Below are 49,387 nucleotides of genomic sequence, written 5' to 3' on the forward strand. Positions count from 1 at the left end.
CGTCGGCAGCTAATTTTGTTTATAAGACACTGTTAGGGGGGGGGGGGTCTGCCCCGCCCGCCGTACCCCGCCGTACTCCCTCCGCCCCCACACCACCCTCGTCGGAATCCAGCGTTCTGAACCTCCGCACCCGCACCCCCAGTTCCCCCGCGCGCGGTCCCCCGCCGCGTGGCGGTCCCCCCTACCCGAAAATCGGAGCCCCCTATGCCGCTCACCGCCGCCCCAGCTCCCGAGGCCCCACCCCACACCGGTGGTCTCCTCATGATCATCGATGGCACCGCCGGTCTGCTGACCGTCGCCGCCCTGGGCATCGCCCTGCTGCTCTTCCTGATCATCAAGGCCCGGCTGCAGCCCTTCGTGGCGCTGCTGGGCGTGTCCATCGCGGTGGGCCTGGCCGCCGGTCTGTCGGTCACCGAACTCTTCGGCACGGTCCAGAAGTCCGACGCCGTCTCGCTCATCGAGTCCGGTATGGGCGGCATCCTCGGCCACATAGCGATCATCATCGGCCTGGGCACCATGCTCGGCGCGATCCTCGAAGTCTCCGGCGGGGCCGAGGCGTTGAGCGCCCGGCTGCTCGGCCTGTTCGGCGAGAAGCGCGCGCCGCTCGCGATGGGCCTGACCGGCCTGATCTTCGGCATACCCGTCTTCTTCGACGTCGGCATCTTCGTCCTCGCGCCGATCGTCTACGCGGCAGCCAAGCGCAGCGGCAAGTCGATCGTGCTGTACGCGATGCCGATGCTGGCCGGCCTGTCCATGACCCACGCCTTTCTGCCCCCGCACCCCGGCCCGGTGGCCGCTGCCGGGCTGCTCCACGTCGACCTGGGCTGGGTCATCCTGATGGGCATCCTCGTCGGAGTCCCGTCCGTGCTCGCCGCCTGGGCGTACGCCGCGTGGATCGGCAACCGCCTGTTCGTCCCCGTACCGCAGGACATGCTGGAGGCGGCCGAGGAGTCCAAGGAGGCCGTCGCCGCCGAGCAGCGCGCCGCGGGGGCCACGCCCGCGGAGCGGCCGGTGCCGGTCTCCACCGTCCTCGCGATCATCGGCACCCCGCTGGTCCTCATCCTCTGCGCGACCTTCTCCTCCATCGCGCTGGACCCCAGCACCGGACGCTCGGTGATCGAGTTCTTCGGGCACCCCTTCGTGGCGCTGACCATCGCCCTGCTGCTGGCCTACTACCTGCTGGGCATCCGGCGCGGCTGGTCCCGTAAGTCCCTGGAGACCGTCTCCACCGCCTCCCTCAAGCCGATCGGCAACATCCTGCTGGTCGTGGGCGCGGGCGGGGTCTTCGGCGCTGTGCTCAAGGGCAGCGGCGTGGCCCAGGCGCTGGCCGACGCCTTCGACAGCGCGGGGCTGCCGGTCATCCTGCTGGCCTGGCTGATCTCGGTGGTGCTGCGCGTCGCGCAGGGCTCGGCGACGGTCGCGATCGTCACCACGGCGGGGATCGTCTCCCCGATGCTGACCGAGGGCGACTACTCGCAGGCTCATCTGGCGCTGGTCATCATGGCCATCTCGGCGGGCTCGATCTTCGCCTCGCACGTCAACGACGGCGGGTTCTGGATGGTCGCGAAGTACTTCGGCATCTCCGAGCGGGACACGCTCAAGTCGTGGACCGTGCTGGAGTCGGTGCTGTCGGTGGCGGGGTTCGTGGTCGCGGGGCTGCTGAGCCTCGTCATCTGAGGCAACGCCAATTTTTTGGGGCGTGGACTCCGCTCCCTTGCCTCAGCGCCCCTCTCTGCCACAGCCGAGAGGGGTGCTCCAGGGCCGGGAAATCAGCTGCCTATGGTGCGGCGGCAGTCCAGCTCTGATCGTCGCTTTCATCGCATGCGCTCGTCTGCAGTTGATAGCCGTTCTCCAAAGGGGAGTTGGCATCTTTGAGGCAGAGACGAGTCTTCATGTTGTGCAGAGTGGAATTTTCGCCGGAGATATCCCACCGCTGATAATCCCCTTCATTGCATGAATACGTGTACACCTCGCCGGATTCGTTGCTGTCCAAGCAGAGATCAGTCGCCACGTCACGCAGTTCGAACTCTTCCCCGGAGATCTTCCACTTCCCCTCCTCGCTCCCGTTGTCGGAGCAGTCGCTCAAGTGCGGGCCACCGGAGCCGCTGCCGCTCAGGCAGCGATCAGTCGCCACATTGCGCAGCACGGAACTGTCGCCGGCGATGGTCCACTTCTGGCGATCACTGCTGTCGCATTCGATCGTGCGCAACGTGCCGTCGTCGTCGCCGTCCAGGCAGCGGCCGGTCGCCGCATTGCGCAGTACAGACTTGTTGGATATGTTCCACTTCTGCTGATCGGTGCGATCGCATGTGGACATACTCAGCTCACCGGCATCGTCACTGCCCAAGCACATATCGCCTGCCGCATCACGCAGACTGAACGCCTTCCCGGACGCAGTCCATTTCTGGTAACCGCCACCATTGCAATCGAATGCGTAAGCTTCTTCGTCGCCGTTACTGTCCAGGCAGCGTCCGGTCGCCGCATTGGTGAATGTTTTTACGGTCGAGTCTAACGCTTTTGGGGGTGATGCGGCCTTCGCTGGCGGGTTCGCGGGGGAGGTCTTTTCCTGTGAGGACTCTTCCGACGGGGTTTTCTGCGGTGTGCTGTTCCGTGAGTCGTGCGGAGGGGAGGCGCCGTCGTTCTTGTCGTCGCCTCGGTTCGGGAGCCAGATGAGGGCGGCGGCGACCGCGATCGCGACGACGGCGAGCGCCGCAAGCCCTGTTATCAGTCGGCGCCTCCTGGGATTCCCCGGCCGCCCCCCGGATTGCGGGTCGTACACGGTTCTCGGGGGTATGGACGGCGAGGCGGGCGTCGCGGAAGGCGCCGAGGAAGGCGTCTGGGCCGACTGGGTCGGCGGCTGAGGTGGCATGGGCAATGTGGGGGGCGGCGCGGGCGCGGGAAGGAAGGCCGGCGGCAGCCACCCGGCGGTCGGAAGCACCTCGGCGAGGCCGAGCTTGGCTCCGGCCTGCCGGCAGAGGGCCACCACCTCGGCGGGCGTGGGCCGAGCAGCGGGGTCCTTCGCCAGGCAGCGGCTGATGACGGGCCGTATCTCCGCCGGGCAGGCGGTGAGATCGGGCACCTCGCGATCGATGCGGTACAGCACGGCCGGGCCCGGCCCGTCCCCGAAGGGGTGGACGCCGGTCGCGGCGACGTACCCGGTCAGGCCGAGCGCGAAGACATCGATGGCCGGGGTCACCGCGGTACCCCTGAGCTGTTCCGGAGCCATGTACAGGGGGGTGCCGATGCGCATGTCGGTGCCGGTCAGCGGAGTGGCCTCGGCGGCCCGCGCGATCCCGAAGTCGATGACGGCGGGGCCGTCCGGCGCCAGGATGACATTCCCCGGCTTGAGATCCCGGTGGGTGACCTGCACCGCGTGGATGGCCTCCAGCGCGTGGGCCACGCCCGCGATCAGCCGCAGGGCGGCGTCCGGCGGCAGCGGTCCGTGCGTGGCCACCGCCGCCGCGAGCGACAGGCCCGGGGCGTACTCGGTGGCCAGCCAGGGCATGGACCCTTGGGTGTTGCTGTCGACGACCGGCAGGATGTAGCGCCCCCGCACCTGCCGACTGGCGCGCACCTCCTGCTCGAACCGCTGCCGGAACTTCGGGTCCTCGGCGAACTCGTCGTGCACCACCTTCAGCGCGATCGGCTGCCCGCCCCGTGTGGCGGAGAGGTACACCGTCCCCATACCGCCCGCCCCCAGCCGCCCTTGGAGCGCGTAACCCGCAATGTCACGCGGATCTCCCGGTTTCAGCGGCCGAATTCCCGCCACGCGATCCCTCCCTCTCCACACCTCTGGCATACGCGTGACGACGCACGACCAGTCAACTACCGTAGACCCGCGCAAAAATACCCCGGTGATCCGGTCGTGGGCACAGCAGCAGGTCGCTGTGGGTGCGGAAGCCGATGGCGGCCTTGATCCGGTTCTTGCCGCCGGGATGTGACAGGTGGTCAGCAGCGGCAGTCGCAGCCGGGACGGCAGGCACAGGTGTCCGGCTCGGGGTCGGCGTCCTGCTCGGCGCCGGCGTCCTGGTCGGCGGCCGGGACCGCCGCGGTGGCCGGGGCCGCGCAGCAGCCCTTGCCTCGCCAGGCGTCGCGGCCTTCCTTGGCGGCGACGGCGGCGATGACGAGGGCGGCGATCGGGTCGGCCCAGGACCAGCCGAGGGTGGCGTTGAGCACCAGGCCGACCAGGAGCGCGGCGGACAGGTACGTGCACAGAAGCGTCTGCTTGGAGTCGGCGACCGCCGATGCGGACCCGAGTTCGCGGCCGGCGCGGCGCTGGGCGGCGGACAGAAACGGCATGACGGCGAGGGAGAGCGCGGCGAGCGCGATGCCGGGGATGGAGCGTTCGGCCTCACTGGTGCCGCTCAGGGCTCGTGCGGCGTCGACGGTGACGTATGCGGCGAGCGCGAAGAACGAGACGGCGATGATCCGCAGGGTGGTCTTCTCGCGGGTCTCCCGTACGTGGTGCTCGGAGGCGGAGAACTGCCAGGCGACCGCGGCGGCGGAGGAGACTTCGATGATCGAGTCCAGACCGAAGCCGATCAGCGCGGTGGAGGAGGCGAGGGTGCCGGCGGTGAGGGCGGCGACCGCCTCGATGACGTTGTAGGTGATGGTCGCGGCCACGAGCAGCCGTATCCGGCGGGTGAGCGCGTCGCGGCGGGCGGGGGACGGGCCGAAGGATATCGCGGTCATCAGCAGCACCCTTTGGTCTCGCCGTCGACGCATGTGCGGTCGGTGGCGACGGCCACCACAGCGGTGCGCAGGTCGTCCAGTGCGTGGCCGAGGCGTTCGTCGGCGAGCTCGTAGCGGGTGCGGCGGCCGTCCGGCACGGTGACGACCAGGCCGCAGTCGCGCAGGCACGCCAGGTGGTTCGACAGCCTGGTGCGCGAGATGCCGAGGGCGTCGGCGAGATCGGCGGGGTAGGCGGGGGCGTCGCGCAGGGCGAGCAGGACGCGGCAGCGGATCGGGTCGGCGAGCGCGCGGCCGAACCGCGCCAGCACCTCGATGTCGGAGGCAACAGTCAGCACGCCCATGAGAGTACACGTGATCCTGAATTCAGGAAATCATGGACCGTCTCGGCGGGGTTCGCGGGAGCGGGCCTGGTGGAGCCGTACCTTGGTGCGGTTCCCGCAGCGGGTCATCGAGCACCAGCGGCGGTTGTGCGCGGGCGAGCGGTCCACGAAGCGCAGGGCGCAGCGCTCGGAGCCGCAGATGCGGACGCGTCGTATCTCCGGGGAGAGCAGCAGCTCGATCGCGTCCTGGGCCACGAGGCCGAGCGCACCGGCCGCGTCCTTCGCGGCATGCGGCGCGCTGCCCGACTCCAACTGGCCGTCCTTGACGGTCAGTTGGACTACCGGGCGGGGTGCCGCAGCCGACGCCTCGTTGATCGCGGCGATGTCGGCCGAGGCCGGCAGGCCACCGCCGGCCGCGCACAGCACCGCGCGGTCGATCGCCTCACGCAGCGCCACCGCGGAGCGCAGCGCGGACCCGGATGCCCCGTGGGCCCTGACGGTGAGCAGGTCGACGCCCCGCAGCCAGCGCACCAGGTCGTCCGGCTCGCGAAGTGTCTCCCGGGGCGACGTCTTCCACCGGTCGCGGAGGGTGTTGACGAAGTCCAGGCACATGCGCCCGCCGTACCAGAGCCATTCGTCGTCCATCGCCATGGCTCCATTGTCCACTGCCCGTCGCGGTACTAACCTCCTATGAGGGTTAGTAAGCGAGAGGTGGGAGGTACGGCCATGAGCGCAGAGACGGTGGAGACGGTGACCACAGGAGTCGCCCAGGTCAACGGGATCCGGCTGCACTACACGCGCGCGGGCTCGGGCCCGTTGCTCGTACTGCTCCACGGGTGGCCGCAGACCGGGCTGTGCTGGCGACCGGTGCTCGGCGAACTCGCCGTCGGCCACACAGTCGTAGCCCCCGACCTGCGCGGATACGGCCTCAGCGACAAGCCCACCACCGGCTACGACAAGCGGCAGATGGCCTCGGACATCGCCGAACTCGTCCGGCAGCTCGGGTTCGAACGGGCCGCGGTCGTCGGTCACGACCGCGGCGCCCGGGTCGCGCACCGCTGGGCCCTGGACCACCCCGACCAGGTCGAACGGCTCGCCGTGCTCGACGTGATCCCCACCCGGGAGATGCTCCGCCGAATGGACGCCTCAGTAGCCGCGGGCTACTGGCACTGGCTGTTCCACCTCCAGCCCGATCTGCCCGAGCTGCTGGTCGGGAACAACGTCCGCGCCTACCTGGAGTACTTCTTCGAGCGCTGGACCTACAACCGCCACGGACTGGACCCCGACGCCGTCGATGCCTACGTCCGCGCGTTCTCCCGCCCCGGCGCGCTCCGCGCCGGTTTCGACGACTACCGCGCCCAGGAACGCGACCTCGCCCTCGACGACGAGGACGCCACCGCGGGCCGCCGCCTGACCATGCCCGTCCTGGCCCTGTGGGGTTCGGCCGGGCTACCCGCCCGGCTGCCCACCCTGGACATCTGGCGCCAGTACGCCGACGACGTCACCGGCGCCCAGATCCCCGACTGCGGCCACTTCATCCCCGAGGAGCGTCCCGACGCCCTCTTGGCCCACCTGCGGACGTTCCTCGGCTGACGTTCATCCAACAGGGCCTAGTAAGGCACCGTGTCGCACCAGGTCTCCGCCCAGGCGGAGGCGCCGTGTGTGTTGGCCGCGCGGACGGTGACGCAGATCTCGTCACCGGAGAACGGGCCCTTGATCGTGTAGCTGGTGCCCCCGGTGGAGTAGACCGTGTTGACGTTCTTCTCCGTGTAGTTGCTGCCCTTGTTGGTGTAGTGGATGTCGTACCTGGTCGCCCGGGAGATCGCCGACCAGCTCACCTTGAGTGGCATGTCGCATGCGCCGACACAGGAGTTGGTGTAAGCAAGCCGGTAGCTCTTCATAGCGGGCGGTGGCGAGCCGGAGGACGTACCGCTGGAGCCGGATGAACCTCCGCCGCCCGCCGATGATTTTCCGCCGTCCGAGCCCGGAGAAGAGCCGGACCCCCCGTTGTCGGAACCACTGTCGCCATTGGATGAACTGCTGCCGCCGTCACCATCCGACGACCCGGAGCTACGCCTGCTCTTCTGGGCGTTCGGCTTGTCCGTCTCCTCCCCCGTCTTGCCGTCGTCCCCGCTCTTCTTCTTTTCTCCCTTGGAAGGCGAACTGTTGGGCGCGCTCGGCGAGGTGCTGCCACCAGCAGCGGCGCTCGCGCCACTGCTTGGTGACTGGGCATGCGTTCCGCCCCCGCCGCCACCCCCAAAGGGCTGAAGCAGGGCGACCGTGCCGCCGCCGACGGTGATGACGAGGACGACCGGCAGCGCGATGAGCGTGCGGCGCCGACGAGCCTCCCGCTTCGCGGCTCCGGCGGCCGGGTCGGTCGGGTCGGCTTTGGGAGGCCCGTCCTTCGGCCGCAGCCCGACGGTCGCCAGGTCCGTTGACTCCTCCCGCAGTGGCGCCGCCTCGGCGTCGAGCAGCCGTGCGGACTGCCGCGCGAGGTGCGCGACGACACCGGCGGGAAGCCAGTCGCCGCGCGTGGCGTGAGGACGCACCCGCTCGGGGTCGTCCAACAGCTGGTCCACGTCCGGCCGTTGAGCGACGTCCTTCACCAGACAACGGGCGATGAGCGCTCGCAGCGAGGCGTCCTCGACACCCGTCAGATCGGGCTCGCCCTCCACGATCTCGAACATCACCGCGTGCTGATTAGCCGCCCTCTTCCCGAACGGCAGTTGCCCGGTCGCGGCATACGTCAGCACGCACCCGAGGGTGAACACATCGCTCTTGACCCCCGCGCGCTGCCCGCGCACCTGCTCAGGCGACATGAACCCAGGAGACCCGACGACCATCCCCGTACTGGTCAACAAGGAATCAACGGACGTCTCCAGAGCCCGCGCGATCCCGAAGTCGATGACCTTCGTGCCGTCCATGGTGAGCATCACGTTGGACGGCTTCAGATCGCGGTGCACGATCCCGGCACCGTGAATGTCCTTGAGCGCCTTCAGTAGCCCATCGGCGAGGGCATGCACGGACGCGGTCGGCAACGGGCCGTGCCGTCGTACGACTTGCTCAAGCGAGAGCCCGGGAACGTACCCCGTGGCGACCCACGGCGGTTCGTCGTCCGGACCCGCGTCGAGCACCGGCGCCGTGTACCGCTTCCCGACCCTCCGCGCCGCCTCGATCTCCCGCCGGAACCGCGCCCTGAACTGCTCGTCGGAGACGTGCTCTTCGTGCACCACCTTCACGGCCACGGTCCGACCGCTGTCCGACCGCGCGAGGAACACCCGCCCCATGCCACCGGCCCCAAGCCGACCGAGCAACAGATACGGGCCGATGCGCGCCGGGTCGCTCACCGCGAGCGGCTTGACAGCCGCATCGACATCGTCGTCCCGCTCGTCGGGCCCGTCCCCGTTGGTACCGCTCATGATGGTTTGGCTCCCCCCGCCATCTTCGCCTGGTCAACGGCGCAACCCGGATGAGGATAGACGGTGTGGGGGCGGGTCAGGTGGTCGGGAAGTCCCCGCGCTTGATGGCGGAGACGAACGCGGACCAGGCGGGCGGCTCGAACACGAGGGCCGGGCCGTGGGGGTCCTTGCTGTCGCGGACGGGTATGTCGGCGTGGCCTCGGGCTATTTCGAGGCAGTCGCCGTTGCTGGGCCCGCTGTAGCTGGACTTGAACCAGCCAGTGAGGGTGGAGGCGTTGGTGAGGGTGCGATCAGTGCTGGCCATTTTCGTGTTCCTCCGCTATAGCCCTGATCAGGGCCAGGGATTCCTGATGCGACACCGCATCGCCCATGGCGAGATCGTAGGCCGACTGGCAGGAGCTCACCAGGGTCGGATCGTCCATCAAGTTGCCCGTACGGAGACCTTCGACGTATGCGACGGGTGCGGCATCGGTGAAGCGCATGAGGGTGACCATGCTCTCGATGAGAGCGTGCGCCCCGATACCGAACGGCAGCACGTGCAGCCGCAATCGTCCATCCTCGGCCATGTCCGAGATCCTGCGCAGTTGTTCTGCCATGACCTGTGGTCCACCGACCCGGCGCCGGAGCACCGCCTCATCCAACAGGGTCCACACGGTGGGGTTCAACGGATTATCGAGGATCCGGGCACGCTCTATGCGGTTGACGACGCGCCGGTCAAGATCCTCGGTGCGGTAGTTGGGGCTTGCCGTGCGCACCGCACGTGCGTAGGCGTCGGTCTGGAGCAGCCCAGGAACGAGAGAGAGCCCGTACAGCCGAAGCTCTGACGCCTGCCGCTCCAATTCCGCCGCGACCGCGAAGTGGTCGGCGAACTTCGACTCCAGATCCTCCAGCCACCGCGCGAAGAACCCATCCGTCCCCAGCGCCTGATCGATCCGCACCGCGTCGTCCGGCCTCGGCAACCGCGCCCCGCCTCCCAGTGGCTGATCAGCGTGGGGGAGCACACCACGATCTCGCTCAGCGCCTCCTGTGTCATACCGGCCGCGATGCGGCGGAGCCTCAGCTCCTCCCCGTACTTCTCCCTGGGTGTGCGTGGCCTTCGATCCATCTGCGCCTGCTGCCGTGGTCGGACCCCGACGGCAAGCCGTGTTACCTGGCGTCGGACGACGGGGACAGCCCGCTGAGCCGACGCGCGGATGCGATCGAGGCCGTGCAGGTGTCGATGGGTGCGAATCTCCTCCATCACGCCTGGGCGCTGCTGGACGCTCCCAAGGCAGACGCGCGAGAACTCCGCTTCCTCGCGGAACGGCTGTGTGAGGCGCTGCGCGACGTGCTGCGGGTCGCCGAGAGCAGGGGCGCCCGCCTGCCCTCGTACGACGAAGGTGACGGCCCGACACCTGCCGGGGGTGGCTGTGGCTGACTGGCAGATCGGTCCCGTTCCGGGACGGGGCTCGCGTCGGGCGGCCGATGGGGAACTCGCGTTGCCACTCCATATCAGCCAAGGCGGGCAGCATCGCGCCATCGCCGACCTGGAGCTGACCCCCGCTGAGGCGGAGCAGCTGCACGCGGCCCTGTGTTACGCGCTCGGTGAGCAGCCACCTCCGCCCGATGCGCCCGAGTGCCGTCAACCCGCCCACTACTCGGGCGGCCGACAGCGGTACTGAAGTCGGCCGCTTGAGCGCTCCGCGTTGGGTACGCAGTGGTTCCGCTCCGCTGCGCTGCGCGAACGGCTGCGCTGCGCTTCGCCTGTGCCTATACGCCGTCTCGCGGCATTCGGTTCGGGCGGGTGCGGGTTTCGTCTCGGACCCTCCGGGTCCAAAGCGCCGGCGAGAAGGGGGAAGGGGGGCGGCAGGCCTGTTGTTCCGGTTCCTCGGCTCGGTGGGCGGCTGAGCTTAAGGCTGGCTCCGCTGCGCTCCGCCGCAGCTGCTGCCGCGCGGTGGCCGACCGGTCAGTCCAGCGGAGCGCTCGATCGGGGCCCGGGAGCGCGACGGACAGGCGAGCACCGGCGGACAGGACCACCCCTCCGACCCACCCCCTCTTAAATTATCGCTTGATGCAGTACTTGATATAAAGCAAGCACTTTTTTAAGAGGGGGGGTGGGGAAGGCCCGAACCGGACCGGCGCACACCGCTCCAGACGACCATCCACCGCCCCCGACCATCCGCCGCACGCCAGCCGGTGTCCCTTGAGCTGGACGGCGACGATGCCCCGCGCCCCCCTTTCCCGCTGCTGGCCGCTCTGCGCCGAAGGCGCGAGACGATACCCGCACCCGGCGACCGGGCCGTACCGCCCAATGGCGCCGACCCGCTCGTAGTGCTCCCACGCCCCGGCCCTGTCGCAGGTCTTATTTGCGGTGAGTATGAGACAGCGACACGCCGAAGCGACGGCGTGTCGCTGTCTCATACTCGCCACTGCCCGGCACGGTCTCCTTCATGTCGGCCCGTACGCACGCTGCGACGGCGTTCGGCAACCCCGCCCACTGGGCCGCGGGCCTGCCTGAGAAGGCCCGCACCACCCGGCACGGCCCCGAGCGGATCACCGCCGCCACCGAGGAAGCGTTCCATCTGCGGTTCCTCGCCCAAAGCAGCGTGCCCGGGGCACAGATGACGACTGTGGGCGAGGTGGTGCACCTCGTCGATGTCGTCACCGGCTCCGCTGCCGTCCTCACCCCCGATGACAGCGGATGGCGCGTGCGCGAGGGCGGCCCGGTGGCGCTCTGGGGACGCATCGAGCGCGTCCTGGACGCCTACGACACGGCTGACCGGCCGGGGCCGGAGACGTTCACGCTGCACGTGTCCGACGGCGGGCAGCGCCTGCGGCACCCGCAGATGCCCGGCCTGCTGCTGCCCCGGCCCTGACCACGACCGCCCTCGGGGCCCTCGTGTGGCGCCGTCCCGGCGGGTCTCCCCGCCGGGACGGCGCCCGCGGCGTGCCGTACGGCCTGGGCTCAGGAGCAGTACTGCGCTTCCTTGCCGATGGACCGGTACATACAGTCCGCGTTCTCCAGGAGCTGGAGCACCGCGTCGCGGTTACGGGAGGTCTCCCGCTCGATCACCTCGTCGGGCGGGTAGAAGCCGCCCGCGCCGCTGGAGCTCGGGTACATCTCGAAGGTGTAGGCGAAGACCTTCTGGGCGCCCCACAGATAGTCGTCGATCGCCCCGTCGGTGATGTACAGCTCGCTCGACTGCTCGGGGGTGTAGCCGTTGCTCGCGGCCATCTTCTTGCCGACCGCGGCGAAGGCGTCGTAGTCGTCCCGCGTCATGCCGGTGGTGGTTTCGTCGTACGTCCAGCCGAACGGCCACAGCACCAGCTCGCTGTAGGTGTGGAAGTCGATGGCGGCCTTGATCTGCTGCTTGCCGCCGACGACGCGGCTGCGCGCGAAGTCCGCGACGACCTTCACCTCGGGGGCCGACTCGGCCTTGGGGCCGCGGTAGGTCTCGGAGCCGGTGGAGCCGGAGGAGCCGCCGCAGCAGCCCCATTTGAAGTCCCAGTTGCGGTTGAGGTCGGTGCCGACGTTGGAGGAGCCGGAGTTGGGCTGGCGGTTCTTGCGCCAGCTGCGGTAGGAGCCGGTGGCGATGTCGTACTCGCCGCCGTCCGGGTTGACGTCCGGGACGATCCAGATCTCGCGGCTGTTGACCAGGCCGGTGACCCGGGAGTCGGTGCCGTAGCCCTGGGTGAACTCGCGCACCAGGTAGAGGGCCATCTCGACGGTGAGGTGCTCGCGGGCGTGCTGGTGGGCGGTGAACAGCACCTCGGGTTCGGACTCGTCCGTGGCCACGTTGTCGCTGATCTTCAGCGCGATGATGTCGCGGCCCTCGTACGACTTGCCGATGACCCGCTTGCTCAGGATGTTCGGGTACTTGGTGACCGCCGCGTTGATCTCGGTGTTGGCCTCGGCGTAGTTGTGGTACTTCGCGTCCGCGGAGGGGAAGTCGAAGGGCTTGGCGGCCCGGCCCTCGGTGCGGGCCTGCGGGGCGGCCAGGGGGGTGAGGTCGTAGCCGCGCGAGCGCAGCTCGCGGGCCTGGGCCGCGTCGGCGGTGACCACGACGGAGCGGGCGTCCACCTCGTCGATGGAGACGCCGGTGGCCGCGATGGAGGAGCGCTCGGCCGCGGTGGCGGGGCCCGCGATCTCGTACTGCCGCACGCTCTCGTCGGCCGAGGTGTCGGCTGAGGCGTCGGCCGCAGCGGCGGCTGCCCTGGGCGCGGAGCCCGAGCCGTCGGCCTGGGCCGCGACGGGCGCCGCGAGGGCGAGGGTCAGCAAGGCGGTGAGGGCGGTGGCCCTTCTGCCGCGAATGCGAAGTCGCATGAATTCTCCTGGGGGGTGGTCTGAGGCGAGCGACTGCTGCGCCAGTGTTCGGCCATGCGCATGACATGGTCAAGGGCGGGAAATGGTCGAAGCCGAGGGAACATTCGTGCGGCTCCGGATCGAGCCGCCGCGACGTGACCGGTCGCGGCGCGGTCCGAAGCCTCGTCATGGGAGGGGAACCACATGCGTAGACCTCTGATCGGCGCGCTGTCCGCGCTGCTGCTCGGCGGCGCGGGCCTCGCGACCGCGGGCGTCACCCCGGCCGCGGCCGCCCCGGACACGGCCAAGGCCAAGGTCAAGGCGGTCGACTTCGCCGGGACCGTGGCGCTGAGCAACTGCTCGGGCTCGGTGGTACGGATGCCGAACTCGGCCGACAGCGACCCCGCGTTCGTGATGTCGAACGGCCACTGCCTGGAGTCCGGTATGCCGGCCGCCGGACAGGTGATCGTCGACAAGGCGTCCACCCGGAGCTTCACCCTGCTCAACAGCTCCGGCAGCGGCGTCGCCACGCTCCGCGCCACCAAGATCGCGTACGCGACGATGACCGACACCGATGTGTCGCTGTACCAACTGAGCTCGACGTACGCCCAGATCCAGCAGTCGTACGGCATCAAGGCGCTGCAGCTGTCGGGCAGCCACCCGGTCCAGGGCACTGGCATCAATGTGGTCTCCGGCTACTGGAAGAAGATCTACTCCTGCAATATCGACGGGTTTGTCTACCGTCTTAAAGAGGATGAATGGACCTGGAAGGATTCGGTCCGCTACACCTCCGCCTGTAACACGATCGGGGGAACCTCGGGCTCGCCGGTTGTCGACTCCGCTTCCGGCAAGGTCGTCGCCATCAACAACACGGGCAACGAGGACGGCGGACGGTGCACCCTCAACAACCCGTGCGAGGTCGACGCCAACGGGACCGTGACGGTGCGAAAGGGCATCAACTACGCCCAGGAGACGTACGGCATCACCAAGTGCGTCGCCGCGGGCAACAAGATCAATCTGAGCCTGGCGGGGTGTGAGCTGCCCAAGCCCTAGCTCGTACAGCCGTAGGCGCCCTGTGCGCCTGGACCTCCGGTCCACCGGGATTTCCCCCGGCCGGACCGGGGGCCGGGCGCAGCATGAACCCGGGGGATGGCACCAGTGCGGCCCGGGAGCGCCCCGCGGGACGCTGAGGTCTCCGTCGTTGATCACGAGGAAGAGATGGGGACCTCATGCGCAACTCGCCACGCCGTATCCGGTCGAGCCACACCAGGGCCGCGGCCCTGTGCGCCGCGCTGCTGCTGGCCGGATCCGCAGCCCCGGCCGTGGCCGCCGCCCCAGGCGGCACGACGGCCACAGGGGCGTCGGCTGACGCGGCGTCGCGGTCCGGCCGGGGCACCCTGGTGTCCTTCGACCTTCTCTACTCGCTGGAGGAGCCCGAGGACGTCACCACCTGGCTGACCGACGCCGAGTTCGACACCGGCACCGTCCGGTACGGCGTCGACGCGTACCAACTGGTGTACCGCACGGTCGACCCGTACGGCCGGCCCACCACCGCCAGCGGGCTGCTGGTCCTGCCGCGCGGGGGCGAGGGCCGGCTGCGCCCGGTGTCCTTCACACATGGCACCGGCGTCCACAAGGACGACTCGCCGTCGAAGCAGACCGGCGGCTTCCTGCCCGCGCCGCCGGTCACCTACGCCTCCGCCGGGTACGCGGGTATCGCCCCCGACTACCTCGGCATGGGCGTCGGCCCCGGACCGCACCCCTGGATGGACGTCCCCTCCGAGACCACCGCGTCCCTGGACATGCTGCGCGCCGCCCGCGCCTTCATGCCCCGTACCGGCCGCACCCTGGACCGGGAGGTGGCGGTCACCGGCTTCTCCCAGGGCGCCTCGGCGGCGATGGGACTTGCCAGGGCCCTGCGGTCCGGCGAGGACCGCTGGTTCCGGCTGGGCGCGCTGGCCCCGGTCAGCGGGGCGTACGACTTCGGCGGCGCTGAGCTGCCCGCGCTGCTCGCGGGCGAGCTCGAGCCGAAGTCGAGCGTGCTGTACGCGGCCTACACCCTGGTCGCCTTCAACCGGCTGCACCATCTGTACGACAGCCCGGCCGAGGTGTTCCAGGCGCCGTACGCCGACACCGTCGAGGCGCTGTTCGACGGCGCGCACACGGGACCGCAGCTCATGGAGGGCACTCCGGACACCCTCGACAAGCTGCTCACCGCCCACGGCCGCGACCTTCTCGCCCACCCGACCGGCCCCATGGCCGACGCCCTGCGCACCACCGACGACGTCTGCGACTGGGCCCCCCGCGTGCCGACGCGCCTCTACATGGCGAGCGGCGACGAGCAGGCGACCGTCGCCAACACCGCGCACTGCCGCACCGCGCTCGCCCGCCATGGCGTGGCCGCGCCGGTCGTCGACCTGGGAGCCGTCGACTACAACGGCTCCCGTCACCTGGGGTCCAACGTCCGGGCCACCGCGGCCATCGTGCGCTGGCTCGACGAACTGCGGTAGCCGGGGTAGCCGACACCGGTCAGGCGGGCGTCACCAGTGGGCCTGGTAGTGGCCTGTGGCGGCGCGCCACAGCGCGGAGAACGCGGCTTTCGACCGGTGGTTGAAATCATGAGCCGGAAGGTCGCCGAGCAGGTCCAGTACGGCGCTGAGGTGCCCACAGTCCGCGGCCTGCTCGATGAGCTCCACAGTCGGCATCTGGCGTTTGGCGCGCGGCGTTCCGAGCAGCTTGGCGTGCGCTTCGGCGAGGGCCGCGATGTCCTCCTCGGTCGGCGTCGGCGGCAGGGACCGCCGCGGGGCGCCGTCGGCGATCGCCTGGGCACGCTCGTAGGCATCGTCCGGTATGTACCAAGAGTCGGAGAGCCATGAGCGGAGCAGATCGGGTCGGCCGAGCTCGACCAGTGCCTTGATCATGCTCGACGGCCGGTCCCCGGGCGGGACGCACGCTTCCAGGAACTCTTCCGCGATGTCGAGCCGGTCGGTGCTCAGCAGACAGAGCAGCCACGGCTCGGAGCGGAAGCTGTTGGGCCGGTTCTCGGCGGACGTCCACAGCGACCGGGCCTCGTCCACGCGCCCGCACTCGGTGAGCGCCCAGATGACCGGGAGACGGTTCTCCCATGCGTTGATTTCCGGCTCGATGGCATCCCGTGCGCGGGCGAACCACGCGTCGGCGGCGGCCGTATCACCCAGGGCCTGGTAGGCGCCGGCCACCGAGGAGGCGATGCTCGCGACGTTTCGCTCTCCGAGGGCCGCCTCCGCCCTCGGCTCGGCGAAGGCGAAGACGGCCCGCGCCTGTTCGGTCCGTCCCGCGCGGGCCAGGATCATGGCCACCTGAGCCGAGGCCACGACGCGCTCGTCCGTACCGGGTATCGCGTCGAGCAGCTGCGCGGCGCCTTCGGGCTCCCCGCGCCGGGCCCGGAGCCGGGCCGCGTCGCTGAGGTATTCGTTGACCGCGAAGTTCCAGTTGCTCCCGAGCTCGGAGACGGCATCCTTCACCGCAGTGAACAGGTCGTCCATCGTGGCGGTGTTGGGCGGCGGCCACGCCCCGTCCCCCTGGGTCTCGGCGGGGTCCATCCTCTCCACGTACTTCCGGACGAAGTAGCCGAGGCCGTGCTCCCCGAGCCGTTCGGCGGCGGTCCGCACGTCCGGCACGACATCGAGCCCGCCCCACCGCACCGGCCAGGCGAAACGCCGGTCGACCGACCAGGTCAGCACCGCCTCCAGGTCTTCCCTGCGGTCCGGCGGCGCGATGACCACACCCTCCTCGAACGCCGCACACCAGGTGTGGTCGTCCAGGGCGAAGTTGACGTTGCGCTGCTCGAATACGTAGTCGTCCTCCAGGATCCGGGGGCCCGGAGGTTCGCGGAGGAAGGTGAAGCCGCCCAACTCCCCTCCGGTGTCGGGCCGACGGAAGGTCACACGGGTCGGGTCCACGGAGACCCGCACTCCGCCCGCGCCGCCCTTCCCCACGGCCGACTCGGGTCCGTCCTCCTCAGCCGCCCAGCCGACCCGCTTGGTGGCCAGCTCGATGACCAGATCCCGCTTGTGCCGGGCGTCATACGCGTACAGCCGGGTGCTGTCCGACGACCAACTGACCCCGTCTTCCAGCCACAGCTCGTCTTCCTCGTCCCCGTTTCCCTCGGCAAGCGCCTCGGGCAGCTCGGACAGCTCGGGCAGCAGATAGGGGTGCGAGGGGGGTGCGTAGCCGGGCAGCCAGAACAGATGACCCGCCTCCAGTGGAACGACACAGCCCTTGATCGAAGAGGAGGACGCGGTCGAGATGAACGCGCGCCGTCCGTCGGGCGCCAGCGCCCATGTCGGCGGCCGGCCGGCCCCGTCCGTCACCGACGCGCCGGCCAGCGGATAGGTATTGGTGGGGCGGGTGTCGAACGGGTCGAACACCCCTACCTGGTTGGTGTTGTAGGCGAGCCCGACGCGGGTGCTGTCGGCCGACCACTGGATGGTGTCGTCGTAGTCGGGCCAGCCGACTCCGCCCTCGATGCGCTGGAGTGTGTTGACGCAGCGGCCGCTGGCGACCTCCCAGATCTGCAGCGCCCCACCGTGGTGGTAGTCGTCGCCGACCCAGCTTCCGGTGGCCAGATAGCGTCCGCACGGGCTGAGCTCAAACGATGTGATCTCTGTGACGTGGCCGTACGGATGCTGCAGCCGTGTGTCACCGAGACCGCGAATCCTGTCGGTCGCGAAGCGGTGCGCCTCGGTGACCCCATGTGTGCGCTCGAACTGCAGCAGCCGGGCCCGGAGCGGCGGCAGGTCCCGCTCGGCCGCGAAGGCGGACCAGTCCGCTTCCGAGAGGACCGTGAGCAGTGCGGCCGGGTCGGCGGCCGACGTCAGCGACGCGTGATCCGCGAAGGTCCCTGCCCCGTCGGTGGCGGACTCATGGCCCGCCGAGGGCTTGGCCGCCCCCTTGAGCACCGCCCGCAACGCCTTCGCGTCGTAGATCGGAATGCCGCGTGTGCTCGCCGCTCCGATCTTGCTGCCCGGGACATCATGCGCGACGAAGACCAGATCAGTTCTGTCGGACACCGAACCCGACACCCGCGCGCCCAGCGCCTCCAGTCCGGCCTTCGCCGTGGCGTGCGGCAGCTTGTGGAACCGCCCCATCAGGACAATAGATTTTCCCCGTAGATCCATGGTCATGACCGTAAGGGCGGCCACTGACGCCACGGTTCATCCCAACTCCCCGTTCGAGGGGGGACTTCCGGTCCCCCTCGAACGGGCGGTTCCTACGACAGACCGTGGACGTGCGGTCCGACCGCCTTCGACCAGGCGCTGCCGTTCGCCGCGTCCCAGTTGGTCGACCAGGTCATCGCGCCGCGCAGCCCGGGGTACGTCTTCGAGGGCTTGAACGATCCGCAGCCGGAGCCCTTGGTGAGGCAGTCCAGGGCGGCGTTGACGACCCCCGGCTCCACATGGCCGGAGCCCGCGCCGCGCGTGGAGGCCGGGACGCCGATGCCGACCTGGGACGGGTCGAGGCCGTTCTCCAACTGGATACAGGCGAGGGCGGTGAGGAAGTCGACGGAGCCCTGTGAGTAGACCTTGCCGTCGCAGCCCAGCATGGAACCGCTGTTGTAGTACTGCATGTTGACCACCGTCAGGAAGTCCTTGGTGGCCAGCGCGGTCTTGAAGTACTCGTTCTGCGGCGACTGCATATCGATGGTCTGCGGCGCCATCGTCACCACGACATCGCTCTTCTTGTCGTGGATCGCCTTGAGCGCCTTGGTCATGTAGGTGGCGTTGAGCCCGTTCTCCAGGTCGATGTCGACGCCGTCGAAGCCGTACTCGTCCATGAGCTTGGTGACGGAGTCGGCGAAGGCGTTGGCGGACGCGTCGTCGCTGATCGAGACGGTGCCGTTCTGGCCGCCGATGGAGATGATGACGGACTTGCCCGCGGCCTGCTTGGCCTTGATGTCGGCCTTGAACTGGTCGACGCTGTAGCCGCCGAGCCCGGCCGAGTCGAGGTTGAAGGTGACGGCCCCGGGTGTGGTGGTCGCGTCGGCGAAGGCCACGGCGATGATGTCGTAGTCGTCCTGGACGTCGGCGAGCTTCTGGACGGTCGCGCCGTTGTTGAAGTTCTGCCAGTACCCGGTGACCGCGTGCTTGGGGACGGCCGCGGCGCCGACGGGCTCCTCGGCCGCGCCCGCGGTGTTGGCGGCCATCAGCCCACCGGCGGCGAGGGCCGCCACGGCTATGCCGCCGAGCAGCTTCCGGGGGAACGTACGTGAATGTGCGCGTGCCACAGGTGCCTCCGAGCGTGGGGGGATGTGGGGGGAGAGTGGTGCGGCTACGCGTTCAGGGGCCCCTGAGGCATGTGATCCACCGTGGTCCAGACCAATGCGTGTGTCAAGTCCCTGACAGAAAGCTCGTGGTTGACCTGAAGCAAGGTTGAAGTTTTAGCGTTGGCGCCGGATTGATCACCATCTGGCGACAGGAGAGTGTGCCCGTGATCCTCGTGACGGGAGCCACCGGAAACATAGGAAGTGCCCTGCTGAAGGAGTTGCGGGCGAGCGGTGCCGGGCCGCTGCGTGGTCTTACGCGGGACGCCGCACGGGCCGGATTCCCGGCCGGAGTCGAAGCCGTGGAGGGCGACTTCGCGCGGGTCGCCACGCTGAAGCCCGCGCTGGACGGGGTGCGTGCGCTGTTCCTCCCGTCGCGCTTGGGGCCCGACGCCGACATCCTCGACCTCGCCCGGCAGGCCGGTGTGGAGCATGTGGTGCTCGTATCGTCGATCACCGTCCAGACCCATCCCCACCTGGGCCCCGCCAAGGAGAATCTTGCCGTCGAGCGGCTGCTCCAGGGCAGCGGCATGGCCTGGACGATCCTGCGGCCCACGCGGTTCGCCTCGAACGCGCTGTGGTGGGCGGACGCCATCCGCACGCACGAGCCGGTCCGCCTGCCGTACGCGGACGTCGGGCTCCCCGCCGTCCACCCCGCGGATATCGCGGCGGTGGCCCGGGTGGCGCTGACCGAGCCGGGGCATCACGGGCGGACGTACGCGCTGACCGGGCCGGAGCGGGTCACGGCCCGGCAGCAGGTCGAGGCCATCGCGGCGGCCCTGGGGCGGGAGGTGCCGTTCGCCGAGATCGGGCGTGCAGAGGCCCAACGTGACATGGCGGCCTTCCTGGGGGAGGAGGCCGCGAGTGCGGTGCTGGACCTGATGGGCGGGGAAATCAACGATGAACTGCTCGCGGTGCGCGACACGGTGGAGCGGGTCACCGGGCGGCCGGGTGGATCGTTCCGGCAGTGGGCCGCGGAGAACGCCGACGCGTTCCGCTGACGGTGCGGTGCCGTTCGGGGGAGGGCTCTCGGCCCTCCCCCCGAACGCGGCAGCCGGCGGCGGGGATCAATCGGCCATTACTCGGCGTCGTACTCGTCGATGCTGGTGGCCATGCCGTCCTTGATGACGACCGTGGCCATGATGCCGTTCTCGTTCTTCAGTACGGTGTCGAGCTGGTCGGGGGTGCAGGCTGTGTTGGCGTCGCAGATCCGGCCGGCGCCGGTGATTTTGGTGTCGTCGGCGACGAAGAATCCCTGGTTCTGGACGGTGTGCTTGCCGGGGGCGAGGTAGGCGAGCTCACCGGAGAAGGTGCCGTTGGCGGACCTGCTCTCCTCGGGGCCCTCGTCGCCGCCGGTCTCGCCGCCGGTGCCACCGTCGGCGGTGTACTCGGTGATGCTGGTGGCCATGCCGCTCTTGATGACGACCGTGGCCATGATGTCGTCGCCGTTCTTCAGTACGGTGTCGAGCTGGTCGGGGGTGCAGGCTGTGTTGGCGTCGCAGATCCCGCCGGCGCCGGTGATTTTGGTGTCGTCGGCGACGTAGAACCCCTGGTTCCCGACGGTGTGCTTGCCGGGGGCGAGGTAGCGGAGTTCGCCGGAGAAGGTGCCGTTGACGGGCTTCCCGGCAGGGGCGTCGCCACCGTCCGATGAGCCGCCGCCCGGGGCGGACGGGGCGGAGGACGAGCTGTCGGGCCCCGAGGCGTCGGCGTCGGACGGCTGGCAGGCGGTGGCGAACAGTGCCCCGGTCACCAGCAGACCCATGGCGGCAAAGGTACGGATGCGGGAGCGGGAGGCACGCATGATGAGAGACCTTCTTCGTCAGTCGAGGGAAGAGACCCGGGGAGGTGTCTCTCCCGGTGTGCTTCTCATCCTGCGGGCCACCACTGCCGTGCCATTAACGTGCCGCTAACGAAGCGCTGTTGTCCTGGGAGCGCGCTGCCCGGCCGTTCGGGGGAGGGCGGTCAGCCCTCCCCCGAAGGGGCCGAACGCGATGGCTTACGGCAGGCCGTGGACCTTCGGCCCGACCGCGTTGGACCAGGCGTTGCCCGCCAGCGCGTCCCAGTTGGTCGACCAGGTCATCGCGCCGCGCAGGCCCGGATAGGTCTTCGCGGGCTTGAACGAGCCGCAGCCCGTACCCCGGGCCAGACAGTCCAGGGCGTTGTTCACGACCGCCGGCGCCACGTAGCCGCTGCCCGCGCCGCGCGTCGAGGCGGGCAGGCCGAGGCCGACCTGGGAGGGGGACAGGCCGCCTTCCAGCTGGATGCAGGCCAGGGCGGTGAGGAAGTCGACGGAGCCCTGGGAGTAGACCTTGCCGTCGCAGCCCAGCATGGAGCCGCTGTTGTAGTACTGCATATTGACGACGGTGAGGATGTCCTTGATGTTGAGCGCCGTCTGGAAGTAGGCGTTGGACGTGGACTGCATGTCGATCGTCTGCGGAGCCATGGTGATCACGAGCTTCGAGCCCGCTTTCGCTGACAGGGACCGCAGCGCCTGCGTCATATAGGTCGCGTTGAGGCCGTTCTCGAGGTCGATGTCGACGCCGTCGAAGCCGTACTGCTGCATCAGCGCGTAGACGGAGTTGGCGAAGTTGTTCGCGGAGGCCGAGTCGTTGATGGAGACCGTGCCGTTCTGGCCGCCGATGGAGATGATGACGGACCTGCCCGCGGCCTGCTTGGCCTTGATGTCGGCCTTGAACTGGTCGACCGTATAGCCGCCGAGGCCGGCCGAGTCGAGGTTGAAGGTGACCGCGCCGGGTGTGCCGGTCGCGTCGGCGAAGGCCACGGCGATGATGTCGTACTGGTTCTGGACATCGCTGATCTTCTGGACGGTCGCGCCGTTGTTGAAGTTCTGCCAGTAGCCGGTGACCGCGTGCTTGGGGACGGTGCCGCCTCCGCCGCCGCTGCCGGCCGAGGTGGTGCCGGTGACGGCCGTGGACTTGGGCGACTCGCCCGCCGCGTTGGCCGCAGTGACCTGGAACTGGTACGAGGTGGAGGCGGCGAGTCCGGTCACCGTGGCCGAGGTGCCGCTGACCGCCTGCACCTTGGTGCCGTCACGGTAGACGTTGTAGCCGGTGGCGCCGCTGACCGTGGACCAGGACAGGGCGATGGACGAGGAGGTGACCGCGCCCGTCTTCAGGCCGGTCGGGGCGGTCGGGACGGGGTCGCCGGGGTCGGAGCCGCCGGGGCCGGTGAGGTTGACGTCATCGGCGTAGTAGGCGGGCTGTCCGTACCAGCCGTGGGTGTAGACGGTGACCGAGGTTGTGCTCGGGCCGGTCTTGAAGGTGGTGGTCAGCTGCTGCCAGCCGGACGCGGACGGGGTCCAGGTCGATACGTCCGTCGTGCCGGTGCCGCTTGCCCCGAGGTAGACGTAACTGCCCTGCACCCAGGCGCTGAGCGTGTACGAGGAGTCAGGCTTGACGCTCACGGTCTGGGTGCACTGGGCGTTGTCAAGACCGGCCGGGGTCGCCTTGAGCGCCGAAGAGCCGCCGTGCGCCGGGCTGGTGACCGTGGTCCCGGAGGCGGCGGAGCAGGTCCAGCCGCTCAGGCCGGACTCGAAGCCGGAGTTCTGTACGAGGTTGGCGTCCGCCGCACCGGCGGTGCCGCCACCGAGGGCGACCAGCGCGCCCGCCCCGAGCACGGCCGCGGCGGCGGCGGAGAGGAAACGGGTGAGTCGTCGGCTGCCGCGCCTCTGACGTCTCTTAGGTCTGCCGGGTCTGCCAGGTCTCTTGGGGGGTATCGCAGCACGGTCCACGACTGCCTCCATGGGGGAGAGTTGAAAGGAGGAGCATTGAGGACGGTGGCCACCGCACGACCGTTTCAAAATGGTCCAGACCAATGAGGTTGTCAAGGGGATCGGCATGAGCCCGTAACCCAGGGGAACTGTTCTCTCACGCGGCTTTCGTGGATAAAGTGCTGATGCACCAGGACAGCAGCAACGACCTGCGGCCGCCGCTCTCTCCCCGGCGCCGACGTGAGACGGGGTAGCCGACGTGCCCACCGCGATAGCAGTCACCAGCCGTGAGCTGGTGCTTCCGCCGCCCGACGGCCAGACCCCGTCGGCCGTCGTGCTGATGCCGCCCGACGCCGAGCCGCTGGACGACGCGCTGGCCGAGACCGCCGCCCTGCTCGACCAGCAGGGCTATCTCATCGTGCTCTACCCCGCGGCCACCCCCGCGCCCTTCGTCCGCCGGCTGCACACCGTACGGTCGGTCCTGGAGAGCGACCGCATCGCCCTGCTGCCCCTGGAACTGCCGCCGCTGGCCGTCGCCGTGGTCGCCCGTCAGCTGCGCCAGCTGTCGGTATGCGACTTCAGCCCCGGAGTCCTCGCCTGCGCCGCGCGCCTGCTGACGCACTACGTTCACGCGGGCGCGCTGCTGGGCTCCGTAGCCAAGCTGGACCGGGTGCCCGTCAGCCTCACCTCGCACGTCAAGTCCTGGGTGCCCGGCGCCCAGTTCGCCGTGCTCGCCCACCCCACCCCGCAGCTGGTCAAGGTCGGCAACGAGGCCGCGCTGCCCGGACCCGGGTACGCCACCCACCTCACCGTCGCCCGCGGAAACCTCAACAGCCATGGCCACGGCCACGCGGGCGGCGACTGGGTCAACGTCAAACTCGCCCCCGGATGGGGGGCGCAGGGCGTCCAGGAGGTGCCGCTGCCGCATGAGTCGGCCCAGTGGTGGGGCACCCCCAAGCTGATCGAGTTCGCCGCCGCCATCCCCGACCTCTCCGTCCTCTACCAGCTGGTGTCGTCCGTACGGAGAGAGGAGTGCCACTGGTGCGGCTTCGAACTCATCGGGGACCGCTGTGCGTTCTGTTCCGCCCCGGTGCCGCGCGGCGATGACATCCTTGCCCTGACCCAGACCGAGCGACCCGCTCTGACGAGCCGGTAATGTCCCCGAACGAGGTTTACGCGTCCATAACCGGATCCCCCGTCTGAAGACGGGGCTCTCAGCCCGTGTGGCTGAGAGCCATGTGTTACCAGCACCAGCCAACTGCATTGGAGGTGAACAAGTTGGCTACGTTCCGTATAGGACGGAAGACCCACCAGGCTGTGCTTCCTCAGCAGCCTGCTCTGGAATTCGGCCCAGCAGACAACCCCGGGATCAGGGACGAAACGGGGGCCGAAGACCGCGATGCGGTACCCGGTACGGGACATGTGCGAGGGGAGACCACCGCGCCTTCACCTGGGCACGGTGGCGTCACCTTGGACCGTCAGGTCCGGGAGGAGGGCCGTGAGGCCCACCCGTGCGTGTTCGTCCTCGACCGGCACGGCACACCGCTGCAGCCGACCACGCCCGCCAGGGCGCGGAAGCTGCTGAAGTCCGGGCGGGCGGTGGTGGCCCGGCACACCCCCTTTGTCATCCGCTTGAAGGACCGCATCGCGGCCGGGAGCGAGGTCGACGGCGTGGAGCTGGGCATCGACCCCGGCAGCAGACACACCGGCCTGGCGGTGTTCACCGCGCAAGGCGGACAGCGGCGGGGCCGGTACGCGGTCCAGCTCGACCACCGCGGCGCCCAGATCCGCAAGAAGCTGGAGCAGCGGGCCGCGTACCGGCGCGGCCGCCGGTCCCGTAACCTGCGCTACCGGGCACCACGGTTTCTCAACCGACGCCGCCCCAAGGGCTGGCTCGCCCCCAGCCTGCGGCACCGGGTGGAGACCACCATCTCGTGGGTGGACCGCCTCTCGCGGTGGGCACCGGTCAAGGCGGTGCATGTGGAGCGGGTCGCGTTCGACACACACGCCATCAGCGCCGGTCGCCCACTGGAGGGCGCCGAGTACCAGCACGGCACCCTGCATGGCCCGGAGGTGCGCGAGTACCTGCTCGCCAAGTTTGGCCGGGCCTGCGTGTACTGCGGCGCCACCGGGGTGCCGCTGAACATCGACCACGTCCACCCTCGCTCCCGCGGCGGCAGCGACAGAGTCTCCAATCTCGTCCTGGCCTGTGTGCCGTGCAATCAGGCCAAGGGCGACCGGCCGGTGGAGGAGTTCGCCCGCCCGGCCGTCGCCGCCCGCGTCAAGGCCCAGACGAAGGCACCGCTGCGGGACGCCGCCGCCGTTCAGAGCGTCCGCTGGGCGCTGTGGCGCGCTCTGGACCAGCGGCTGCCCACGCATGTGGCGTCGGGCGGCCGCACGAAGTGGAACCGCACCCGCAACCACCTGCCCAAGACACACACCCTCGACGCCCTGGCGGTCGGCAAACTCGACACCATCACCCAGACCGTCAACCACGTCCTCGTCGCCGGGTGCACCGGGCGAGGCTCCTACACGCGCACCCGTCCCGACAGGCACGGCTTCCCCCGTCTGCGCCTGCCCCGACAGAAGCAGTTCTTCGGCTTCCAGACCGGCGACCTGGCCCGCGCCGTCGTCCCCACCGGCAAATACGTCGGCACTCACACCGGCCGCGTCGCCGTCCGCGCATCCGGCAGCTTCGCCATCCGCACCGCCCACCGTCTCGTCACCACCCGACACACGCACTTCCACCTGCTGCAACGTGCGGACGGATATGCCTACACCACCCACCCCGAGAAGTCCTCCCGCCCACTGCCCCGGCGCCCCGCGCCGGAAGGACGGGACGTGCTTCCTCTCCCGCCTGAAGGCGGGGATTTCCACGCAAGGAATTCCCGATGAATTCACGCCAGCGCCGCGGAGTCATTCTGCTGCTCCTGTCGGTCCTGTGCGCCGGCGGCGCGTTCGCCGGAGTGCTGTCCGTCATCCGCGACGTGGAGTCGAAGGTCGGTCCCGAGACCACCGCGTACAAGCTCAAGTCGAACGTTCCGGCCTACCAGGCGCTGGACGTCGGCCAGTTCGAGAAGATATCGATGCCCAAGCGCTGGCTGCCGTCCACGGCCGTCACCGACCTCGCCGACGTACGCGGCAAGATCGCCGTCACCCCGCTGCGCAAGGGGTCGCTGCTCCAGGACGACATGATCGTGGAACGCCCGGCGCTCAAGCCGGGGCAGCAGGAGATCGCGATCATGATCGACGCGGCCACCGGCGTCGCCGGCAAGATCAACCCCGGCTCGAAGGTCAACATCTACGCGACCTTCGAGGGCCGGAGCCAGCGCGACGATCCGGTCTCCAAGATCATCGTCGCGGGCGCGGAGGTCATCGATGTCGGCAAGCTCACCGCGCTCGAACCGGACCAGGACGACACCCGGCGGCTCAACAAGGCGGTGCCCATCACCTTCGCGCTGGACACCGGGGACGCCCAGCGCGTGGCGTACGCGGAGTCCTTCGCCACACACGTACGGCTCGCCCTCGTCGCTCCCGGCGGCGACGACACCGTCTCTCCCCGCGACCGCACCTACACCCTCGACAGCGACGACGGCGACAGATGACAAGCGGCACGACGACCCGACCAGCGGCGTGCCGCAGGAACATGAGTGAGGCGGTGCCCCGGTGACGATCAGAATCCTTCCGGGCGTCGGCGACCCCGACGCCGCCCGCGCACTCAGCGGGCTGCTCGGCCAGCTGCCGGGCGCCGAACCGTCCCCGCCGGTGGGTGACTCGACCCGGCTGCTCGACACCCTCGCCGCGCTGGCCGCCGCCTCCCTGGAGGACCTGCCCGAGGTCGTCCTGGTCCACGAGCGCATCGGCCCGGCCCCCGCGCTCGAACTCATCCGCGAGATAGCGCTGCGCTTCCCGGCCGTGGGCGTGGTGCTGGTGACCGCGGACGCCGGGCCCGCGCTCTACTCCGCCGCCATGGACTCCGGTGCCCGCGGCATCGCCGGGCTGCCGCTCGCGTACGACGAGCTGGCCGCCCGCGTCCAGGCCGCCGCCCAGTGGGCCACCGGCGTACGGCGCCACCTCGGGGGCGGCGGCGAGGCGCTGGCCACCGGGCCCGGCGGGAAGCTGGTCGCCGTCGCGGGCGCCAAGGGCGGGGTCGGCACGACGGTCACCGCCGTACAGCTCGCGCTGGCCGCGCAGGCGGCGGGGCGCCGGGTCGCGCTCGTCGACATGGACCTGCAGTCCGGAGACATCGCCTCCTACCTCGATGTGCAGTTCCGGCGGTCGATCGCCGACCTGGCCCAGATCAACGACATCACGCCGCGCGTGCTCCAGGAAGCGGTGTTCACCCACCAGACCGGCCTCGGGCTGCTGCTCGCCCCGGGAGAGGGCGAGCGCGGCGAGGAGGTCTCCGACCGCGCGGCCCGCCAGGTCGTCAGCGCGCTGCGCTCGCGCTTCGAGGTGGTGATCGTCGACTGCGGTACGCAGATGACCTCGGCGGGCGCGGCCGTCGTCGAGATCGCCGACCTCGCACTGCTGGTGACCACCCCGGACGTGGTCGCGGTGCGCGCCGCCAAGCGCATGGTCCGGCTCTGGGACCGGCTCCAGATCCGCAAGGCCGAGGACACGGTCACCATCGTCAACCGCCACACCCGCAGTGCGGAGATCCAGCCGCAGCTGATCGAGCGGGCGACGGGCACCCGGATGGCCCGTACGGTCGTCCCGGCCGGTTTCAAGGAGCTCCAGCCGGCCGTCGACTCGGGCCGGATGCAGGACCTGGACGCCAAGTCGGCCGTCAAGCAGGCCCTGTGGGGCCTGGCCGGGGAACTGGCCCTGGTCGAGCCGCCCGGCGGCGGCGCGGGCCCCGTCGGGGGCGGCCGGGCTCCCCACGGTGGACACCCCGGCCCGGCGGACCACCGCACGCTCCCGGGCATGCGGCGGCGCCGTGCCATAGGAGCGGGCGGCGACGCCCCGGCCGCCGGGGGCGGCGCGGGCGCGGCCGACGGCGGTACGGGCACCGGGCCGGAGTCGCTGCGGGAGGTCCCCTCCACACCCTCCAGGCGCTTTCAGCGCAAGCGGGGCGGCGACCGCGGCCAGGTCGCGGTCGAATTCCTGGGCGTGTTGCCGCTGGTGCTGGTGGTGCTGGCCGTCATCTGGCAGTTCGTGCTGCTCGGCTATACGTACTCCCTGGCGGGCAACTCCGCCGACAAGGCCGCCCGAGCGGGCGCCGCGGTGGGCGGCGACGCGGGCGCCTGCCAGGAGGCGGCGCTGAAGGACCTGCCGAGCGCGTGGCAGGAGAGCGCGGAGATCACCTGCGGCCAGGGCGCGGACGGGGTCTGGAAGGCCACGGTGAAGGTGCACGTCCCGGTCCTCTTCCCCGGGGCCGCGGACTTCCCGTGGCCGGTGACGGGGACCGCGGGCGCGGTGGATGAGCAGGCCGAGGGGGTGTGAGGCGATGGCCGGGCGTGGGGCGGTGAGCGGGCGCGGGGCGGTGACCGGGCGCGCGGCGCACGACCGGGGTCGCGATCGGGGGTCGGCCTCGATCGAGTTCCTCGGCTTTCTGCCGGTTCTGATCCTGGTCGCGCTGGCCGCCGTTCAGCTGGGGCTTGCCGCGTACGCCGTGCAGCAGGCGGGCACGGCGGCCCGCGCGGCGGCGCGTACGGCCTCGCTCGACGAGGTGAGGACCAGCCCGGCGGCCGCGGGGCGGGCGGCGATGAGCGGATGGCTGGCGGACGGGACGGACGTCGGCGTCACCCCGTGCGGGGACGGGCAGACGCGGGCGACCGCCACGGTGGACATCCCGTCGGTGATTCCCGGCGTGAGCTTCGGGAACGCGACGAGGAGCGCGACGATGCCGTGCGACGACGGCTGACCGGCGGCCCGTCAGGGGACCGGCCCCCGTCAGGGGACCGGCGGTCGGAGCCCATCACGCGGCCCAGCCGCATACCAGTACAAGGAGGACACCGATGAGCCTGCGGGCACGCATCACCGCGCCCGAGGGGCCCGGTGAGGGGCGGGAGGACGGGCATCTCGTCTCCGTCTACCGCGCCAAGCTGCTCGAGGAGATCGACCTCGCGGAGATGTCCTCGCTCGCCGCCGGCGAGCGGCGTTCGCGTCTTGAGCGCGTCCTCGGGCACATCATCAGCCGCGAGGGCCCGGTGCTGTCCACCGCCGAGCGGTCGCAGCTGATCCGCCGGGTCGTGGACGAGGCATTGGGCCTCGGCGTACTCGAACCGCTCCTGGAGGACGCCTCCATCACCGAGATCATGGTCAACGGCCCGGACCAGATCTTCGTGGAGCGCTCGGGCCGGGTCGAGCTCGTCCCCGTGCGCTTCGCGTCCGAGGAACAGCTGATGCAGACCATCGAGCGGATCGTCTCGACGGTCAACCGCCGCGTGGACGAGTCCAATCCCATGGTGGACGCCCGGCTGCCGTCCGGGGAGCGGGTCAACGTGATCATCCCGCCGCTCGCGCTCACCGGCGCCACGCTCACCATCCGCCGCTTCCCGCGCGCGTACACCCTGCATGAGCTGATCGGCATGGGCACGCTGGACGAGCAGACGCTGCTGCTGCTCGCCGCGCTGGTGCGGGCGAAGTTCAACGTCGTGGTGTCCGGGCCGACCGGTTCCGGGAAGACGACGCTGCTGAACTCCCTGTCCGGGCTGATCCCGGAGGGCGAGCGGATCATCACGGTCGAGGACGCGGCGGAGCTGCAGCTCCAGCAGACGCACGTCATCCGCCTGGAGTCCCGCCCGCCCAACGTCGAGGGCAAGGGCCGGATCACCATCCGCGACCTGGTGCGCAACTCGCTCCGTATGCGCCCCGACCGCATCATCGTCGGCGAGGTGCGCGGCGGGGAGACCCTGGACATGCTGCAGGCCATGTCGACCGGCCATGACGGCTCGCTGGCGACCGTGCACGCCAACAGCGCGGAGGACGCGCTGATGCGGCTGCAGACGCTCGCCTCGATGTCGGATGTGGCGATTCCGTACGAGGCGCTGCGCGACCAGATCAACAGCGCGGTCGACTGCATCGTGCAGCTCGTCCGGCACGCCGACGGCTCGCGGCGGATCAGCGAGGTCGCGCTGCTCGACAGCCATGGCCACGAGGAGTACCGCATCGCGACCGTCTGCCGGTTCGACGCCGAGCCGATGGGCGCGGACCGTATCGTGCACGGGCGGTTCTCGTACTTCCCGCTGCCGGAGCGGGTCGCGGACCGGCTGCGGCTGGCGAGCGAGTCGGTGCCGCCCGCGTTCGGGGTGGCCGCGTTCCCGGCGCAGCTGAGCGTGCGCGGGGCCGTGTACAGCCCGAGTGAGCGGAGGTAGCCGGGCATGGACCAACTGGCGGAGGTGGCGGTCGGGGCGACGCTGGTGTGCGGCGCGCTGGGCGTCGCGGGCGTGCATACGTACGCCCGGGGCAAGGCCGCCCAGCAGGCGCTGTTCGACCGGCTCTCCGAAACGGGGTCGCTGCCGCTGTCCGGCCGGCCGCGCCGCTTCGCACGGGTGGACCGGCGGCTGCGCTCCACCGGACTCGGGCGGAAGCTGGAGCTGCGGCTGGCCTCGACGGGTCTTGACATCACCCCCGGTGAGTTCTTCGTCTACACGGCGAGCGCGGCGATCGGCCTGTGGGTGGTGGCGGCGGCGCTGCTCGCCGCGTTCTTCGGGCCGATCGCGGCCGTGGTCGCGGTCTGGTCCGCGTTCGCGTTCCTCAACTGGCAGCGGCAGAAGCGGATCGAGAAGTTCATCAACCAACTGCCCGAGCTGTCGCGGATCCTGGCCAACGCCACGCAGGCGGGGCTCGCGCTGCGTACCGCGCTGGGCATGGCGGCCGACGAGATGGAGGCCCCGGCGGGGGAGGAGCTGGCGAAGGTCGCCGACAAGCTGGCGGTCGGCCACTCGATCGACGACGCGCTCGGCGAGCTCGCCGAGCGCCTGCCGTCCCGGGAGCTGGTCGTGCTGGTCACCACGCTCGTGCTGTCCAACCGGGCGGGCGGGACCGTCGTCAGCTCGCTGCGCAATCTCACCCAGACGCTGGAGGAGCGCAAGGAGACGAGGCGCGAGGTGCGCACCCAGCTGTCCCAGGTCACCGTCACCGCGTATGTGGTCCCGCTGATGGGCATCGGCACGCTGCTGCTGATGAACCGGATCGCGTCCGGCTCCCTGGACCGGATGACCTCCAACTTCTGGGGCCAGGCCGCGGTGGTGGTGGCCTTCGCGCTGTACGGGGTCGGCTTCTTCCTGATCCGCCGTATGTCGAAGATCGACGTCTGAGTCTGAGAGAGGGGCGGCGGACATGGCGATCGGTGTGCTGCTGGCGCTGGTGGCGGGGCTGTCGGTGGCGGGCGTCGCGTACGGCATAGCGCTCTACCGCAGCGAGGCCAAGCTACCCAGCGACCTGGCGGTGGCGCTGGAGGTCGGGGCGACGCGTACGACGGTGGTCGGCTCGGCCGTCGACCGGCTCGGTATGCGCTACGCCCCGTTCGTGCTGCGGATGATGGGCGAGAAGCGGGTCGCCAAGGTCCGGCGGCGGATCGATCTGGCGGGCAACCCGGGCGGGTTGACGGTCGACCGCTATGCGGCGCGGCGCGCGGTGTACGGCCTCCTCGGCTTCGGCGGCGCGCTGGCGATGCTGATGAAGGGACAGCTGCTGCTCGCCCTGGTGCTGGTCGCCTTCGGGCTGTTCTGGATCGAGGTCGGCATCTGGGCGGCCGTACGGGAGCGCCGGCAGGCCATCGAGCGGACGCTGCCGGACTTTCTGGACGTGCTGGCGGTGGTGGTGAGCGCCGGGTTGAGCTTCCGTCAGGCGCTGGACCGAGTGGCGGAGAAGTACGAGGGCCCCTGGGCGGATGAACTTCGCATCACGCTTCGGCAAATGGACATGGGGGTGAGCCGCAGACAGGCGTTCGAGGAATTGCGGAAGCGGAACGACTCCGAGCAGGTCGCTCAGTTCGTCACCGCGCTGCAGCAGGGCGAGGAGCTCGGCGCGCCGATCGTCGAGACGTTGATCGCCATTGCGAACGATATGCGGCGCACCGATGCGCAGAACGCCCGGCGGCGCGCGGCCCGTGCGGTGCCCAAGGCGACCATGGTGGTCACGACCTTTATGGTGCCGGGCACGATGATCCTGCTCATCGCGGGATTCTTCATCGGCTCGGGCACGGATTTCGGCTCCATCACCGGGGATTGACCGGCTGGATTCGGCAAAGTGTCTTCGCGATTGCAATCAGATATGGGACAGTTGGACACGGAGACTCCTCGGGGCCGGGAGGGGGTGAAACGTATGGGCCGCGCTAGCCGGAATACCGATCTGAAGGTCGGCCGGAAGATGACGACGCGGTTCGAACGCCTCGAAATGGGCATGCAATGGTGCCGTAGGCACTGTTCCCGGGCAGGTGTTTCGGCGTACTTTGCTCGTGTCGCGAGCGGCACCACGGGGGTTGAGTCGCCGGACCGGAGCGGTACGGCCACCCATGGAGGGGAACACAATGGGGAAGCGCGTCATGCGGAACGACCGGGGGCAGACCTCGATCGAGTATCTGGGCATCATCGCCGTGGTGGTCGCCATTGTCCTCGTCCTGTCGACGACGGACTTCGGCAGCATGATCGCAAACGCCATCTCCGACAAGATCTCCGAGGTCGTCGGCATCTGATCGGCCTCGTGACCCCTCGCCGCTTTCGTCGCCCCCGCCTGGCCGGTGACGCGGGGCAGGCGTTCCCGATTTACATCACAGCCGTGGCGGGCCTGCTCTTCCTGGCGCTCGCCCTCTTCGCGGTCGGCCAGGCGGGCGCCACCCGCAACGGCGGCCAGACCGCGGCCGACGCGGCGGCGCTCGGCGCGGCCGAGGACTACCGTTCCCAGTTGCGCAAGGGCCTGCTGGCCGCGATCACCGACGCGATCACCGACGAGCAGGCGTGGGAAGACCTGCTGAACGGCCGGGGCTTCCATCCGCTGCGCGATCCGTGCGACCAGGCCCAGTGGTTCGCCGGCGAGAACGACGCGGACGTCACCGACGGAGGGTGCGTCCCGGGCTATCTGCCCGTCTCGTTCACCGTCACGGTCGAGACCCGCAAGGCGGTCGGCAAGTCCGTCATCCCCGGTACGGAGACCAAGCACGCGACCGCGCGCGCCAAGGCGGTCGTCGAGCCGCGCTGTACGTACGAGGCGCCGGCTCCGCTGCCCGACCCCACCGACGACGGCAAGGGTGACGACGGCAAGGGTGACGACGGCAAGGGCGACGGCGGTGACGGTAAGGACGAGGGCGGCAAGGACGAGAAGCCCGTCATCGATCTGGTCTGCGAGGGCAAGGACATCACCATCGACCCCGAGCACCTCGATCTCTTCCCCGACGCCAAGGACCTGTTCTCCGTCCATCTCGCCGACTGACGAGTGGATACGAAGAATCAACGAAGAGTGAGGGACACCGAGCGATGAGCATTCGGCACACGACGAAGGCCCGGAGGGGGGCCGCCGTGGGGGCGCTCGCGGCGGCCCTGGCCCTCGCCGTGGCCGGGTGCGGCAGCGACGACGGCAAGAAGCCGGACGACGGCGCGGGCCAGAAGTCCACGGCCGCCAAGGACAGCCGGGCCGGGGACGACGGCGATGGCAAGGACAGCGAGCCCGCGGCCGACTCCGACAAGACCATCGGCGAGATCAAGGGCCCGAACGGGATCGTGGTCACCGTGCACTCCGCGGTCCGGGACGGCGGCGGGTTTGTCACCGTGAACGCGACGGTGACCAACCGCGGCGATCAGCTCTTCAACGCGGTGGACTGGCGCTCGAAGGAGACCGAGATGAAGTCCCGGTCGTCCGTGTCGGGCGCCTCGCTCGTCGACTCGGCCGGCAAGAAGCGCTATCTGGTGCTGCGGGACACCGACGGGGAGTGCCTGTGTACGACGGGGCTCTCGGGGATCAAGCCGAACGAGAGCCGCCCGCTGTTCGCCCAGTTCCCGGCCCCGCCGTCGAACGTCACCAAGGTCGACTTCCAGATTCCGACCATGCCGTCGGTCAGCATCGAGCTCACGGGATGAGTCGGCGATGACCACACTCGACGACCGCCGCGCCTCCGACTGCGGCGCCTCCGACGCCCGTGACCGCCGCGCCTCCGAGCGTCGCCCCGCCGACCGCCGCGCCCGTGTGCGCCGGGGCTCGCTGATCGCCGCCGCGCTCGCCTCCACCGCGCTCCTGGTCACCCCCGCCCCGGCGGCCCACGCCGACAGCGGCCCCGGCGCCCCCGCCGACACCACGCCTCCGGTCAAGATCGACGCCAAGGACCCCGACCTACGGCTGCCCGGGAGCGCGAAGCTGGCCCCCGGCCGGGTGCTGGACATCAAGTCGGTCGTCGAGACCGACGACGGCGACGAGCGCCGCGAGGACACCAACGCCAAGGTCAAGTTCGCCCTCCAGGCCGAGGTGCTGTTCGAGAAGGACAGCTCCAAGCTCGGCGGCGAGGCCAACGCCCGGATCAGGGCCATCGCCCAGGAGATCGAGAAGCAGAACGCGACCAGCGTCCGCGTCTTCGGCTTCACCGACGACCTCGGCTCCGCGCTGCACGGCCTCAAGCTCTCCAAGGAACGGGCCAACGCCGTCCAGCACGCGCTCTCCGCGAATCTGGACTCCTCCGTCCAGTACCAGATCCGCGGCTACGGCGAGCAGTACCCGATCGCGGACAACTCCACGGAGGAGGGGCGCAAAAAGAACCGCCGGGTCGAGGTCAGCTTCGCCCGCTCGGGATAGGGCCCGCGCGGGATAGGGCGCGGGTGCGGTAGAGCCCGGGGGCGGTAGGGCGCGGGGGCCGTGGCGGTCCACTTCGGCGCGTATCGCATCATGGATGTGTTTGTCGCATCTGGAACCGGGAGCCCCCCTGAGCACCGCCCTCACCGAGATCGTTTCCGTCGCCCTGCTGCTGGGCGTGCTCGCCTTCGCCGTCGTACGGCCCCGGGGGTGGTCCGAGGCGGTCGCCGCGGTGCCCGCCGCGGGGCTGCTGGTGGCGGTCGGGGCGGTGTCGCTTCCGGATGTGTGGCAGGTCACCCGCAGGCTGCTGCCGGTCGTCGGTTTTCTGGCCGCGGTGCTGCTGCTGGCCCGGATGTGTGCGGACGAGGGGCTGTTCGAGGCGGCGGGTGACGCGGTGGCCAGGGCGTGCCGGGGCCGTACGGACCGGCTGCTGGCCGGGGTCTTCGCGGTGGCGGCGGTGGTCACCGCGGTGCTCAGCCTGGACGCCACGGTGGTGCTGCTCACACCCGTGGTGTTCGCCACCGCCACCCGGCTCGGAGCCCGGGCGCGGCCGCATCTGTACGCCTGTGCCCACCTGGCGAACTCCGCGTCCCTGCTGCTGCCCGTCTCGAATCTGACCAATCTGCTGGCCCTGGAGGCCAGCGGTCTTTCGTTCACGCGGTTCGCCGTGCTCATGGCGCCCGCGTGGCTGCTGGCCGTCGGCATCGAGTATCTGGTCTTCCGCCGCTACTTCGCCGCCGACCTGGCCGCCGGGACCTCGCAGGCGCCGCCGGCCCGGCGGCCCGAGGTGCCGGTGTTCGCCCTGGCGGTGCTCGTACTGACCCTCTGCGGATTCGTCGCCACCTCGCTCGTCGGCGTGGATCCGGCCTGGGCGGCCTGGGCCGGCGCCCTGGTCCTCGCGGTGCGCGCGGTGGCGCGCGGACGGGAGACGGTGCGGGGCGCGGTGGCCGCCACGGGGCCGCTCTTCTGCCTCTTCGTGCTCGCGCTGGGGGTCGTCGTCCAGGCCGTGCTGGCGGGCGGGCTGGGGGCCGGTCTTACGCATCTGCTCCCCGGCGGCGCCGGGCTGCCCGCGCTGCTGGCGATCGCCGGGGTCGCGGCGGTCCTGGCGAACCTCGTCAACAACCTCCCCGCCACGCTCGCGCTGCTGCCGATCGCCGCCGCGGGCGGGCCGGGCCCGGTCCTCGCCGTGCTGATCGGCGTCAACCTGGGGCCGAACCTCACCTACGTCGGCTCGCTGGCCACCTTGCTGTGGCGGCGCGAGATCCGCGGATACGGCATGGACACCGGCACCCGTACCGGCTTCGGGCTGAGGGACTTCACCCGGCTCGGGCTGCTGACCGGGCCGGCCACGATCGTCGCGGCGACGGTCGCGCTCTGGGCGATGCTGACGGTCACCGGGGCCTGAAAAAAACCGCCGCGGCAGGGGCGATGCCCCGCGCGGCGGTTCGGTGTGGCGCTCCAAGCCCCTTAGGACTCGATCCAGTTGTGCGCCTGAGCCAGTTCGAGCACGCGTCTGCGTACCTGCTTGATCTGGTCGGCGGTCAGTGTGCCGCCCACCTCGACCAGCGCCTCGGTCAGCTCCTGCCGGAACTCGGAGATCGACAGCACATCGCACATGGTGTCGTCGCCCGAGTCGGCGGCCGGTCCCGGCGTGTGGGTCCGGACCACGGCGGCCCGCTGGACGATCCGTACTTCGGACGCCTTGGGACCCTTGTCGCCGTACTCCGGGACGAACTCCACCTTGCTGCCCGGCTGGAACAGATGCTTCTCGTCCAGCAGGTCGTTGGCGTGCATGAAGACGTCCTCGCCGCCGTCGTCGGGAGCGATGAACCCGTAGCCGCGAAACTCGTCAAACCGCAGAATTTTGCCCGTGATTGTCACCGTGCAACCCCTACCCCTGTACCTCTACCTCAATGACCCCGATACGCGATCGAGGGTGTCCAACCATGACACCGGTGCCACAGCGTACAGCTCGGGCCTTGCCGCGGCTATGCGCCCGGGCACCGGATCGTGACACGGGCGCCGGTCCGCAACCCCCAGCGCTCCATGGCGCCCGCCTCGGCCTCCAGGACATGGCGGGCACGGGGCCGGGGCAGCCCGAGCCGGCCGGGGCGCATGGTGCGCACGGCCAGTACGGTCAGCCGGCGGTCGAGATAGGCGACGTCGATGGCGAAGCGCATCCCGAAGGTGTGGACGCTGCTCGCGGGGGTGAGCAGCAGCGCGCCCGTCACCCCGTCCCGGCCGAGCAGCCCGCGGGTGCGGGCCCGATAGGAGGCGGCGACCTCCAGGGGGACATCCGCGGCCGGCACATCGCCGAGCACACCGCCATGTACGTCGTCATGCGCGCCGTCGAGCACGCGCAGCGTCCCCGTGCCGTCCCGCCAACGGCCCATCCCCGCCCCGCCCTTCCGTCCATCTCCCATCCTGCGTCCGGTGCCCGATGCGAGTGTCGCACCCGGCCCCGCTTCCGTAGGCTCGGCCCGTGTCCGTGCCCCTGATCATCTTCGCCGCCGCGTACGGCGCGGCGGCCGGAATGCTCGTGCCCCGCGCCCGCTACCGGCTGGCCGTGGAGCCCGAGGAGCCGTGGCGCGGGGCCTGCCCGCGTGGGCACGCGCTCACCGGGGCGGCCCGCGGCTGGCTGGGGCTCGCCCGCTGCCCGCGCTGCCGGGCGGGCGAGCGGGACTACGGTACGGGCGCCGCCCTGACCGCGGCCCTCACCGCGCTGGTGTGCGCGGTGCTGGCGGCGGCGGTCGGCGACCGCCCCGAGCTGGCGGTGTGGCTGCTGCTCACGCCGCCGGCGGTGCTGCTGGCGGGCGTGGACCGGGCGGTGCACCGGCTGCCTGACGTGCTGACGCTGCCGCTGGCGGGCGGGGCGGCCGTGCTGCTCGGCGTGGCGACGCTGCTGCCGCACAGCGCCGGGTCGTGGCGGCGGGCGCTGCTGGGCGGGGCGGCGCTGGGCGGCGCGTACCTCGCGCTCCATCTGATCAGCCCCGGCGGAATGGCGTTCGGCGATGTGAAGCTGGCCCTGGGTCTTGGCATCGCGCTCGGCTGGTACGGCTGGATGGTGCTGGTCCTGGGCGCCTTCGCGGGGCTGCTGCTGGGCTCGTGCTACGCCATCGCGCTGCTGGCGACACGCCGGGCGACCCGTGGAACCGGGATGGCGTTCGGCCCCTTCATGATCCTCGGGGCCGGTGCGGGGCTGGTGCTCGGGGGGCTCGCGGCCTGATGCGGCCGACGGCATTCCGGACGGGATTCTCGGCGACATTCATTGTCACCCGCGTCGATGCCTGGACTATCCCTCACAAAGCGTTATGGTGGAAGCCCCCCCTCGGGCCGGTCCGTATCCCCCCCACGGACCGGCCCGCTTCTTTTCCGGGTGATTCCGGGGCGTACCGGCCATCGACCCGGACGGAGCGCACACCGGGCAACTACGGAGCGTGATGTTTTGCGGGATGGGCGCCGCAATCAGGGGGCGCACCCGGTTCGCCAGCGCCCCCCTACCGCAGTAGGGTGCGGCCTTGGGCGGACCGCCATCGCAAGCCATTGCAAGGCACTGAGGGGCTGGAAGACGTGAAGTTGCGCGACCTGGTGTACGGGCTCTACGCACGCCGGGTGGAAGGCCGCCTCGACCACGCCCAGGTGCCCAAGCACATCGGTGTCATCCTCGACGGCAACCGCCGCTGGGCCCGCGCGGCCGGGGGGACGACCGAGCAGGGTCACAAGGCCGGCGCGAGCAAGATCCAGGAGCTGCTCGGCTGGTGCAACGAGACGGACGTCGAGGTCGTCACGCTCTGGATGCTGTCCACCGACAACCTCGACCGCCCCGAGGAAGAGCTGATCCCGCTCCTGGGCATCATCGAGGGCGCGGTGCGCGACCTGGCCGCCGACGGCCGCTGGCGGGTGCACCACGTCGGGAACCGCGATCTGCTGCCCGCCCGGACCCAGACGGTCCTCAAGGAGGCCGAGCGGGACACCGAGCACATCGACGGGATACTCGTCAACGTCGCCATCGGCTACGGCGGCCGACAGGAGATCGCCGACGCGGTGCGGTCGCTGCTGCTCGACCACGCGAGCAAGGGCACCAGCTTCGAGGAGCTTGCCGAGGTCGTCGACATCGACCTGATCTCCGAACACTTGTACACGCGCGGCCAGCCCGACCCGGACCTCGTCATCCGCACCAGCGGCGAGCAGCGGCTGTCGGGCTTCATGCTGTGGCAGAGCGCCCATTCGGAGTACTACTTCTGCGAGGTATTCTGGCCGGCCTTCCGCAAGGTCGACTTCCTCCGCGCGCTCCGTGACTACGCCGCGCGTCACCGGCGGTACGGCTACTAGTCCCGTACGCGGTACGGCAGTCGGGCCCGGACGGCTGATGCGTCCGTACGGTTTCGGCTACGGCCTCATCCCGCCCCGAAACGTGCGGGTTTCACAACGTTCACGTGCGCGCCGTCATATGCCATTGCATGGCTGCGCACGTTCGAGGGAATATCCCTTCCAGGTCGACGCCCTGCCCCAACTGTCCTAGGGGTGTCGAACTGCCAGCGGACGGCATGTGCTCGTTCGCCCGGGAGGCCCTTTGCACACGGACGATGCGGATCGTGCGTATGACGCGGAGGGCCGGCGCTCGGCCCTTCCGCTTGGGCCTGAGCCCGGTCCGTCCCCCGCCTGCGGGCCGGGGGACATGTTCCCGCGACGCCGTCGCACCCCAACCTCTCCCGAGGGGGTTCGTCCACCCGTGGTGACCAGCAAGAAACGCCGCGAGCACGACCGGCGCACCTATGTCCTCGACACCAGCGTCCTGCTCGCCGACCCGAACGCCATGGCCCGCTTCGACGAGCACGAAGTCGTGCTGCCGGTCGTCGTGGTCACCGAGCTGGAGTCCAAGAGGCACCATCCGGAGCTGGGTTACTTCGCCCGGCAGGCGCTGCGCCTGCTGGACGAGTACCGGATCCGGCACGGCCGTCTGGACGCCCCGATCCCGATCGGCGATCTGGGCGGCACCTTGCGTGTCGAGCTCAACCACTCCGACCCGGGCATCCTGCCGGCCGCCTTCCTGACCCATGGCGGCCGGGTGGGCGACAACGACTCGCGGATCCTCGCGGTCGCCAGGAACCTTCAGGCCGAGGGGTACGACGTCACGGTCGTCTCGAAGGACCTCCCGCTGCGCATCAAGGCATCCTCGGTCGGGCTGCTGGCCGAGGAGTACCGCGCGGAGCTGGCGATAACCGACTCGGGCTGGACCGGGATGGCCGAGCTGGCCGTCACCGCCGAGCAGGTGGACGACCTCTTCGCGGCCGAGACCGGGTATGTCCCCGAGGCGGCGGAGCTGCCGGTGCACACCGGTCTGGTGCTGCAGTCGGAGCGCGGCAAGGCGCTGGGCCGGGTTACGCCCGACGGGCAGGTGCGGCTGGTGCGCGGCGACCGCGAGGCGTTCGGCATCCACGGGCGCAGCGCGGAGCAGCGCATCGCGCTGGATCTGCTGCTCGACCCGGACATCGGGATCGTCTCGATGGGCGGCCGGGCCGGTACGGGCAAGTCGGCGCTGGCGCTGTGCGCCGGTCTTGAGGCGGTGCTGGAGCGTCAGCAGCACCGGAAGGTGATGATCTTCCGGCCGCTGTACGCGGTGGGCGGGCAGGAGTTGGGCTATCTGCCGGGCTCCGAGGCGGAGAAGATGAGCCCGTGGGCTCAGGCCGTCTTCGACACGCTGTCGGCGGTGACCACCTCGGATGTGATCGAGGAGGTGGTGGGGCGCGGGATGCTGGAGGTGCTGCCGCTCACCCACATCCGGGGCCGCTCGCTCCATGACGCCTTTGTGATCGTGGACGAGGCACAGTCCCTCGAACGGAACGTTCTGCTGACCGTTCTGTCCCGTATCGGCTCCAACTCCCGGGTGGTACTCACCCATGACGTGGCACAGCGGGACAATCTCCGCGTCGGGCGCTATGACGGCGTCGTCGCGGTGGTCGAGAAGCTCAAGGGGCATCCGCTGTTCGCCCATGTCACCCTCACCCGCTCCGAGCGGTCGCCGATCGCCGCCCTGGTGACCGAAATGCTCGAAGACGGTCATATCTGAGGTAGTTGAGGGGAAGCGCGACCCGGGCGCCGCGCGGCTGAGCCGAAAGAGCTTAGCCGCGCGGCGTCTTGGTGCGCTCGGATTTCCGGAAATCCCAGGGTGTAAACGGGGTGTGAGCTTTCACACTCAACGGAGAATTGCCTCCGGGCGTCCGCTTCCGGCAGTGTGTGGGTCCTGTCAGGCCCCGCATACGGCACACCAGTACCCCCAGCGGTACGGAGCAACAGCAGTACCAGAACTAAACAGCGTTCGCCGTATGCCGCCCGAGCACCTTGCGGCTCTCCCGAGGGAGGGTCCACCGGGCCAGTGCCTCCCGTGACCAGCCATCCCCTTGTGCAACAGGGGGACGGAACAAGGGGAGGTCAGCGCCAGGGGCACGATTGCGTCCGCGAGGTCACCTAAGCGGGCGATGCTGGAAGGAAACCGTGTGAGCCGGATTTCGGTCCGGGGATTCGCAGTGGCCTCCGCCACCGCGGTCACCACTGTGGGCGCTGTCGTTGGCGTTGCCGCGGGCGGAGAGCAGAGCTCGACCGACCCCGTCGAGGCGACCGCCGCCGACACGACGCTCCTTGCGGACATACCCGCCGGCCAGCAGGCCGTGGCGCAGACCGCGTCCCTGACGCAGCAGGCGGACGTGCAGTCCACCGCGGCGGACGCGGAGGCGAAGAAGTCCGCTGAGGAGTCTGCCCGCAAGCAGGCCGCCAAGGACGCCAAGGCCAAGAAGCTGGCCGCCGAGAAGGCGGCCGCCGAGGCCAAGCTCGCCAAGGAGCGCGCGGAAGCCAAGAAGAAGGCCGAGGAGGCGGCGAGCCGGTCGGCCACCCGCGACGCGAGCAGCTTCCCGCAGCAGGCCTCGTACACCGTCGCCGAGGTCCAGGCCATGGCGCGGCAGATCGTCCCGGCCGACCAGTTCCAGTGCTTCAGCAACATCGTGAACCACGAGAGCACCTGGAACTACCGCGCCGAGAACCCCTCCTCGGGTGCGTACGGTCTGGTGCAGGCGCTGCCGGGCTCCAAGATGGCCTCCGTGGGTGCCGACTGGCGCACCAACCCGGCCACCCAGATCAAGTGGGGCCTGAACTACATGAACGAGCGCTACGACAGCCCTTGCGGCGCGTGGTCGTTCTGGCAGGCCAACAACTACTACTGATGCTTCCGGCCTCACTCGGTCGCCTCCGGCGTTCCACTTTGCGAAACCCCCGACCGCAACCGGCCGGGGGTTTCCCGCGTCCTCAGGCTGTAACGTCTTCCCCACGACCAGGGGGGAACTGGGGGTAGGGGAAGCGAAATGTCCGCATTGCCACACTGGGTCGGCAGAATGGGAGCCGGCCTGACCCGGCTGTCCGAGCGGCTGGAGCGCCATGCCGAGGCCGCCGCCGACCCGGACGACGCGCACACCGACGACGGCAGGAGCGAACGGGCCGACGGGGGCCAGGGCACCGACAAGACCCTGGGCGGCGTCGGCAGGGTTGAGGGCGCCGGCAGGGCTGAGGGCGTAAACGGCCCCGCCGATCCGGCTCTCGCCGTTCCTGAGGGCTCCGCCGACCCCCCTGACTCCAACGGCTCCGCCGTGCGTGGCTCCGGCCCGGCCCGCCCGGCCCTGGAACCCGCGATCGCGGCGGGCGCGGACCCCGACGGCGCGGCCCCGGCGCGCCGGGAGCCGGCCAGCGTGCCCGCCCCGCCCGCTTACGCCCCCGCCATCTCCGCCAAACCCGACCCCGTCGCCGCCGTCCCCTGGGGCGTCCGGGTCGCCGCCGAGGTCGGCTGGCGGCTGCTGGTGCTCGCGGGGACGGTCTATGTGCTGATGACCGTCATCAGCGCCGTCGAACTGGTCGTGCTCTCCTTCACCGTCGCGCTGCTGATCACCGCGATGCTGGAGCCGACCGTCACCCGCCTGCGGAACCGGGGCGTCCCCCGCGGCCTGGCCACCGCCATCACCTTCATCTCCGGCTTCATCATCATGGGCCTGGTCATCTGGTTCGTGGTCTGGCAGGTCATGGAGAACATCGACGACCTGTCCAGCAAGGTCCAGGCGGGCATCGACGATCTGCGGGACTGGCTGCTCAACAGCCCATTCCACGTCACCGAGAAGCAGATCAACCAGATCGCCAACAACCTGCGCGACGCGATCGGCGCCAACACCGAGGAGCTCACCTCCGCCGGGCTCGAAGGCGTCACGGTCATCGTGGAGGTGCTGACCGGCATCCTGCTGGCGATGTTCAGCACGCTCTTCCTGCTGTACGACGGGCCGAAGATCTGGGCCTGGTTCCTCAAGCTCGTCCCGGCCCCGGCCCGCGAGGGCGTGGCGGGCGCGGGCCCGCGTGCCTGGACCACGCTCACCGCCTATGTGCGCGGCACGGTGATCGTGGCGTTGATCGACGCCATCTTCATCGGCGTCGGCATCTTCTTCCTCGACGTCCCGATGGCCGTCCCGCTCGCCGTCTTCATCTTCCTCTTCGCCTTCATCCCGCTCGTCGGCGCCGTCGTCTCCGGCGCGCTGGCGGTCGTGGTCGCACTGGTCACCCAGGGCGTGTGGACGGCGGCGATGGTGCTCGTGGTGGTGCTGGCGGTGCAGCAGATCGAGGGCCACATCCTCCAGCCCTTCATCCTGGGCCGGGCGGTGCGGGTGCATCCGCTGGCCGTGGTGCTCTCGGTCGCGGCCGGCTCGCTGATCGGCGGAATCGGCGGCGCGGTGGTGGCCGTACCGCTGGTGGCGGTCGCCAACACGGTCGTCGGCTATCTGCGGACGTACAACAAGGAGGCCGCGCTGCGCGCGACGCAGGGGCCGCACGGCTCCACCGCGGCGGAGATCGCGCCGACGCGGCACGACGGGGGCGAGTGAGCCGCCGGTCGTGATGCCCTGACCGGGGTGCCCCGGCCAGGCTTCACTCCTCGGCGCGTTCGCCCTCCCCGTCGAAGTGCACCCGGCCGCCGACGCGCACCGGCTGTCCGGTCGGCAGACGCCTGCCGGGCGGCGGCTCTTCGAGGGCCACGGCCGTCCAGTCCACCGCCGGTGGTCCGGAGGGCGCGGGGCGCAGCGCTTCGTAGATGTCGACCGTGCTCGGCGGCCGGCCCGGGGCGTAGGTGATCAGGCTGATGCCGCCGTCCCGTACGGAGGGCAGATCGGGGTTGTACCGCGCCTTGTTCGCCACCACCGTCTCGATGGCGTCCCGCACCTCGGCCGGGTCGCCGAGGCGCCAGTACGCCACTTCCTCGTCACCGGAGTTGCTGGTCCACACGCTGTCGCGGAGCAGCCAGAAGTGCCGGGAGTGCGGATTGGGGTCCGGGCCCTCGTGGCGCGGCGGGTCGTATGCGTCGTCGAGCGCCTGGGCGCGGTCCTTGGCCACATGGTCCCAGGGGTCGAGCTCCACGGCGCGCAGATAGCCGGCCAGCGCCTCGTCGTGCGCGCCCCCGCACTCATGGGCCAGCGCTTCGAGGTAGACGGCGAGGTTGTTGTCCGGCTCCAGGGACAGGACGTGCCGGGCCGCGCGGATCGCCTCGTCGACGAGCCGGCGCCCGGTCTCGTCGTCGGCCGGTATCTCGGTGAGAGGGCCCGAGTCCTCTTCCCACCAGGCCCCGTCCACGTGGTTGACGATATGGAAGCGGAGCTCGGCACCGGCCAGCACGGCGAGCCCCACGGCCGCCTCCAGGCTCTCCGGGGCCGTCCGCAGGGCGCGGGTGTACGCGTCGCGGGCGGTGCGGGCGTCGTCCGCCCACTCCTCGTCCTCCTCGCCGACGTACTCCGCGTCATTGGCGACCTCGGTCAGAAGCCGACTCGCCTCGGCCAACGGGTCGGTGTGGTCCGTGTGTTGAGCCATGGCCCGTGACCTTACCGGCGGGGTCGGACATCCGGCGGAGGCATACGGGAATGCGCGAGGGGCGTTCCCACCGGTTCGGTGGGAACGCCCCGTATGCGTCTATGCGTCTATGCGTCTATGCGTCTATGCGCCTTGGGCCGGGTGCCGTCAGCCGTTCGCGGCCAGGGTGGCCTCGGCGTCGAGCGTGGTGCCGACCGCCTGCACCACCGCGGCGATCTTGAAGGCTTCCTGGACCGTCTCCCGGTCCACGCCCGCCTTGCGGAGCACCTGCTCATGCGAGTCCAGGCACTGGCCGCAGCCGTTGATCGCGGACACCGCCAGCGACCAGAGCTCGAAGTCGGTCTTCTCCACACCCGGGTTGCCGATGACGTTCATCCGCAGCCCCGCGCGCAGGGTGCCGTACTCCGGGTCCGACAGCAGGTGCCGGGTCCGGTAGAAGACGTTGTTCATCGCCATGATGGCGGCGGCCGACTTGGCGGCGGTGTAGGCCTCGGGGCTCAGATTGGCCTTGGCCTCCGGCTCCAGCTCCGCCAGCACACGCGGCGAGCGCGAGGCGATCGCGCAGGCCAGCACGGTGCCCCACAGTTGCTGCTGCGGAAGGTCGGAGTTGCCGATGACCGAGCCCAGGTTGAGCTTGAGGTCCTTGGCGTAGTCCGGCAGGGCGGACTTGAGGTCGTCGAGTGCCATATCGGTCAGCTCACTCGCCCGAGAGGAGCTTGACCGGGTCCAGGGTGTCCTCGCCCTTGCTCCAGTTGCAGGGGCACAGCTCGTCGGTCTGCAGGGCGTCGAGGACCCGCAGGACCTCCTTGGGGTTACGGCCCACGGAACCGGCGGTCACCATGGTGAACTGGATCTCGTTGTTCTGGTCGACGATGAAGACGGCGCGCTGCGCGAAGCCGTCCTCGCCCTCGACGCCGCAGTCCCGCATCAGCTCGTGCTTGGAGTCGGCCAGCATCGGGAAGGGCAGGTCACGCAGGTCGGGGTGGTCCTTGCGCCAGGCGTGGTGGACGAACTCGGAGTCGCCGGAGACGCCGAGGATCTGTGTGTCGCGGTCGGCGAACTCGTCGTTCAGCTTGCCGAACGCGGCGATCTCGGTCGGGCACACGAAGGTGAAGTCCTTCGGCCAGAAGAAGACCACGCGCCACTTGCCCTCGTAGGACTTGTGGTTGATCTGCTCGAACTCCTTGCCGCTCTCCAGCGACACGCAGGCGGTCAGATCGTACGTGGGGAACTTGTCACCGACAGTGAGCACGCGCTCTCCTTGCAGCTTTCAGCGGAGGAAACCGTTATGTGGTGGTTTCCTCGGGGTTGGACTGGACCACCCTGGCACACCAGGCATTGATCAGTGAAATAGCTAGAGTGGGTACTGTTGATCGGAGGTGGTTATCAGTGGCTGCGGCAGCCATACCCGGAGGCCCCGGGGGGAAGTCACATCAGCCCAGCCTCTCCCAGCTCAGGGCGTTCGCCGCGGTCGCCGAGCAGCTGCACTTCCGCGATGCCGCCGCCGCCATCGGCATGAGCCAGCCCGCGCTGTCGGGGGCCGTCGCCGCGCTGGAGGAGGCGCTCGGGGTGCAGCTCCTGGAGCGTACGACGCGCAAGGTGCTGCTCAGCCCGGCGGGGGAGCGGCTGGCGGCGCGCGCCCGTACGGTGCTGGAGGCGGTGGGGGCGCTGATGGAGGAGGCGGAGGCGGCGCGGGCGCCGTTCACAGGGGTGCTGCGGCTCGGGGTGATCCCGACCGTGGCGCCGTATCTGCTGCCGACCGTGCTGCGGCTGGTACGCGACCGCTATCCGCTGCTCGACCTCCAGGTGCACGAGGAGCAGACCGCCTCACTGCTGGACGGACTCGCCCAGGGCAGGCTCGACCTGCTGCTGCTCGCGGTCCCGCTGGCCGCCCCCGGCGTGGTCGAACTACCGCTGTTCGACGAGGACTTCGTACTCGTCACACCCCAGGACCACTGGCTCGGCGGGCGGAGTGACATCCCTCGCGCGGCGCTGAAGGAGCTGGATCTGCTGCTGCTCGACGAGGGCCACTGCCTGCGCGACCAGGCCCTGGACGTCTGCCGCGAGGCGGGCCGTACGGAGGGCGCCCCGGTGACCACGAGCGCCGCAGGACTCTCCACGCTGGTGCAGCTGGTCGCGGGCGGCCTCGGGGTGACGCTGCTGCCGCGTACGGCGCTGCGCGTGGAGACGGGGCGCAGTGAGCAACTGGCCACCGGCTACTTCGCCGACCCGGCGCCCGCGCGCCGGATCGCGCTCGCGATGCGGGCGGGGGCGGCGCGGCAGGAGGAGTTCGAGGCGTTCGCCGGGGCGCTGCGGGAGGCGTTGGGGCCGTTGCCGGTGCGGATTGCCAAGGGGTAGCGGGTCAGCCTTTGCGCTCTCGCCGCCGGCAGCTCGGACACGTCGATGGCGGCATAAACCCCGAAACACCCGACCGCCGGGCCCTTTCCCCAGGTGGGAAGGGCCCGGCGGCCACTGGCGCACCGCTCGTGCGTTACTCCGTACGGAGCCCTTCCGGCCGCATCATGCGCCACAGTGGCCCCATGGAGACCAGAGTCACCAGCAGGATCACGCCCGCGCCGATTCCGGTCATCGTGGTGACGCTGGCCCAGTCCACGGCGATCGGCTCGTCGACCATCTTGAGCAGGATCGCCCCCAGGGCGATGCCGCCCGCGACCGACAGGGCCAGGCCCAGGACCACCGGGATGGCGGTCTGCCACAGCACGGACCAGCCGAGGGTGGCGCGGCGGGTGCCGAAGGCGACCAGGACCGACAGCAGCTTCTTGCGCTCGCGCAGTTGTTCCAGCATGGAGACGATCATGCTCGCGCCGATCAGCAGCAGAGTGGCCGAGGCGCCGATGAACAGACCGCGCTTGATGGTCCGGAACTCGTCCGACTGGGTGGTGCTTCGCAGCTCGTAGATGTCCTCCTCGAAGGAGAGCCGGGCGGCCGTGTTGCGGGCGTACTCGATGGCGTCCGGGACCTTCGGGTCGAGCCGGAGCATCATCTGCACCGAGGGCTGGTGCAGTTCGGCGATGTCCAGCCCACCCGGGGTGGCCAGGATGCCGGAGCGTTCGCCGCCCATCGGGTCCTTCTTGAACTCCACGACGGGCGTGGACCTGGGGATCGTCCACAGCCGCGGCTTGCTGCGGGAGGGGTTGTAGTCCTGGTCGAAGCTGAGGTTGACCGTCGCGCCCGGTTTGGTGAAGTACGTGTCCTTGTCGTCCCACTCGGCGGGCTTGGTGACGAAGACGTCGCCGTCGCGGCAGTCGCCGATCCGCGCCAGCTCCTTCAGCGTGCGGCAGTCGCCGACCACCACGCTCCCGACCGGGATGTCGCCCGGGGCCTCGGCCTTGCTGCGCGGGTCGCTGACCGATCCGTCGGTGACGCCGAGTGCGTCGCGTACGCCCTTGGTGCCGGTGTACTGCGCGATGACGTCCCGCGCCTGCGCGCCGGTGTTCACCGGGATGTGCGCCACCACATCGGCGCGGGACGGGTCCTGTCCGGTGGAGGTGGTGTTGTCGCTCTCCGCGGCGGCGAAGAGCATGGTGATCGCGATCGCGCCGGCCACGGCGACCGTGATGCCGCTGACCGCGCGCGAGGCGGCGCCGCTGCTGAGCTGGAGCCGCCGGGTGGCGAGCTGCCAGGGGACGGGGCCGCCGCCGAAGCGCTTGACGACGGCTTCGACCAGCCACGGCAGCAGCGCGGTGATGCCGACGAGTATCAGCACCGCACCAGCCGCGACCTGGTACATGTCGCCGTCGCTGCTCCCCGTTCCCGAGCGGAGGCGTGGCAGCAGCAGCGCGAGACCGAGGACGGGGAACAGCAGCCGCCACCACAGGCGGCGCGGCTTGGGCGCGGTGTTGCGTACGACGCCGAGCGGTTCGATGGCGATACTGCGCAGCGCGATCTGGGTGACCACGACGGCGCAGGTGGGCACCGCGACCATGATCAGCATGGTGATCGCGGCCGAGGGCTGGACGTCGGAGGAGAAGACGCTGGTGCCGAACACCGCGACTCCGCCGATGAAGTGCCTGATCAGCAGGAAGATCCCGGTGCCGACCGCGAGTCCGAGGAGGGAGCCGACCAGTGCCTCGCCGGCCGCGATCCGCCGTGTCATCCGGCTGTCGGCGCCCACCAGGCGCAGCGCGGCGAGCCGTCGGTCGCGGCGCTCGCCGCCGAAGCGTACGGCGGTGGCGATGAAGATGGCCACGGGCAGCAGCAGCACCACACAGCCCACGACGATCAGCATCAGCAGGACCGGGTCCAGCTCCTCCTCCTGCTTCGGGGAGTTGTCGCCCCAGTGGTCGAGGCGGTTGCTGACGTCCTCCATGGCGTCGGGGCCGACGCCCGCGTAGTAGAAGAGCTCGCTCGGCCCGGCCAGCCCCTCGTCGCCGATGGTGCCGACGATCTTGTAATCGAGGCGTTCCTTGAGCAGTTTGCTGTCACCGTCGGCGAGCAGCTTCTTCAGGGCGGGGGAGACCACCATCTCGCCGGTCGCGGGGATCCGGTCGACGCCCGGGGGCAGGGCCGGCCGGTCGCCGTCGGGCGCCAGCAGGAGGCCCGTGATGTCGGAGCCGCGGAAGGTGGTGGATCCGAAGCCGAGCCGCAGGGTGTCGGGGCCCGGTTTGACGTCGCTCGAGTAGCTGCTCGAGTAGGAGCGGGCGTCGGTGCGGTCCTGGCGCGCCGAGACGATATGCGGGACGGCCGCGGCGATCAGCAGCAGCGCCACGCCGAGCCCGACGCCGACCGCCGTCAGGACCGTCCTGGCCCAGCTCTCCCGGCCGCCGGAGACCGCGAAGCGCGCCCCCGTCGCCAGATCGGCGGCCCAGCGGGCCGGGCCGACCCGCTGGCGAGGCTCCGGGCGGGCGGGGGGCGCCTGGGGCGCCTGCCCCGCCCCCACGGCGTGCTCCTGCGCCTGCTCCTCCGTACCCCGCAGCGGGGTCACGTTTCCGGTGCCGCTCACCGCACGCCCGCCATGTCCCGGGCCTTGCCGTCCCGTACGACGACCTCGCGGTCGGAGTACGCGGCGACGCG

43 protein-coding genes and 3 pseudogenes are annotated in these 49,387 nt (G+C 70.3%); 27 read left to right on the top strand and 19 right to left on the bottom strand.

Annotation, left to right across the window (positions count from 1 at the left end; all coding sequences use genetic code 11):
- Positions 1–204 precede the first annotated feature (204 nt).
- Entirely contained in the window at positions 205–1,677 is a 1,473-nt protein-coding gene (locus tag ACFV2X_RS48330) for a GntP family permease (RefSeq protein ID WP_385628986.1), read from the top strand.
- Between the two features lie 100 nt (positions 1,678–1,777).
- On the opposite strand, the gene ACFV2X_RS48335 is transcribed toward ACFV2X_RS48330, so the two are convergent.
- The 4 genes from ACFV2X_RS48335 to ACFV2X_RS48350 all read right to left on the bottom strand — a co-directional run bounded on the left by ACFV2X_RS48335 (position 1,778) and on the right by ACFV2X_RS48350 (position 5,657).
- Positions 1,778–3,769 carry a ricin-type beta-trefoil lectin domain protein gene (locus ACFV2X_RS48335; protein ID WP_385628988.1) on the bottom strand — a complete coding sequence of 664 codons (1,992 nt, stop codon included), beginning with the start codon at positions 3,767–3,769 and terminating at the stop codon, positions 1,778–1,780.
- A 179-nt stretch (positions 3,770–3,948) separates the two neighbouring features.
- The gene (locus ACFV2X_RS48340; protein WP_385628991.1) at positions 3,949–4,692 is read right to left on the bottom strand and encodes a cation transporter; all 744 of its coding nucleotides are present in this window, start codon (positions 4,690–4,692) and stop codon (positions 3,949–3,951) included.
- Entirely contained in the window at positions 4,692–5,027 is a 336-nt protein-coding gene (locus ACFV2X_RS48345) for an ArsR/SmtB family transcription factor (protein ID WP_385628994.1), read from the bottom strand. The genes ACFV2X_RS48340 and ACFV2X_RS48345 overlap by 1 nt, the downstream gene beginning before the upstream one ends.
- 36 nt (positions 5,028–5,063) lie before the next feature.
- The gene (locus ACFV2X_RS48350) at positions 5,064–5,657 is read right to left on the bottom strand and encodes a CGNR zinc finger domain-containing protein (RefSeq protein WP_385628996.1); all 594 of its coding nucleotides are present in this window, start codon (positions 5,655–5,657) and stop codon (positions 5,064–5,066) included.
- Between the two features lie 81 nt (positions 5,658–5,738).
- Between ACFV2X_RS48350 and ACFV2X_RS48355 the strand changes: the two genes are divergently transcribed.
- On the top strand, positions 5,739–6,605 hold the full coding sequence (locus tag ACFV2X_RS48355) for an alpha/beta fold hydrolase (RefSeq protein WP_385628999.1): 867 nt from the start codon (positions 5,739–5,741) through the stop codon (positions 6,603–6,605).
- 17 nt (positions 6,606–6,622) lie between these two features.
- Here ACFV2X_RS48355 and ACFV2X_RS48360 read toward each other — a convergent pair whose 3' ends face one another.
- The 3 genes and pseudogenes from ACFV2X_RS48360 to ACFV2X_RS48370 form a co-directional block, all read right to left on the bottom strand.
- Positions 6,623–8,431 carry a protein kinase gene (locus ACFV2X_RS48360; RefSeq protein WP_385629002.1) on the bottom strand — a complete coding sequence of 603 codons (1,809 nt, stop codon included), beginning with the start codon at positions 8,429–8,431 and terminating at the stop codon, positions 6,623–6,625.
- 76 nt (positions 8,432–8,507) lie between these two features.
- On the bottom strand, positions 8,508–8,735 hold the full coding sequence (locus tag ACFV2X_RS48365) for a DUF397 domain-containing protein (RefSeq protein WP_385629005.1): 228 nt from the start codon (positions 8,733–8,735) through the stop codon (positions 8,508–8,510).
- Positions 8,722–9,536, bottom strand: a pseudogene (locus ACFV2X_RS48370) (helix-turn-helix domain-containing protein). The gene ACFV2X_RS48365 and the pseudogene ACFV2X_RS48370 overlap by 14 nt, the downstream one beginning before the upstream one ends.
- A 114-nt stretch (positions 9,537–9,650) precedes the next feature.
- Here ACFV2X_RS48370 and ACFV2X_RS48375 point away from each other — a divergent pair.
- The 3 genes and pseudogenes from ACFV2X_RS48375 to ACFV2X_RS48385 form a co-directional block, all read left to right on the top strand.
- Positions 9,651–9,848 (top strand): hypothetical protein, encoded by a 198-nt coding sequence (locus ACFV2X_RS48375; RefSeq protein WP_385629008.1) that lies wholly within the window; start codon positions 9,651–9,653, stop codon positions 9,846–9,848.
- 61 nt (positions 9,849–9,909) lie between these two features.
- Positions 9,910–10,092 (top strand): hypothetical protein, encoded by a 183-nt coding sequence (locus tag ACFV2X_RS48380; protein ID WP_385629009.1) that lies wholly within the window; start codon positions 9,910–9,912, stop codon positions 10,090–10,092.
- A 747-nt stretch (positions 10,093–10,839) separates the two neighbouring features.
- Positions 10,840–11,286: pseudogene (locus ACFV2X_RS48385) on the top strand (SAM-dependent methyltransferase); the annotation flags it as partial.
- An 89-nt stretch (positions 11,287–11,375) separates the two neighbouring features.
- On the opposite strand, the gene ACFV2X_RS48390 reads toward ACFV2X_RS48385, so the two are convergent.
- Positions 11,376–12,734 (bottom strand): M14 family metallopeptidase, encoded by a 1,359-nt coding sequence (locus ACFV2X_RS48390; protein WP_385629013.1) that lies wholly within the window; start codon positions 12,732–12,734, stop codon positions 11,376–11,378.
- A gap of 183 nt (positions 12,735–12,917) precedes the next feature.
- On the opposite strand from ACFV2X_RS48390, the gene ACFV2X_RS48395 reads away from it, so the two are divergent.
- Both ACFV2X_RS48395 and ACFV2X_RS48400 read left to right on the top strand, forming a co-directional pair.
- Complete coding sequence (locus ACFV2X_RS48395) at positions 12,918–13,766, top strand: serine protease (protein ID WP_385629016.1); 849 nt, start codon at positions 12,918–12,920, stop codon at positions 13,764–13,766.
- 176 nt (positions 13,767–13,942) lie between these two features.
- The gene (locus ACFV2X_RS48400) at positions 13,943–15,223 is read left to right on the top strand and encodes a lipase (RefSeq protein WP_385629019.1); all 1,281 of its coding nucleotides are present in this window, start codon (positions 13,943–13,945) and stop codon (positions 15,221–15,223) included.
- A gap of 30 nt (positions 15,224–15,253) precedes the next feature.
- Here the strand turns inward: ACFV2X_RS48400 and ACFV2X_RS48405 are convergent, their stop codons facing one another.
- Both ACFV2X_RS48405 and ACFV2X_RS48410 read right to left on the bottom strand, forming a co-directional pair.
- Positions 15,254–17,872 (bottom strand): BRCT domain-containing protein, encoded by a 2,619-nt coding sequence (locus ACFV2X_RS48405; RefSeq protein ID WP_385629021.1) that lies wholly within the window; start codon positions 17,870–17,872, stop codon positions 15,254–15,256.
- 92 nt (positions 17,873–17,964) lie between these two features.
- On the bottom strand, positions 17,965–18,978 hold the full coding sequence (locus ACFV2X_RS48410; protein ID WP_385629024.1) for a chitinase: 1,014 nt from the start codon (positions 18,976–18,978) through the stop codon (positions 17,965–17,967).
- Between the two features lie 203 nt (positions 18,979–19,181).
- Between ACFV2X_RS48410 and ACFV2X_RS48415 the strand changes: the two genes are divergently transcribed.
- Entirely contained in the window at positions 19,182–20,015 is an 834-nt protein-coding gene (locus ACFV2X_RS48415; RefSeq protein ID WP_385629026.1) for an SDR family oxidoreductase, read from the top strand.
- 77 nt (positions 20,016–20,092) lie between these two features.
- Here the strand turns inward: ACFV2X_RS48415 and ACFV2X_RS48420 are convergent, their stop codons facing one another.
- On the bottom strand, positions 20,093–20,815 hold the full coding sequence (locus ACFV2X_RS48420) for a hypothetical protein (protein WP_385629028.1): 723 nt from the start codon (positions 20,813–20,815) through the stop codon (positions 20,093–20,095).
- A 195-nt stretch (positions 20,816–21,010) separates the two neighbouring features.
- Positions 21,011–22,777, bottom strand: coding sequence for a chitinase (locus ACFV2X_RS48425; RefSeq protein ID WP_385629030.1), 1,767 nt, complete (start codon positions 22,775–22,777; stop codon positions 21,011–21,013).
- Positions 22,778–23,003: 226 nt separating this feature from the next.
- Here ACFV2X_RS48425 and ACFV2X_RS48430 point away from each other — a divergent pair, with 226 nt between their 5' ends.
- The 13 genes from ACFV2X_RS48430 (at position 23,004) to ACFV2X_RS48490 (ending at position 35,873) form a co-directional block, all read left to right on the top strand.
- The gene (locus ACFV2X_RS48430) at positions 23,004–23,900 is read left to right on the top strand and encodes a hypothetical protein (RefSeq protein ID WP_385629032.1); all 897 of its coding nucleotides are present in this window, start codon (positions 23,004–23,006) and stop codon (positions 23,898–23,900) included.
- Between the two features lie 314 nt (positions 23,901–24,214).
- A complete protein-coding gene (gene iscB / locus ACFV2X_RS48435) occupies positions 24,215–25,639 on the top strand; it encodes an RNA-guided endonuclease IscB (RefSeq protein WP_385629035.1) in 1,425 nt (474 codons plus the stop codon).
- Positions 25,636–26,349: a Flp pilus assembly protein CpaB gene (cpaB, locus tag ACFV2X_RS48440; RefSeq protein WP_385629038.1), complete on the top strand. Its 714-nt coding sequence runs from the start codon at positions 25,636–25,638 to the stop codon at positions 26,347–26,349. Before iscB ends, cpaB begins: the two co-directional genes overlap by 4 nt.
- A gap of 61 nt (positions 26,350–26,410) precedes the next feature.
- Positions 26,411–28,189 carry a CpaE family protein gene (locus ACFV2X_RS48445; RefSeq protein ID WP_385629040.1) on the top strand — a complete coding sequence of 593 codons (1,779 nt, stop codon included), beginning with the start codon at positions 26,411–26,413 and terminating at the stop codon, positions 28,187–28,189.
- A 4-nt stretch (positions 28,190–28,193) separates the two neighbouring features.
- On the top strand, positions 28,194–28,610 hold the full coding sequence (locus ACFV2X_RS48450) for a TadE/TadG family type IV pilus assembly protein (RefSeq protein ID WP_385629043.1): 417 nt from the start codon (positions 28,194–28,196) through the stop codon (positions 28,608–28,610).
- A gap of 94 nt (positions 28,611–28,704) precedes the next feature.
- A complete protein-coding gene (locus ACFV2X_RS48455; protein WP_385629046.1) occupies positions 28,705–30,063 on the top strand; it encodes a CpaF family protein in 1,359 nt (452 codons plus the stop codon).
- Positions 30,064–30,069: 6 nt separating this feature from the next.
- Positions 30,070–31,008, top strand: a complete 939-nt coding sequence (locus ACFV2X_RS48460) for a type II secretion system F family protein (RefSeq protein WP_385629048.1) — start codon at positions 30,070–30,072, stop codon at positions 31,006–31,008.
- 22 nt (positions 31,009–31,030) lie between these two features.
- Positions 31,031–31,924, top strand: coding sequence for a DUF5936 domain-containing protein (locus tag ACFV2X_RS48465; protein WP_385629051.1), 894 nt, complete (start codon positions 31,031–31,033; stop codon positions 31,922–31,924).
- A 313-nt stretch (positions 31,925–32,237) separates the two neighbouring features.
- Positions 32,238–32,387 carry a hypothetical protein gene (locus tag ACFV2X_RS48470; protein WP_162097954.1) on the top strand — a complete coding sequence of 50 codons (150 nt, stop codon included), beginning with the start codon at positions 32,238–32,240 and terminating at the stop codon, positions 32,385–32,387.
- Between the two features lie 8 nt (positions 32,388–32,395).
- A complete protein-coding gene (locus tag ACFV2X_RS48475; RefSeq protein WP_385629054.1) occupies positions 32,396–33,121 on the top strand; it encodes a hypothetical protein in 726 nt (241 codons plus the stop codon).
- 44 nt (positions 33,122–33,165) lie between these two features.
- On the top strand, positions 33,166–33,765 hold the full coding sequence (locus ACFV2X_RS48480) for a hypothetical protein (RefSeq protein ID WP_385629057.1): 600 nt from the start codon (positions 33,166–33,168) through the stop codon (positions 33,763–33,765).
- A 7-nt stretch (positions 33,766–33,772) separates the two neighbouring features.
- Positions 33,773–34,471, top strand: a complete 699-nt coding sequence (locus ACFV2X_RS48485; protein WP_385629060.1) for an OmpA family protein — start codon at positions 33,773–33,775, stop codon at positions 34,469–34,471.
- Between the two features lie 94 nt (positions 34,472–34,565).
- The gene (locus ACFV2X_RS48490) at positions 34,566–35,873 is read left to right on the top strand and encodes an SLC13 family permease (protein WP_385629063.1); all 1,308 of its coding nucleotides are present in this window, start codon (positions 34,566–34,568) and stop codon (positions 35,871–35,873) included.
- A 62-nt stretch (positions 35,874–35,935) separates the two neighbouring features.
- On the opposite strand, the gene ACFV2X_RS48495 is transcribed toward ACFV2X_RS48490, so the two are convergent.
- Complete coding sequence (locus ACFV2X_RS48495) at positions 35,936–36,349, bottom strand: cold shock domain-containing protein (protein ID WP_385629066.1); 414 nt, start codon at positions 36,347–36,349, stop codon at positions 35,936–35,938.
- A 107-nt stretch (positions 36,350–36,456) separates the two neighbouring features.
- Entirely contained in the window at positions 36,457–36,891 is a 435-nt protein-coding gene (locus ACFV2X_RS48500; protein ID WP_385629068.1) for a DUF192 domain-containing protein, read from the bottom strand.
- Positions 36,892–36,950: 59 nt separating this feature from the next.
- On the opposite strand from ACFV2X_RS48500, the gene ACFV2X_RS48505 reads away from it, so the two are divergent.
- The 5 genes from ACFV2X_RS48505 (at position 36,951) to ACFV2X_RS48525 (ending at position 43,377) form a co-directional block, all read left to right on the top strand.
- Positions 36,951–37,694: a prepilin peptidase gene (locus ACFV2X_RS48505; RefSeq protein WP_385629070.1), complete on the top strand. Its 744-nt coding sequence runs from the start codon at positions 36,951–36,953 to the stop codon at positions 37,692–37,694.
- Between the two features lie 344 nt (positions 37,695–38,038).
- A complete protein-coding gene (locus ACFV2X_RS48510) occupies positions 38,039–38,800 on the top strand; it encodes an isoprenyl transferase (protein WP_014176780.1) in 762 nt (253 codons plus the stop codon).
- A gap of 400 nt (positions 38,801–39,200) precedes the next feature.
- A complete protein-coding gene (locus ACFV2X_RS48515; RefSeq protein WP_385629073.1) occupies positions 39,201–40,538 on the top strand; it encodes a PhoH family protein in 1,338 nt (445 codons plus the stop codon).
- Positions 40,539–40,947: 409 nt separating this feature from the next.
- Entirely contained in the window at positions 40,948–41,685 is a 738-nt protein-coding gene (locus tag ACFV2X_RS48520) for a transglycosylase SLT domain-containing protein (protein ID WP_385629076.1), read from the top strand.
- Positions 41,686–41,823: 138 nt separating this feature from the next.
- Entirely contained in the window at positions 41,824–43,377 is a 1,554-nt protein-coding gene (locus tag ACFV2X_RS48525; protein WP_385629078.1) for an AI-2E family transporter, read from the top strand.
- A 43-nt stretch (positions 43,378–43,420) separates the two neighbouring features.
- On the opposite strand, the gene ACFV2X_RS48530 is transcribed toward ACFV2X_RS48525, so the two are convergent.
- The 3 genes from ACFV2X_RS48530 to ACFV2X_RS48540 form a co-directional block, all read right to left on the bottom strand.
- Positions 43,421–44,353: a hypothetical protein gene (locus ACFV2X_RS48530; RefSeq protein WP_385629079.1), complete on the bottom strand. Its 933-nt coding sequence runs from the start codon at positions 44,351–44,353 to the stop codon at positions 43,421–43,423.
- Positions 44,354–44,500: 147 nt separating this feature from the next.
- Entirely contained in the window at positions 44,501–45,040 is a 540-nt protein-coding gene (locus tag ACFV2X_RS48535) for an alkyl hydroperoxide reductase (RefSeq protein ID WP_089505063.1), read from the bottom strand.
- A 10-nt stretch (positions 45,041–45,050) separates the two neighbouring features.
- Positions 45,051–45,605, bottom strand: a complete 555-nt coding sequence (locus tag ACFV2X_RS48540) for a peroxiredoxin (RefSeq protein ID WP_358627168.1) — start codon at positions 45,603–45,605, stop codon at positions 45,051–45,053.
- Positions 45,606–45,742: 137 nt separating this feature from the next.
- Here ACFV2X_RS48540 and ACFV2X_RS48545 point away from each other — a divergent pair, with 137 nt between their 5' ends.
- Entirely contained in the window at positions 45,743–46,711 is a 969-nt protein-coding gene (locus ACFV2X_RS48545; RefSeq protein ID WP_385629081.1) for a hydrogen peroxide-inducible genes activator, read from the top strand.
- Between the two features lie 133 nt (positions 46,712–46,844).
- On the opposite strand, the gene ACFV2X_RS48550 is transcribed toward ACFV2X_RS48545, so the two are convergent.
- Together ACFV2X_RS48550 and ACFV2X_RS48555 are read right to left on the bottom strand one after the other, a co-directional pair.
- Entirely contained in the window at positions 46,845–49,316 is a 2,472-nt protein-coding gene (locus ACFV2X_RS48550) for an FtsX-like permease family protein (RefSeq protein WP_385629083.1), read from the bottom strand.
- A pseudogene (locus ACFV2X_RS48555) lies at positions 49,313–49,387 on the bottom strand (ABC transporter ATP-binding protein); the annotation flags it as partial. The gene ACFV2X_RS48550 and the pseudogene ACFV2X_RS48555, both read right to left, overlap by 4 nt.

This window comes from Streptomyces sp. NPDC059679 (assembly GCF_042734105.1).
Taxonomy (GTDB): Bacteria; Actinomycetota; Actinomycetes; order Streptomycetales; family Streptomycetaceae; genus Streptomyces.

Bases quoted from the DNA above. Each gene is read 5' to 3' on its own strand.
- ACFV2X_RS48330 (WP_385628986.1), top strand. From the start codon at position 205: ATGCCGCTCACCGCCGCCCCAGCTCCCGAGGCCCCACCCCACACCGGT.
- ACFV2X_RS48340 (WP_385628991.1), bottom strand. From the start codon at position 4,692: ATGACCGCGATATCCTTCGGCCCGTCCCCCGCCCGCCGCGACGCGCTC.
- ACFV2X_RS48350 (WP_385628996.1), bottom strand. From the start codon at position 5,657: ATGGACGACGAATGGCTCTGGTACGGCGGGCGCATGTGCCTGGACTTC.
- ACFV2X_RS48355 (WP_385628999.1), top strand. From the start codon at position 5,739: ATGAGCGCAGAGACGGTGGAGACGGTGACCACAGGAGTCGCCCAGGTC.
- ACFV2X_RS48360 (WP_385629002.1), bottom strand. From the start codon at position 8,431: ATGAGCGGTACCAACGGGGACGGGCCCGACGAGCGGGACGACGATGTC.
- ACFV2X_RS48365 (WP_385629005.1), bottom strand. From the start codon at position 8,735: ATGGCCAGCACTGATCGCACCCTCACCAACGCCTCCACCCTCACTGGC.
- ACFV2X_RS48375 (WP_385629008.1), top strand. From the start codon at position 9,651: ATGGGTGCGAATCTCCTCCATCACGCCTGGGCGCTGCTGGACGCTCCC.
- ACFV2X_RS48390 (WP_385629013.1), bottom strand. From the start codon at position 12,734: ATGCGACTTCGCATTCGCGGCAGAAGGGCCACCGCCCTCACCGCCTTG.
- ACFV2X_RS48395 (WP_385629016.1), top strand. From the start codon at position 12,918: ATGCGTAGACCTCTGATCGGCGCGCTGTCCGCGCTGCTGCTCGGCGGC.
- ACFV2X_RS48400 (WP_385629019.1), top strand. From the start codon at position 13,943: ATGCGCAACTCGCCACGCCGTATCCGGTCGAGCCACACCAGGGCCGCG.
- ACFV2X_RS48405 (WP_385629021.1), bottom strand. From the start codon at position 17,872: ATGGATCTACGGGGAAAATCTATTGTCCTGATGGGGCGGTTCCACAAG.
- ACFV2X_RS48420 (WP_385629028.1), bottom strand. From the start codon at position 20,815: ATGCGTGCCTCCCGCTCCCGCATCCGTACCTTTGCCGCCATGGGTCTG.
- ACFV2X_RS48425 (WP_385629030.1), bottom strand. From the start codon at position 22,777: ATGGAGGCAGTCGTGGACCGTGCTGCGATACCCCCCAAGAGACCTGGC.
- cpaB (WP_385629038.1), top strand. From the start codon at position 25,636: ATGAATTCACGCCAGCGCCGCGGAGTCATTCTGCTGCTCCTGTCGGTC.
- ACFV2X_RS48450 (WP_385629043.1), top strand. From the start codon at position 28,194: ATGGCCGGGCGTGGGGCGGTGAGCGGGCGCGGGGCGGTGACCGGGCGC.
- ACFV2X_RS48455 (WP_385629046.1), top strand. From the start codon at position 28,705: ATGAGCCTGCGGGCACGCATCACCGCGCCCGAGGGGCCCGGTGAGGGG.
- ACFV2X_RS48460 (WP_385629048.1), top strand. From the start codon at position 30,070: ATGGACCAACTGGCGGAGGTGGCGGTCGGGGCGACGCTGGTGTGCGGC.
- ACFV2X_RS48465 (WP_385629051.1), top strand. From the start codon at position 31,031: ATGGCGATCGGTGTGCTGCTGGCGCTGGTGGCGGGGCTGTCGGTGGCG.
- ACFV2X_RS48470 (WP_162097954.1), top strand. From the start codon at position 32,238: ATGCGGAACGACCGGGGGCAGACCTCGATCGAGTATCTGGGCATCATC.
- ACFV2X_RS48480 (WP_385629057.1), top strand. From the start codon at position 33,166: ATGAGCATTCGGCACACGACGAAGGCCCGGAGGGGGGCCGCCGTGGGG.
- ACFV2X_RS48485 (WP_385629060.1), top strand. From the start codon at position 33,773: ATGACCACACTCGACGACCGCCGCGCCTCCGACTGCGGCGCCTCCGAC.
- ACFV2X_RS48490 (WP_385629063.1), top strand. From the start codon at position 34,566: ATGTGTTTGTCGCATCTGGAACCGGGAGCCCCCCTGAGCACCGCCCTC.
- ACFV2X_RS48500 (WP_385629068.1), bottom strand. From the start codon at position 36,891: ATGGGAGATGGACGGAAGGGCGGGGCGGGGATGGGCCGTTGGCGGGAC.
- ACFV2X_RS48520 (WP_385629076.1), top strand. From the start codon at position 40,948: ATGCTGGAAGGAAACCGTGTGAGCCGGATTTCGGTCCGGGGATTCGCA.
- ACFV2X_RS48525 (WP_385629078.1), top strand. From the start codon at position 41,824: ATGTCCGCATTGCCACACTGGGTCGGCAGAATGGGAGCCGGCCTGACC.
- ACFV2X_RS48530 (WP_385629079.1), bottom strand. From the start codon at position 44,353: ATGGCTCAACACACGGACCACACCGACCCGTTGGCCGAGGCGAGTCGG.
- ACFV2X_RS48535 (WP_089505063.1), bottom strand. From the start codon at position 45,040: ATGGCACTCGACGACCTCAAGTCCGCCCTGCCGGACTACGCCAAGGAC.